Raw genomic sequence first — 54,808 nt, 5'->3', positions numbered from 1 at the left:
CAACTCCCGCAAGATCGAGCAGGCTCTCAAGCCCGGCGACCAGGTGGTGGGTGGGGGCATAATGGGACCTTGGGCCCGGACAGTCGGCGACCGGGAGCACGGAACGAGGAGGCATCCGCGTGGCTGAGAACCTGGCGGCGTACCGGAACGACTTCGCGCGGATCGAGAAGAAGATCGCGGGCGAGTTCGACGCCGGGAAGCGACGACGGGTGCTCGCCGGACTCGTGTTTCTGCTGGCCATCGGGCTGATGCTGCCGCTGACGTCGACGCAGTGGTCGTGGACGGCGCTCGCCGACTGGTTCGGTGGCGACGCCCCCGTGTCCATGCCGCTGCGAATGTTCGTCACGCTCGCGACGGTGTTCGGGGTGATCGTGTCGTCGATCGCGCTGATGCGGCGCAGCTGGCGACTCGCGTCCGCGGCGATGCTCGGCTGCGGCCTCGGTTCGCTGTTCGGGCTGTTCGGCTACTGGTCGCAGGCCGGGATGATCGTCGACGGTCCGCACGCCCCCGGAATCGGGATGGTGCTGGCGTGGGTGTCGATGGTCGCGCTGACCTCGCAGTGGCTACCGGTGGTGCTCAGCAGGTCCCCCACCGACACGCACGAACGACCCCCGCTGATCCGGTCGGGACTCTACGACGCCTCGACGCGCCGCAGCAGATAGACGTCCATCACCCACCCGCGCGCGTTCTTCGCCCGCGACCGCGCCTTTTCGATCTCGGGGAGCACCTCGGCGAGCCGGCCGGCGACGAGCTGCTCGTCGCCCGTGCCGAGATTCGCACCCCACCAGATGTCCCAGTCGCCCGTCAGTTCGCGACAGGTCAGCTTCCCGTCGAGCATCACGACGAGATCGTCGTGTCCGGCCGCCGCGTCGTCGAGCAACCGACGCCCCGTGGTGACGGTGACCGATCCGCCGATCCTGTTGAGCACCAGCCGGTGCCGGGCCGCGAGCATCTGAACACTGCTCACCCCCGGGATCACGTCGTGGTCGACGTGCAGGACACCGCGCGCCCGGATGTCCTCGACGACGCGGATCGTGCTGTCGTACAGGCTCGGATCCCCCCAGACGAGGAACCCGACGGATTCGCCGTCGCGGATCTCGGTGCGCAACACCGACTCGTACTTCTCGGCCCGCGCCGCGTGCCAGTCCTGCACAGCCATCGTGTACGACGCCGGGTCCCGGTCACGCGGCGGGTCGGGGACGACGACCACCCGGTGCCGGCCGGGTGCGTGGCGTTCCAGGATTTCCTCGCGCAGGGCGACGAGGTCGTCGACGCCGCGATTCTTGTCGGCGACGACGATGACGTCGACGCTGTCGAGTGCCCGCACCGCCGCGACGGTGAGATCGTCCGGCCCACCGGGGCCGATACCGATGAGCCGGATCCTCACGCGCGGTCCTCGAGATCGCCTTCGACGTCGAGGTAGGCCTGCTGCAGTGCCTGCATCGTCTGCGGGTCGGGTTCGGCCCACAGGCCGCGGTCGGCGGCCTCGGTGAGGCGTTCGACGATGCCGCGCAGCGCCCACGGGTTGGCCTCGCGCAGGAACTGTTGGTTCTCCGGGTCGAGGGCGTAGTTCTGCGCGAGGGACTCGTACATCCAGTCCTGCACGACACCGGCGGTCGCGTCGTACCCGAACAGGTAGTCGACGGTTGCGGCGAGCTCGAACGCGCCCTTGTAGCCGTGCCGGCGCATCGATGCGATCCAGCGCGGGTTGACGACACGCGCCCGGAACACGCGGGCGGTTTCCTCGCCGAGCGAGCGGGTGCGCACGGCGTCGGGCGTCGTCGAATCCCCGATGTACGCCTTCGGGTCGGTGCCGGTCAGTGCGCGCACGGTCGCGACCATACCTCCGTGGTACTGGAAGTAGTCGTCGGAGTCGGCGATGTCGTGTTCGCGGGTGTCGGTGTTCTTCGCGGCCACCGCGATCCGCCGGTAGTTGGCGCGCATGTCGTCGGCGGCGGCCACACCGTGCACGCCGCGACCGTACGCGAACCCGCCCCACGCCGTGTACACCTCGGCGAGGTCGGCGTCGGTGCGCCAGTTGCCGGAGTCGATGAGTTGCAGGATGCCCGCGCCGTAGGAACCCGGTTTCGATCCGAAGATGCGGCGCACCGCGCGGTCGGCGTCGCCGTGCTCGGCTTCGTCGCGCCGCGCGTGGGCCCGCACGTAGTTCTGCTCGTCCGGTTCGTCGAGCGCGGCGACCATCCGGATGGCGTCGTCGAGCATGCCGATGACGTGGGGGAACGCGTCGCGGAAGAACCCGGAGATGCGGACGGTGACGTCGATGCGGGGCCGGCCGAGGTCGGCGAGCGGCACCACGGTCAGTTCCTTGACGCGCCGGGATTCGGCGTCCCATTCGGGGCGGACACCGATGAGGGCGAGGACCTCGGCGATGTCGTCACCGGCGGTGCGCATCGCGGAGGTACCCCACACCGACAGTCCCACCGACGTCGGGTATTCGCCGGTGTCGGCCAGATACCGTTCGATCAGGTTGTCGGCGAGGGCGACACCGGTGTCGTAGGCCAGGCGGCTCGGTACCGCCTTCGGGTCGACGGTGTAGAAGTTGCGACCGGTGGGCAGGACGTTGACGAGGCCGCGCAGCGGCGATCCGGACGGCCCGGCCGGGATGTACCCGCCGTCGAGGGCGTGCAGCACGGCGTCGAGTTCGTCGGTGGTCTGCGCGAGCCGCGGAACGACCTGTTCGGCGGCGAACGCGAGAACCTTCGCGACCTCCGCGTCGGAACGCCCGAGGACGGATTCGACGGTGGCCGCGGCCGAGTCGATCGTCCAGCCGCCGTCCTCCATGGCCTGCACCAGGGCACGGGCCTGCGTTTCGACGGCGTCGATCTCGCCGAGCGGGGCGTCGGGCTTCAATCCGAGTGCGCTGCGCAGCCCGGGCACGGCGTGCGACTTGCCGCCCCACACCTGCGCCGCACGCAGGATCGACAGCACCAGGTTCACCCGGGCCTCACCGTCGGGTGCACCGCCGAGCACGTGCAGGCCGTCGCGGATCTGCGCGTCCTTGACCTCGCACAACCAGCCGTCGACGTGCAGCAGGAAGTCGTCGAATTCGGCGTCGTGCGGCCGGTCGTCGAGCCCGAGGTCGTGGTCGAGTTTCGCGGCCTGGATCAGCGTCCAGATCTGGGCGCGGATCGCGGGCAGTTTCGCCGGGTCCATCGCCGCGATGTTCGAGTACTCGTCGAGGAGTTGTTCGAGCCGGGCGATGTCGCCGTACGATTCGGCGCGCGCCATCGGCGGGATCAGGTGGTCGACGATGGTGGCGTGTGCACGGCGTTTGGCCTGCGCACCCTCACCGGGGTCGTTGACGAGGAACGGGTAGATCAGCGGCAGGTTGCCGATGGCGGCGTCGGTGGCGCACGACGCGGACAGTCCGGCGTTCTTGCCGGGCAACCATTCCATCGAGCCGTGTTTGCCGAGGTGCACGACGGCGTCGGCCCCGAATCCGTGTTCCACCCACCGGTAGGCGGCGAGGTAGTGGTGCGAGGGCGCCATGTCGGGATCGTGGTAGATCGCGACCGGGTTCTCGCCGAAGCCGCGCGGCGGCTGGATCATCAGCACGACGTTGCCGGCCTGCAGGGTTGCGAGGACGATCGCGTCCGCGTCGACGAACAACGAACCGGGTGCCTCACCCCACGCCTGCGTCATCGCGTCGGCGAGTTCGGTGGGCAGGTCCGCGGTCCAGGTGCGGTACTGATCGGCGGTCACCCGCACCGGATTGCCGGCCAACTGGTCGGCGGTGAGCCATTCCTCGTCCTGGCCACCGGCGTCGATCAGCGCGTGGATCAGGGTGTTCCCGGCGTCGGTGTCGTCGTCGACGTCCATGCCGGGGAAGCCGTCCCCGAGGTCGTAGCCGGCGTCGCGCAGCGCCCGCAGCAGCCGGATCGCCGACACCGGGGTGTCGAGTCCGACGGCGTTGCCGACGCGGGAGTGCTTGGTCGGGTACGCCGACAGCATGATCGCGACGCGCCGCTGCGCCGGCGGGGTGTGCCGTAGCTTCGCGTGGGCGACGGCGATCCCCGCGACGCGACGGCAGCGTTCGGGATCGGTGACGTAGCGGGGCAGACCGTCGGCGTCGAGTTCCTTGAACGAGAACGGGACGGTGATGATGCGCCCGTCGAATTCGGGCACGGCGATCTGCGTGGCCGAATCCATCGGGGACACACCGTCGTCGGAGTCGGCCCAGCTGTCGCGGCTCCACGTCAGGCACAGCGCCTGCAGGATCGGGATGTCGAGGGCGGCGAGGGCACCGACGTCCCACGACTCGTCCTCACCGCCCGCACCGACCGCGGCGGGGGTGGTGCCACCCGCGGCGAGGACGGTCACGACGAGCGCGTCGAGGGTGCCCAGTTCGGCGAGCAGATCGTCGGGGGCACCGCGCAGCGATGCGCAGTGGATCACGGTGGCCCGCGCGGTGCCGGTCGCGTCGATCGCGTCGGCGAGATCGTCGACGAACTGCACGTTTCCGCTGGTGTGGTGCGCGCGGTAGAAGAGCACACCGACCCGCGGCAGGTTCTCGTCCGCGGGGGCCGGTCGGTCGAGCACACCCCATTCGGGCAGTTCGACGGGCGGTTCGAATCCCTCACCGCCGAGCAGCACGGTGTCGGACAGGAACGCGTGCAGTTGCGCGAGGTTGTCGGGGCCGCCGTGCGCGAGATAGCGGTGGGCCTCGGCGGCGGTGCCGATGGGCACCGTCGAATGGCTCATCAGTTCGGCGTCCGGGGTGCGTTCACCGCCGAGGACGACGACGGGCACGCCGCGGGCGAGCACCGCGTCGAGGCCGTCCTGCCAGGTGCGGGCGGAGCCGAGGATCCGGACGATCACCAGGTCGGCGCCGTCGATCAGGGCGGGGAGTTCGCCGGTCACGTCGAGCCGGGCCGGGTTGCCGACGGCGTAGTCGACGCCGCTCGCGCGGGCCGACAGCAGGTCGGTGTCGGACGTCGACAGCAGAGCGAGGCGCGTCACGACGCACCGCAAAACCAAAGGCACACGGCCATGTTCAGTCTCCAAAACCCTCGTGGACTACACATGCCGTGGCCGGTCTCCTGGCTGACGGATCACCGCTGCCGCACCGACCTTCCCGGACATGCGTCCAGTGGTCTCCGTTCCGGCGGACCGGAACGGACGAGGGTGAGCAACTACCCGCTCACAGTGGCGAGGGCCGCGCCGGTCTTCCACCGGCTTCCCGTACACCACGGCGTCCACAGCCTAACGCACCCGATTTCCGGGATGTGCAACCATGTGGCCCCGTGGAGCACGTCCCGCCAGACCTTCCCCCCGACCGCTGCCCCGGTCTGCTGCGACCGTTCGTCGCGGCCGACGGTGCACTGATCCGGTTGCGCGCACCCGGGGGCCGGCTGCCCGCCGGGGCGCTCGGCGCGCTCTCGGCGGCGGCGCAGCAGTTCGCCGACGGCGACATCCACCTCACCTCCCGCGGAAACCTGCAGCTCAGAGGCATCACACTCGACGAGTGCGGCGCGGTGCCCGACGGGCTGACCCGCACCGTGTCGGACGCGGGTTTCCTGCCGTCCGCGACCCACGAACGGGTGCGCAACATCGTGGCGTCACCGCTGTCCGGTCTCGTCGGCGGCCTCGCCGACGTACGCGCGCTTCCCGGCGAGCTCGACGTAGCGCTGTGCGCACGGCCCGAGCTCGCCGACCTGCCCGGCCGGTTCCTGTTCGGATTCGACGACGGTCGCGGCGACGTCGCCGCCCTGCGCTGCGATCTGGGGGCGGTCGCGGTGGACGAGAACACCGCGCGGGTGACCGTGGGCCCACGGGCCGGTCCGACCGTGCCGTTGACCGAGGTCGTCGAGGAGTTGATCGCCTGCGCGGTGCGGTTCACCCGCGTCCGCGGCACGCTGTGGCACGTGCGGCAACTGCCCGGCCGCGGCGCGGAGCTCGGCGGCACCGGAACCGCACCCCCGATTCGGGCCACCGAGATGGAGTACGGCGACCTCGGCGGTGCGGTGTCGGCGCTGGTGCCGCTCGGAATCCTCACCCCGGCGATGGTCTCCGTGCTGCCCGGCGACGTGATCGTCACACCGTGGCGTTCGCTGGTGCTACCCGCCGGCACCGACACCGGCGCACTGCACGACGCCGGATTCGTCCTGACCGGCGATTCGGCGTGGCCCCGGGTGACGGCGTGCACCGGCGCGCCCGGGTGTAACCTCGCCCGGGGTGACACGCGGTCGCTGGCCCGCCGCACCGTCGCCGCCGGTGCACCGCACACGCGCGTGCACATCGTCGGTTGCGAACGTGCTTGCGGCGCACCGAATTCCCCGCACAGTCTCGTTCTCGCCGACGGCTCGACGCACACAGGAGTTCCACAGTGACACCCACTCCCCCGCCCCGCCGCTACGAGTACGAGACCGACGGCGACGAAATCTATGTGCGCTCGTTCGCGACGATCCGCGCCGAATCCGATCTCACGTCCGTCCCCGCCGACGCCGAGAAGATCGCGGTGCGCATGATCCATGCCTCCGGCCAGACCGACCTCGCCCGCGACCTCGCGATCCACCCCGGCCTGGTGAGCGCGGCCCGGACCGCACTCGAGGCCGGCGCCCCGATCCTCGCGGACGCGAACATGGTCGCCGCGGGGGTGACGCGCAGGAGACTGCCCGCCGACAACGACGTGCTCTGCCTGCTGGGCGATCCCCGCGTCCCCGAACTCGCGCGGCAGTGGGGAACGACCCGGTCGGCGGCGGCGGTGTCACTGTGGGAGGACCGCCTCGACGGCGCGGTCGTCGCGGTCGGCAACGCCCCGACCGCCCTGTTCCATCTGCTCGAGATGCTCGATGCCGGCGCGCCCCGGCCCGCCGCGATCGTCGGGGTCCCGGTCGGGTTCATCGGGGCGGCAGAATCCAAGGAGGCGCTGATCGCGCACCGACTGCAGATTCCGTATCTGGCGGTGCGGGGTCGACGCGGCGGATCGGCGATGGCGTCGTCCGCGCTCAACGCACTGGCACAGGAGCGGGAATGACCACCGGACGGCTCTACGGCGTGGGTCTGGGACCCGGCGACCCCGAACTGATCACCCGCAAGGCCGCCCGCCTCATCGGCGAGGCCGACGTGATCGCCTACCACTCCGGCACCCACGGGAGGTCCATCGCGCGGGGCATCGCCGCCGACCTCATCCCCGCCGGTGTGCTCGAGGAACCCCTGGTGTACCCGGTGACGACGGGCAGCACCGACCACCCCGGCGGCTACGACGGCGCGATCGCCGACTTCTACGACGACTGCGCGAACCGCCTGGCCGCACACCTCGACGCGGGCCGCACCGTGGTGGTGCTGTGCGAGGGGGACCCGCTGTTCTACGGCTCGTACATGTACGTGCACGACCGGCTCGCCCCCGCCTACCCGGCCGAGGTCGTACCCGGCGTGACGTCCTTCTCCGCGGCGGCGGCCGCGACCGCCGAGCCGCTGGTGCGACGCACCGACGTCCTCACCGTTCTGCCCGGAACCCTGCCCGAACCCGAGTTGGCGCGGCGCCTCGCCGACACGGACGGCGCCGTGATCATGAAACTGGGCCGGACGTTCGACGCCGTCCGCGGCGCGCTCGCACAGTCCGGCCGGCTCGACGATGCGCTGTACGTGGAACGGGCGTCCATGGACGCGCAGCGGGTGGTACCGGCCGCCGACGTGGATCCGTCCACCGTGCCGTACTTCTCGGTGGTCCTCGCCCCCGGCGACCGGGCACCGCGCAACCGGCACGTCGCCGACCGGTCGCGGCCCGGCACCACATCGACCACCGAACCCGTTGCGGCACAGGAACTTCTCGTCGTCGGCCTCGGACCGGCCGACGAGAAGTGGATCACCCCCGAGGTCTCGGAAGCACTCGCCGGCGTCGACCACGTGGTCGGCTACGGCCCGTACGTCGATCGGGTTCCGGTCCGGCCGGGGCTGCACCGGCACTCGACGGGCAACACCGTCGAGATCGACCGCGCCCGTTTCGCGCTGGATCTCGCGCTCGCCGGGGAGACGGTCGCCGTCGTCTCCGGTGGCGACGCCGGGGTGTTCGGGATGGCATCGGCCGTGTTCGAAGCCGCGGGCGACGAGAAGTACGCGACGGTTCCCATCCGGGTGTTGCCCGGGGTGTCGGCGGTGCAGGCCGTCGCCGCCCGGGCCGGCGCACCGGTGGGCGGGGACTTCGCGGTGATGAGCCTGTCGGATCGGCTCAAGCCGTGGGACGTCATCGAACGCCGGCTCACCGCGGTCGCGGAGGCCGACCTGGTGCTCGCGGTCTACAACCCGGCGTCCCGGTCGCGGACCACGCAGGTCGCCGACGCGAAGGCCGTTCTGCTCCGGCATCGCCGCCCGGACACCGTGGTAGTGATCGGACGGGACGTCGGACGACCCGCCGAATCCCTCGAGGTGACCACCCTCGAGAAACTGGATCCGGCGAGCATCGACATGAAATGCCTGCTCATCGTCGGAGCCGAGGGCACCTCGGTGACCGCGAGCGGGCAGGTGTGGACGCGACGTTCGGTCGGGTAGCCGCGTACTGTGGACGCGTGACCGAGCACGCATCCCCCGATCAGCCCCTGCAACTCGACGGCGCCTACGCCGTCGCCACCGACAGTCGCGACCAGCTGCGCGATCTGGCGGTGCGAGCGCTGGCCGATCTGCTCTCCGACTCCCCCGACGTCGACGACGACGGCGACATCGCGATCCCCGTACACGGATTCGGCGTGTACGTCGGTGTCGCGGAGGACGGGCCTCAGCTGCACGTGTGGACGTCGGTGCTCGACGAGGTCACGGAGAGCCCGGAGTCGACGACCGCGCTGCTCGAACTCGGCGAGAGCTGGCCGCGTCTGCGGTTCGTCCTCGACCGCGGACACCTGCTCGTGTCGACCCTGCTCGACGCCGACCCCTTCGCGCCGCAGCACCTGATCAACCTCGTCGAGGAGATCCACGCCCTCACCCACGAACTCGACGACGACTTCGCGGCGCGCTTCGGTGGCGTTCTCGACTGCGACGCCGACGACGTCACCTATTCCGGTCCGTGCGGCGACGCCGGGACCGACGGGTGCGGATGCGACGACTGCGGATGCGGAGACGACACGCTCGGCGCGACCATTCCCGTCGGCGATCCGTCCGCCCAGGGTTCAGCGGCGCAGTGAACACCGAGGACCAGTTCGGGCGGATCGTTCCGCCCGGACGACTCTGGGATGCCCCCACCTGGCTGATCTCACTGCTCGCCGCGGACTCGCACCGCCTGGTCGTCGGTGAGATCGGCACGGCCGAGCGGGCCGACTACTCCGTGCTGGCCGGGCTCGCCGAGCTCGGCCCGATCAGCCAGTCGGCGCTCGGACGCCGACTCGCGATGGACCGCAGCGACGTCTCCGGGGTCCTCGACCGGCTCGAGGCCGACGGTCTCGTGGCCCGCTCCCCCGACCCGGCGCACGGCAGCCGCAAACTCTCCCAGCTGACCGAGGAGGGGCGGGCACGACTCGACCGGCTCGACGCAGGTGTGCGCGCCGCGCAGCACTCGCTCGTCGGTGCGCTCGGCCCCGACGAGTCGGCTCGGCTGCTCGACCTGCTGCAACGGCTCGTCGAGCACCATCGAGGTCTGCGCCGCTGACGTCTTCACCCGTCCCGGTGCCGCTCCCGAGCCGGGTCGTACAGGTGCGAACACGCCACATCGTTGCGTTCCCGCACGGCCAACGCCCGCCCGACGAGGATCACCGCGGTGTGCCGGAGCCCCGCCCCCTCGACACGATCGGCGATGTCGGCGAGAGTCCCGCACAGCACCAACTGGTTCGGGCGTGACGCGAACGCCACGACCGCGACCGGACAGTCGGCACCGTACTCGCCGGCGAGCTCCTCGGCGAGCACACGGATACGGGTGATCGCCAGGTGCAGAACGAGACTCGCCTGCAACCCGGCTACCCGCACGAGCGCCTCCGTGTCGGGCATCGCCGTCGACCGGGCCTGCGTGCGTGTGAGCACCACGGTCTGGACGAGTTCGGGCACGGTCAACTCCGCGCCGAGCGTCGCCGCCGCCGCCGCATACGCGGGCACACCGGGGGTGACGTCCCACGGGATCCCGACGGCGTCGAGCCGACGGGTCTGCTCGGTGAGCGCCGAGTACAGCGACGGGTCACCCGAACACAACCGCACCGCGTCGAGCCCCCGCCGGTGCGCGTCCACCAGGTGCTCGGTGATCGCGTCGAGATCGAGATGCCGGGTGTCGACGAGCTCGGCGTCGTCGCGGCAGTGCGCGAGGATCTCGGCATCGAGGTAGGTACCCGCGTACAGCACGACCGGGGCGCCCCGGAGCAGGTTCGCCGCGCGCAGCGTCAACAGATCCGCCGCACCCGGCCCCGATCCCACGAAATGGACTGTCATTTCTCGCCTTTCACGACGACCCACTGCACCACCGGGCGAATCGACTGCCACCCGGTGAACGTTCCGATCGGTGCGGCCTGCTCCACCGAGATCCGGCCGAGTTCCCCGCCGTGCTCGGTGAACCACCGGACGAGCACCGCCTCGGTCTCGAGCGTCACCGCGTGCACGACGAGTCGGCCACCGGGGCGCAGAGACGCCCAGCACGATTCGAGAACACCGGCACGACTCCCGCCACCACCGACGAAGATCGCATCCGGGACGTCGAGGCCGGTCAACGCTTCCGGGGCACCACCGCGCACCACACGCACCGTCGGAACCCCGAGTGCCGCCGCGTTGCGCTCGATCCGGTCGGCGCGGACGGGATCCTTCTCGATCGCGATCGCGCGGCACCGCGGATCGGTCCGTGCCCATTCGATCCCGACGGATCCGGCCCCCGCACCGACGTCCCACAGCAACTCGCCGGGGCGCGGCGCCAACGCGCACACCGCCGCGACACGGATCGGGCGTTTGCTGATCTGACCGTCGTGGTCGAACACGTCGTCGGGTAGCCCCGGAACCGTGGAATATCCTGCGGATCCGGCACATTCGATACACAGCAGGCTCAGGTCGGGGCCCGTCGCATCGACCAGTTCGCGGGCGGACGAGTCGCGACGGGTCTCGTCGCCGCCGAGATCACCGAGGATCGCCACCCGCGACTCGGCGAAACCCTCGTCGACGAGCATCCGGGCGATCGGGGCGACGCTCGCCCCGGTGGAGGTGAGCACGATCAGTTTCCGCCCGCGGGTGAGGTACCGCCGCAACGCGGCGTGGTCGCGACCGACGAGGGTGACGGTGTCGCACTCCTCGTCGGACCACCCCATCCGCGCCCGCGCCAACGCCACCGACGACACGGCGGGGATGACCTCGACGGCAGCGGCGCCGAGCCGGCGGATCAACGTGGTGCCGATCCCGGAGACGAGCGGATCACCGGACGCGAGTGCCACCACCGTGCCGGTGTGGCGCGCGAGCAGTTCGTCCAGCCCGGTGAGCAGCGGCGACGGCCAGGGTTCGCGGACCGCGTCGGTGGGCGGCACCAGGGCGAGGTGACGGGAGCCCCCGAGCAGCACGTCGGCGGCGAGCACCCGGTCGCGGACGGCCGCCGGCACGCCGGCCCAGCCGTCTGCGCCGATCCCGACGACGGTGATGCGTGGTCCCATGGCGTTGAACCCTAGCGTGCGGGCAGAACGTGATGCTCCGGCCTGCGGGCGTGCCACCCCGGCGTGTGGGCGGCGGGTCCCGCCGAGACCGGTGCGGATAGACTCGGCGGCGGCAACACTCCTCGAAGGTGCCCCTCACGGGGATGATCGGGAAGCCGGTGCGAATCCGGCACAGGCCCGCTGCGGTGACCCGGGAGTCGCCGACGATGCGCGCGAGCGCAACCACTGGACCGTCCGGTCCGGGAAGGTCGTCGCGCGACGCTCGACCGGGAAGTCCGAAGACCGGCCCTCGAGCGGTTGCCGACTGTGTACGTCCCAGCGGGAGCCTGTGGAGGTCTGGAAGTGGTCGTGTTTCCGTTCAGCGCCGTCGTCGGCTCCGACGACCTGGCGCTGGCGTTGACGTTGTGTGCGGTGTCGCCCTCGATCGGCGGGGTGCTGGTGCGCGGCGAGAAGGGCACCGCGAAATCGACGATGGTGCGCGCCCAGGCGGCGCTGTTGCCGCAGGTCGATGAGGTCGAAGGGTGCCGGTTCGCGTGCGATCCCACCTCCCCCGACCCTCGATGCCCCGACGGTCCGCACCCCGCCGACGCGCAATCGCACGTGCGTGCGGCGCGTCTCGTGGAGTTGCCGGTCGGGGCGAGTGAGGACCGGGTGACCGGGTCCCTGCACCTCGGCAAGGCCCTGTCGGCCCGCACCGCCGAATACGAGCCGGGGCTTCTCGCGCTCGCGCATCGCGGTGTGCTGTACGTCGACGAGGTCAATCTGCTGCACGACCATCTCGTCGACCTGCTTCTCGACGCGGCCGCGATGGGCCGTTCCACCGTCGAACGGGACGGGGTGTCGGTGAGCCACGCGGCGCAGTTCGTGCTGGTGGGGACGATGAACCCCGAGGAGGGTGAGTTGCGCCCGCAGTTGCTCGACCGGTTCGGCCTGGCCGTGGACGTCGCTGCACCCCGCGACCCGCAGGTGCGCGTCGAGATCGTGCGGCGGCGCCTCGCCTTCGATGCCGATCCCGAGGGTTTCGCCGCGCGGTGGGCCGATGCCGAGGATGCGCTGTCGCAGCGCATCGCGCTCGCTCGTCGGCGGGTGGCGTCGGTGACGCTCGGCGACGATGCGCTGCTCGCGATCGCCGAGGTGTGCGCGGCGTTCGACGTCGACGGGATGCGCGCCGATCTGGTGACCGCGAAGACCGCGGTCGCACACGCGGCATGGGAGGGGCGTGACGAGGTGACCCGGGAGGACGTCGCGGTCGCGGCGAAACTGGCGTTGCCGCACCGGCGTCGGCGCAATCCGTTCGACAGCCACGACAACGACGACGATCTGCTCGACGAGTTGCTGAGCCCACCGCCGACCGACGAACCCGACCCGGATGACGATCCGGACGGCGACGGGGGAGGCTCCCCCGATCCGTCCGACGGCGCCGAGCCGCCGCGCGGCGGGCGGAACCCCGGCGATGCTGCCGGGAGCGGAACCACTGTGGATGCACCCGCCGAGCCGTTCCGCGCGAAGCTGTTCGCCGTCGACCGTACCGGTCGCGGTGTGGCCGGCAGACGGTCGAAGGCCACCACCACGATCGGGCGCACCGTCGGGGATCGCGCCGATCGCGGTGACGGGAGCGAGGGCGGCCCCATCCACCTGCCCGCGACGATCCGCGCCACCGCCCTCCAGCGGTGCGCGTTTGTGGTAGCTGGAGCTACCACAAACGCGCACGGGTGGGAGGTGCGGCGGAAGGTGATCGAAGGACGCGAGGCGAATCTCGTGCTGCTGTGCGTCGACGCGTCCGGGTCGATGGCCGCGAAGAAACGCATGACCCAGGTCAAGACGGCGATCCTGTCGCTGCTGCTCGACGCGTACCGTCGCCGCGACACCGTCGGGCTCGTCACGTTCCGCGGCGACAACGCGACTCTCGTTCTGCCGCCGACGAATTCGGTCGATCTTGCCGCCACTCGACTCCGGCAACTCCCCGCCGGCGGACGCACTCCCCTCGCCGAGGGTCTGGTCGAGGCCGCCGAAGTCCTCGAACGCCACCGGCGGCGCGAGCCGGACCGGCGGGCGCTGCTCGTCGTCGTCACCGACGGTCGCGCCACCTCCGGTGACGACGCGGTGGCCCGGTCGCTCACGGCAGCCGACCGGATCGCCGCCTCCGGTGTCGCGTCGGTGGTGGTCGATTCGGAGACCGGCAGGTTCCGGATGGGGCTGGCCGCGCGGCTCGCCGACCGGCTCGGCGCCGAACACGTGGAAGTGGGTGAGGTCGACGCCGACGCCCTCACCGGAATCGTCCGAAGGAGAGCAGCCTGATGCCGAAGGGACAACCCGCTGTGGTGCCGAACGACGGGCTGACCACCCGCCAGCGTCGCAATCGCCCGCTGCTGATGGTCAACACCGGCGACGGCAAGGGCAAGTCGACGGCAGCGTTCGGTCTCGCGCTCCGCGGCTGGAACCAGGGCTGGTCGGTCGCGGTGTTCCAGTTCGTGAAGTCCGCGAAGTGGCGTCTCGGTGAGCAGACCGCGTTCGAGACCCTCGGCGCGTTGCACGACGAGCGCGGCGACGGCGGGCCGATCGAATGGCACAAGATGGGTTCGGGCTGGTCGTGGTCCCGCAAGGAGGGAAGCGACGAGGACCATGCCGCGGACGCGCTCGCCGGGTGGCGTGAGATCCAGCGCCGACTCGCCGCCGAACAGCACGGCCTGTACGTGCTGGACGAGTTCACGTATCCGATCCGATGGGGGTGGGTCGACATCGACGAGGTCGTCGACACCCTCGTGTCCCGTCCCGGGCACCAGCACGTGATGATCACCGGCCGACGCGCGCACCCGAAGCTCATCGAGGTGGCCGACCTGGTGACCGAGATGACGAAGGTCAAGCATCCGATGGATGCGGGGCAGAAGGGCCAGAAGGGCATCGAATGGTAGTGAGCGGCACGTGGTGACCCTCCCCCGCATCGTCGTCGCCGCACCCGCCTCCGGGCACGGCAAGACGACCGTCGCGACCGGGCTGATGGCGGCACTGCGACGCACGGGCCGCACCGTGTCGGGGCACAAGATCGGCCCCGACTACATCGATCCCGGCTACCACGCGCTCGCGACCGGCCGTCCCGGACGCAACCTCGACCCGTTCCTCGTCGGCGACGATCTCGTCGCCCCACTGCTCCACCACGGTGCGGCCGGCGCCGACATCGCCGTCGTCGAGGGTGTGATGGGCCTGTACGACGGAATGCTCGGCACCGACGGCTACGCCTCCACCGCGCACGTCGCGTCGCTGCTCGGCGCACCGGTGATCCTGGTCGTCGACGTCTCGCACGCGTCGCGGTCGGTCGCAGCGGTCGTGCACGGTATGGCCTCGTACGATCGCGGCACCCGCATCGCCGGGGTGATCCTCAACAAGGCCGGGTCTTCGCGGCATTCGGACGAAGTGATCGCCGCGCTGCAACCGACGGGCATCCCGGTGCTCGGCGTGCTGCACCGCGACGACGGCATCAGTGCACCGTCACGACATCTGGGTCTGGTGCCGGCCGAGGAACGCGCCGAGGCCGCGGCGCAACTCGACCGGCTCGCCTCGCAGATCACGGCGCACGTCGATCTCGACGAGATCGTCCGGATCGCCCGGGGTGCACCCGATCTCGCCGGACAACCGTGGCGTCCGCCCGCCGAAGGCGAGGACGGACCGGTGATCGCGCTCGCGGGCGGGCGCGCATTCACCTTCCGCTACACCGAAACCGAGGAGATGCTGCGCGCCGCCGGGTGCCGCACCGTGACGTTCGATCCGCTACGCGACGAGAAGCTGCCCGACGGCACCGCCGGCATCTACCTCGGTGGCGGATTCCCGGAGGTGCACGCCGCGGACCTGTCGGCGAACGTACCGTTGCGTTCGCAACTGCGGACGGCGATCGCGGCGGGTGTGCCGACCGTCGCGGAATGCGCCGGCCTGCTGTACCTGTGCCGCGACGTCGACGGCGCCGAGATGGTCGGCGCGCTGGACCGCTCCGCACGGATGAGCCCGAGACTCACCCTCGGATACCGCACCGGCATCGCACCGTCGGACGGGCTGCTCGGTCCGACCGGAACACGCGTGACGGGACACGAATTCCACCGCACCGTCGTCGATCCGGCCGAGCAGCCGGGTTGGCTGCTCGACGGTCGACCCGACGGCGCCGCCACCGCGACCGTGCACGCGTCGTATCTGCACGTGCACTGGGCCGGGCACCCGCACCTCGCGGAACGTTTCGTCGCCGCTGCCCGCGCCGCGGCACCCGTCGCCGCACCCACCTTCGCGGTCCGCGCTCCCGAACCGGACCTGCACCACCACGGCGACCGCGAGATCGGCGACGATCTCGTCGACCTCGCCGTCAACGTGTCGCGGCGACCACGACCTCGCTGGCTGGACGACGCCCTGCGCGTCTCCCTCGACATCCTCGACCGCTACCCGGATCCGGGTGCCGCGCGCACCGCGCTCGCGCACCGCCACGGTCGCGACGACGACGAGGTCCTCCCCACCGCCGGGGGTGCGGAGGCGTTCACGTTGATCGCCCGGGCCCGGCCGTGGCGCCGCCCCGTCGTCGTGCATCCGCAGTTCACCGAACCGGAGGCCGCGTTGCTCGCTGCGGGCCATCGGGTGCACCGCGTGGTCCTGAACGCCGACGACGGGTTCACGCTCGATCCCGCGGCGGTACCCGACGACGCGGACCTCGTGGTCGTCGGCAATCCCACCAACCCGACGTCCGTGCTGCACCCCGCGGAGACACTACGGCGACTGACCCGTCCCGGCCGCGTCGTGGTGGTCGACGAGGCGTTCATGGACGCGGTACCGGAAGAATCGGAAACACTCACGCACGAGCGCCTTCCCGGCCTGATCGTGACTCGGTCGCTGACGAAGACCTGGGCGATTCCGGGACTGCGCGCCGGTTACGTCGTCGGCGACCGCGACGTCCTCGTCGACCTCGCGGCGCAACAGCCGCCGTGGTCCGTGTCGACGCCTGCGGCAGCCGCGATGATCGCGTGCTCCACCCCGGAGGCGGTCGCGGAGGCGGAGCGCATCGCCGTCGCGCTCACCGCCGACCGTGCCGCCCTCGTCGACGCCCTGGCCGGGATCGACGTACGGGTCTCGGGTGTGCCGGCCGCACCGTTCGTCCTCGTCGACGCCGGGCCTGTCACTCGGGAAGCACTGCGTTCGAAGGGATTCGCGGTACGGCGCGGCGATACCTTCCCCGGACTCGGACCCACGTGGGTCCGTGTCGCGGTGCGCGATGCCGCGACGACCCGGGCCCTCGTCGACGCGTGGAAGGCGGTGCGGTGAGAGCGGCCGGACTGATCCTGGGTTACGTCGCCGATCGGGTGTTCGGTGATCCCCGGCGGTGGCATCCGGTGAGCGGATTCGGGCGGCTCGCCCGCGCCGCCGAGAAGGGGCTGTACGCCGACAACCGCGGCGCCGGTGTCGTGTTCACGACGGTGCTCGTCGGTTCAGCGGCAGGCGCGGGGTTTCTCACCGAACGCGCGTGCCGGTCGCGACCGCTGCTCGACACGACAGTGACCGCTGTCGCGACGTGGACGGTGCTGGGCGGTCGTTCCCTCGAACGGGAGGCCCGCACGATCGACGCGCAACTGCGGCGCGGCGACCTCGACGCCGCGCGCAACCAGGTGACCCATCTGGTCGGCCGGGATCCGTCGATGCTCGACGGTGACGGAATCGCCCGCGCCACCATCGAGTCCGTCGCGGAGAACACCTCCGACGCGGTGGTCGCGCCGCTGGTGTGGGGGGCACTGCTCGGCCCGGCGGGACTGCTCGGATACCGGGCCGCCAACACCCTGGATGCGCGGGTCGGGCACCGCACCCCGAGGCTCGAACGGTTCGGCTGGGCCTCGGCACGGTTCGACGACGTGCTCAACCTGGTGCCGGCCCGGCTCACCGCGCTGCTCGCCGCCGGTCTGGGTCCGCGTCCGCGCGCCGCACTGCGCGCGTGGCGGCGGGATGCGCACAAGCACCCGAGCCCCAACGCCGGCCCGGTGGAATCCGCGTTCGCGGGTGCCCTGGGTGTCCGGCTCGGCGGGGTGAACGTCTACCACGGTGTCGTCGAGGATCGCGGTACGCTCGGTTACGGGCCCTCGCCCACCCCCGCCGACATCGACCCCACCGCCACGTTGGCGTCGCGTGTCGGAACCGGCGCCCTCGTCGTCGCCGCACTCACCGCCATCGCTGTCCGACGTTCCCGCTGCGGTTCTCGTCGTCCACTTCGGTTGTACCCGTAGCGCGGGCGGCGGGCTCGGCCGGGCCCGGGGATGGGGTCGACCTGCGCGGATACCCTGCTCACAGGGAACTGCCAGGGCGCTCGCACGTCCCCTCGAGCGTCACCGCATGTACTTGCTTCGTTCACGCAGTGCACGGCAGACGACGAGGTGGATCATGGGTGTGTTCGACCGATTCCGCGCGGGAACGCGCGGCGCGGCATCGGGGCCGCGAAGCGATGTCCCGGAGGATGTTCCGACCCGCCCGACCGGCTACCAGCAGACGGCGAGCAGGTTGCACGCGTTCAACCGCTACGAGATCAAGTACCTCGTGGACGAACTGCAGGTGCCCGAGCTCCGCGAGGAGTTGACCGCGCGGATGGAGAACGACCCGTTCTCCCCGCACGGCGGCTACCCGGTCGCCTCGCTCTACTACGACACCCCCGATCTGCGTTTCTACTGGGAGAAGATCGAGGGACTGAAGTTCCGGCGCAAGGTCCGGATGCGCCTGTACGGCGCCCCGGACGAGTGCACCGACGAGTCGTCCGTGCACGTCGAGATCAAGCAGCGCGTCAACCGCGTCACCCAGAAGCGGCGCATCGCGCTTCCCTACGGGGAGGCTCGACGGTGGCTCGACGACCGGCAGCCGATCACGTGCGATCCGTCGCAGCGGGCATTCGTCGACGAGGTCACCACCCTCGTCGGCAACCTCGACCTGCGGCCGGTCGTGACCACGGGCTATCTGCGTGAGGCATTCGTCGGCACCGACGCCGACCTCGGTCTGCGGGTGACGATCGATCACCGGATCCACGGTCGCGACCGTGACTTCCGTTTCGGGGCGGACGCCGAGAACCGGTTCACGATCCCCCCGAAACTCGCCGTCGTCGAGATCAAGGCCAATGAACGCGTCCCGTACTGGGCAACCGATCTCGCGGCGCGCCTCGACATGTCGGTGATCCGGGTGTCGAAGTACTGCCGGTCGGTGGAGGCGTTCGGGCTCGCTCCCCGATCCCGTTTCGGCGCACCCGAAACCGTTCTTCCCGACGGAAGACCCGAGACACCGACCGACGCCTTCCGGGCCCTGCCCGTCCACTGACATCGCGGCGGTGACGCGCGTGTGCGCACCGCCGTGTCGTCCTCACACACCGATCACAGGATCATTTCGATGAACTTCGACCTGCAAGACCTCAGCGGAACGTTCACGACCCTCGACGTCATCGTGTCGCTGGTGTTGTCGTTCGTGCTCTCGGCCGTCATCGGCTGGGTCTACCGCTACACCCACAAGAACGTGTCCTACAGCCAGTCCTACGTCCAGACCCTCGTGATGGTGGGGATGGTCATCGCGCTGATCATGCTCGTCGTCGGGTCGAACATCGCTCGCGCGTTCGCGCTCGTCGGCGCTCTGTCGGTGGTGCGATTCCGCAACGCCATCAAGGAGACCCGTGACGTCGGCTTCATCTTCCTGGTGATGGCCGTCGGCATGACGACAGGCACCCGCTTCTACCTGCTGGCGATCGCCGCGACCGTCGCGATCTGCCTCGTGCTCGTGCTGATGAACAAGTTCGACTGGTTCAAGCTGGACGTGCAGCGCCAGGTCGTGAAGGTGCAGGTTCCGCCGGAACCCGGCTACACCGCGATGGTCCAGGACGTGCTGATCCGGTACTGCAGCGAGTTCGAGCTGGTGTCCACCGAATCCGTGCGCTCGGGTGCACTCAACGAGTTGTACTACACGGCTCGATTGCGCAAAGGCAAGGACAGCAGCGATCTGATCGATGCTCTCAGCGGGGTGAACTCCGGCCAGCGCGTCACCGTTCTCACCGGGTACGACCAGACGGACATCTGATGAGCGACGACACGACCGCTCCACCGCGACGCCCGCTGCGGCACCGCATCCCGACGTCGCTGCGTCAGCACTGGAAGGTTCCGGCCGTACTCGTCGCGTTCGTGGTGATCATGGCGGCAGCGTTCGGCACCGTCCGGGTCCGCCCCTACATCACCGGCGACGCCACCGTCATCGCCTCGGAGATCACCGAGAACATCGCCGGCACCGTGGATCTGTTCGACATGTCGGTCGAGCACGAGGTATCCGTCGAGATCAGCGACGTCGAGTACGACGACATGATCGTGGCGTACCAGGACGACGGCGAGAAGAAGTGGGTGAACGCGACGGTCACCATCGACGGGACCGTGATCACCGACGCGGCGGTTCGACTGAAGGGCAATTCGACGCTCAGGGGTCTGCGGGCGACCGGTGACGACCAAGGCCTCGGCCCTCCGGAAGGAATGGAACCGCCCGAAGGATTCGAGCCGCCCGAGGGATTCGCTCCACCCGACGAGTTCGGCCCGGAGGCGATGGCGGGACAGGTCGGGCGCGGTCCCGAGGGAATGGGCGGTCCCGGCGGCACGACGTCACTGTCGGCGGACGATCCGACCTCCCTCCCCCTGCTGATCAGCTTCGACGAGAACATCGAAGGTCGTGCCTACCAAGGCATGACCGAGATCTCGGTGCGTCCCGGCACTCCGGTGCTCAACGAGGCCACGGCACTGTCCCTGACGGCCGACACCGGCCAGCCGTCCCAGCGCTACACGTACTCGACGTATTCGGTGAACGGCAGCGCGACCACGACGCGGCTGCTGCTCGAGCATCCGGACGACGGGTACGCGGATTCGCTGTTCGACTCCGACGGCTACCTGTACAAGGCCGATGCCTCGTCGAGCTTCGTCTACGTCGGCGACGATCAGGCCGACTACACCGGCCAGTTCAAGCAGATCAACGCCGAAGGAACAGGCGACGTACAACCGATCATCGGTTTCCTGAAGTGGCTGGATTCGGCGAGCGACGAGGAATTCGACGCCCATCTCGCAGACCGCGTCGACGTCGAGTCGTTCGCGAGATATGTGGCGACCCAGAATCTTCTGGTGAACACGGACGACATGGCGGGACCGGGACAGAACTACTACCTCTGGTACGACACGGAGACGAAGAAGCTGTCGGTGGTGTCGTGGGATCTGAACCTGGCCATGCAGGGCAGCACCGATGCCGGACCCCACGACTCCGTTTCGATGAGCGGAGGTGCAGGTGGCGCAGGTGCGGGGCGCGGCGGATTCGGTGCGGGCAACTCACTGAAGACCCGATTCCTCGCATCGACGGCGTTCACCGAACTGTACGAGAGTGCGTACTGGGATCTGTACGAGCAGATCTACGGCAGCGGACGGGCACTCGACGTGCTCGACGACGTCGTCGCATCGGTTCCGGTGAGCGACGGCCTCACCGCCGAGACGCTGCACCAGAGCGCCGAGTCGATGCGCACGTGGATCCTGCAGCGCACCGACGCCCTTGCCGCCGAACGGCCATGACGGCTCCGCGACGGCGGCGCTCGGCCGCGCATCCGGGACGCCCGGGTCGTCCGGCGCTCATTCGATCGTCAGAACGAGCGCGGCTGCCGCGTCGGTGAGGATCCTCGGGATGTTGTTGAGCGGGCGGTGCGATTCGAACTGCACCTCGTAGGGCACCCGCAGTTGCGCTTCGAGTGTGGGCCAGTCGTTCTCGACGGCGTCGCGATACTTCGGCAGCAGCCACGCCGTGATGTACTCCCAGCGCGCCTCGAACACCGACCAGTCCCACGCCGGCAGCGGGGTCGTGAGGGTGGCGACGCGGCCGTCGGCGAGGGTACCGGTGATCCGGATCGGATCGTGGTTGCGCAGCGGCGGCACTCCCGCGATCGAGGGCGATCCGGCGACGGTCGTGGCGTAGGTGAGGGCCTTGCCGATGCCGTCGCCGTAGCCGCGCACGGCATCCCACAGGTCGCCCACGACCGTGTACTGCTCGCGGTGCAACAACACCGCGTTGCCCGCGGCGATCCGGTCGGGATCCCCGGACGCGATGTCGTGCCACGCCGCGACGATGTCGTCGCCGATCAGACCCACGTCCCGGAACTCCTCGATCGCCGGGAGACCTTCGTGCACATACATGTAGTGCATCGGCATCAGGTCGGAGAAGATCGCCTTCTGCATCACGAGGACCTGCCGGATGTACCACCGCAGGTCGTCGACCGTGATGTCGGCACCGTGATCGGCGAGTTCGCGCAGGCCCTCGGGCAGTTGCTCGACCGCGGCCGGACCGAACGCGGACTCGACGGCCCCCACGACCGAACGGGCGGCCGTTTCGAGCCCCGGCAGATCGTAGATGTCGGTGGCGAGCTCGAAATCGGCGAGTCCGCCGCCGAAGTCCGCTCCGACCTGCCCGCCCATACCGGCCCACTGCAGTTCGCGGTGCGACAGCTGGAAGTCCTCGTAGTACCGGTACGACCGGATCAGATTGTCGCGGCCCACGGCGAGGGTGGTGTGCGGGTCCCACGCCGCGAGGTCGATGCCGGCCTCGGTCGTTGCCTGCGCCAGCCGATACTGCGCGAGCAGCGCCGCATAGGACGTGGGTGGGACGCCGGACGCGCGGGCCCGGTCGACGAGCGCTCCGAGCAGATCCGGGTCGGTCGGTAGCGACGCGTCGACTCCGCCCGGTCCTTCGGTCGCGAACCGATTGGTCAACGGCAGGTTCAGGTACGGCGCGACGCTGTCCGCGGATGCGGTGGGAGCCGACACGATCGATGCCACCGTCACCACGGGGACCGCGACAGCGATCATGCGCCTGACGAGACTGCAGAGTGGACTCATGGGAGGTGCCTCATTCGGGACGGGCGCATGCCGGGACGGCGCGCGGCCGGATGGTGCCCCGGGGTGCTCCGGAGCAGGGTCGGGGTCAGGGCCGGGAGAGTTCGGTGGCGAGCCAGTCGACGGTCTGCATGCCGAACAGATCGGTGCCCCACCGGTAGAGATTCGTGAAGAACACCGACATGCTGCAGTCGGACGGCCGGTAGACGACGTCGGTGCCCATTGCGCGGTAACGGTCGGCGAGGTCACGCGAGTCCTGCGCGGGCACCACCGACATGAACGAGTCGTCGGCGCCGCACGAGGTGATCAGGATCCGCGATCGCGGTGCGTCACCCACGCCGAGTCGGTTGTCGTCGTAGACGTGCTGGAAGTCGGCGATGTCGGCTGGGTTCTCACCCGAGGTGAACATCGCCTCGAGCGGCAGGAACGGCGTGAAGAAGTAGGAGTTCTGACACTGTGTCCGCCACACGTCGGCCAGGGCCTTGCCGGCGGGGTTGAACTTCTCGTCGAGCCGCATCTCCGGATACTGGGGCTCGAGACCGAGCAGCGTCGCGAACACGAATCCGGATCCGATTCCGCCACCGGCGAAGCGGATGAAGTTGCGTTGGTCGACGACCATGCCCTCGAGGACGGTGGCCCTCAGATCGATCTCCGGTGCGTACGTCGGTTGCAGTTCGGCAGCGAACGCGCCTCCGACGCCACCGCCCGCGATCCCGAAGACGCCGACGGGAGCGTCGCGGCTCAGTCCGGCGTCGTCGACGGCGAAGGCCGCGCGGACACCGTCGAGCAGCGTCTTCGCAGCGTATTTTCCGGCGAACACGCCGTGCGGCGCGGGGTCGGCGTCGTTGCCGACGTCGGAGATGACGGTGGCGAGGCCCTGCCCCCACATGAGGGCGAGCGGACCGAGCGCCGACCACGCGGAGGCGTCACCGACGGCACCGCCGGACCACTGCGACGACGGGTGGCAGCGCGCTCCGACGCTGTCGTTGGCTTCCTGATAGGCGACGATCGGGCGGGTGGCGTTGTCGCGGCCGTCGTCGGGAATCATGACCACGCCGGTGCCGATGTCGGGGCTGCCGTCGAGGTTCTCCGTGACGTACATGATCTTCCAGGCGGATACGTTGCCCGGTTTCACCACGGTGAACAGTACGTCGAACGGTTTCGCCTTCAGCAGCGTGCCGGGTGCCTCGTCGCCGTGCAGCGGTGGTTCGTCGTAGAACGGGTCATGGCCGGTCGCACCGTCGATGATCTCCTGCGGTGTGGCGATCGTGGCGTCCTCGAACGTGCCGAGGACGTATCCGTTGAAGACCTCGTCGGGTGCGGGCGTGTCGACCGGGGCGTCACCCACCGGTTGGGCGATCGCGGTCGCCGCGCATCCCAGCACCACGAGTGCCGACGCCGACACCGCGGCCACGACGCGGGGAAGGACGAGTCGTCCAGATCTACCTCGCACCCGGATGTCCTCTCCGTCGCGCCTGTGATTGCGGACACGGTAGCCGAGACGGCGCGTCACGGACAAACGTCCCGTCCGCTGACGCCGGTCACCCGAATGTGCAACACTGTAATCAGTGCAATTTCGCACGTCGCACTCCCGAGGAGGGACGATCATGCGACATCCACACCATTTCGGACCGGGACGTCCGGGCGGCTGGCAGCAGGCCGACGTCCCCGACGCGAGCGACGCAGCCGAGTGGTTCGCCGGACGCCTACCCGACGACTGGTTCACGGGAGCCGCCACGGTCGAGGTCGACCGCGAGGAGATCGTCGTCACCGGCGAACTACCCGCGCCCGACGACGATTCCGGTGCCGCAGCCGACGGTCGCATCGCCCGGTTCCGCGAATCCACCCGACCCGAACGCATGCGCATCGCCGACGAAGCCGAGGCCCGCTACGGCCGCAAGGTGGCGTGGGCGGTGACACTCGGCGACCGGCACGTGCTGTTCACCCACCTGTCGGTGCCGGTGATGACCAGGCTCCGGCAACCGGAACGCAAGGTGCTCGACACCCTCGTCGACGCGGGGGTCGCGCGATCGCGGGCCGATGCGCTCAAGTGGACCGTGCGGTTGGCCGGCCGGCACGCCGACGAGTGGCTCACCGAGCTGCGGGAGGCGATGAGGAAGGTCGACGATCTGCGGGCCCGGGGTCCGGAGTTGTGACGGACTCCGTCATTCCGCCTGCGTGAGGACCCAGCCCACCGCGTCGTCGACCGAGTCGACCGTCCGGACACCGAGGGGGGCGGCGGGCCGTCGCACGACGATCACCCGGATCCCGAGTTCGGCGGCGGCATCGAGTTTGGCTCGGGTGAGCTCGCCACCGGAATCCTTGGTGACGAGCGTGTCGACAGCGTTGTCGCGCAGGAGTTCCCGCTCACCGTCGAGGGTGTAGGGGCCGCGCGCACACAGCACCGTCCACCCTGCGGGGGGTTCGTACCCGAGCGGATCGACGACGCGCACGAGCACCTGCAGGTCGGCGAGTGGGCCGACGAACCGCTGCAGCGTCTGCCGACCCGTGCTGAGGAAGATGCGGCCACCGGACGATGCGGCGGCGGCGGCATCGTCGTGATCGTCCACCCACGTCCACCGCCCCGACGGATCGGACCATCCGGGACGTTGCAGCCGCAGCAGCGGTGTCCCCGTCGCGGTGCACGCGGCAGCGGCGTTGGTGCTGATGCCGGCAGCGAAGGGATGGGTGGCGTCGACGACCGCGACGATCCGGTGTTCACGCAGGAACCGCGCGAGTCCGTCGGCACCACCGAATCCGCCGATCCGCACCTCCCCCACCGGCAGCGCCGGATTGCGCACGCGCCCCGCCAGAGACGACAGGAACACCGTTCCGGCGGAAGCGAGCTCACGCGCGAGGGCTCGCGCTTCGCCGGTGCCGCCGAGGATCAGCACGGTCACGACAGCGCCGCCGTGAGGGTGGGCGGCGCGGGGAGGTCGCCGAGCATCGCCAGGATGGCGTCGACGTCGAGATGCTCGTCGATCGCGTCGGCCAGCACATCGATGCGCGCTTCACGGGCGGCGGGGAAACTCACCGTGCCCGTGACGATCTCGCGGCCACGGAGCGAGGCGACCTCGCGCAGCCACGCACCGCGGAGCGCATCACCTTCGAGGCTGCCGTGCCACATCGTGCCGAACACGGCACCGGCGCGGGCACCACCGAGGAATTCGTCGCCGCCGAGACGGTCGATTCGGCCGTGGTGGATCTCGTACCCCGACGCGGGCACCCCCAGTGCGTCGCCGACCGGGAGCCGCAGCACTTTCGCGGAACCGAATTCGGTGCGCACGTCGAGCAGACCGAGGCCGCGGGCGGAGGCCCCGGCCTCACCCTCGACACCGTGCGGGTCGCGGATCTCACCGCCGAGCATCTGGAATCCGCCACAGATCCCCAGCACGACGCCCCCGCGGCGGGCGTGCTCGACGATCGCGGCGTCCAGACCCCGCGACCGCAGCCAGGCGAGGTCGGCCAGCGTCGCGCGGGTGCCGGGTACGACGATCACATCGGTGTCCGCGAGCGCGCGTGGATCGTCGACGAAGCGCACCCGCACATCCGGTTCGAGGCACAGTGCATCGACGTCGGTGAAGTTGCTGACGCGCGGCAACATGACGACGGCGATCGTGAGCGCACCCTCCCCGTCGTGGGCAGGCCGAGACGTCAGTGCGAGGGAATCCTCGGAGTCGAGCCACATGTCGCGCAACCACGGCACCACCCCGAGGACGGGGCGGCCGGTCAGGTCGTGCAGCGAGTCGAGCCCGGGCCGCAGCAAGCCGACGTCGCCGCGGAACTTGTTGATCACGAATCCGCGGACCAGGGCCTGGTCGGCGGCGTCGAGGAGCGCCACCGTCCCGAACATCGAGGCGAAGACGCCACCGCGGTCGATGTCGCCGACGAGGATCGTGGGCAACGAACCATGCTGCGCGAGGCCCATGTTGACGTAGTCGTGTGCACGCAGGTTGATCTCGGCGGCGCTACCCGCCCCCTCGCACACCACCACGTCGACGCGGCCACGCAGGTCGTCGAACGCCGCGAACGCGGCCTCCGCGAGATGACGGCGCCCCCCGGCGAACTCGCCGGCCTCGAGGGTCCCGGCCGGACGCCCGCGCACCACGACGTGACTGCGCCGGTCGCTTCCGGGTTTGAGCAGCACCGGGTTCATGGCCGACTCCGGTTCGGCGCGCGCCGCGACGGCCTGCACCCACTGGGCGCGGCCGATCTCGACACCGTCGCCGGTGCCGGGATCGACCGCGACCATCGAGTTGTTCGACATGTTCTGCGCCTTGAACGGCGCGACGGTCAGTCCGCGGCGAGCCAGGGCCCGGCACAGTCCGGTGACGACCACGGACTTTCCCGCGTCCGAGGTCGTTCCGGCGACGAGCAGGCCCCGCCCCACGTCAGGCCGGGACGGAGACGCGGCGGGACGACCGTTCGGTGAGGAACGCGAAGGCGAAGCCCAACGCCGCCCACAGGGTGAGTTGCACCGACACGGAGGCGACGCGGAACTGCCACAGCAGCGACGCCGGGAAGTCCTCACCGACCTCGTCGATGGTCGGGAGCACCAGGTACCCGAGGCCCACGACGACGAGGAACGCGACGACCGGGGCAATGATCCGGACAGTGTGCAGTTCCTGCGTCGCGACGGCCTTCGCCACCGCGACCGCCACCGCGACCGCGACGAGACCGAGGACGACCGCGGCCAGCCACAGCAGCGTGCGTTCGTCGATGGTGTCGGGGTCACCGACGGCGGGCGGGTTCGCGGGGTACTTGACGAACGGCACGGCCGCGATCGCGAGCCACGCCAGTCCGGCACCGGTGAGGGCGAGTTTCCAGCCGGGCAGGTCGGTGTGGCGGCGCGCGAAGTGCAACACCGACGCGTACAGCGCACCGAGCGCCGTTCCGGCGAGGGCGGTGGCGAGGAACAGTCCGGCCTTCTGGCCGGTGCGGCTCACCTCCGCGTCGTCGCCGTGACTGTGCCCTGCCTCCGCGTCCTCGGCCGCCGCACCCGCATCGTGCGAGTGCGCGTCCGCGGCGGCCTCCTCCAGCGCGATCGCCGAGTCGACGTGCGGTTCGCCGACGACGAAGGCGACCGCACCGGCGAGCAGACCCGCGAGCAGGCCCGCGAGCAGACCACGCAACAACAGTTGAACGAATGTTCCAGGCATCGATCGGCCCGCTCTCAGTGGCACGGAAGGCCGAGCAGATGCCGGCCGTCGTGCATGAGCTCGTGCATGAACATGCCGGTGCGCGACACGGCTCCCTGATCGAAACCGACCAGGTAGAGCACGAGCATCGCCAGCACGATCACCGCGGCGAGGGCCGCGGCGAGCGCCGCGGTGCCGAGCGAGTCATCCGGGGTGTGGACCACGGCCATAACGAAACCTCCTGGGATTACGCGTCCCATCGTGAAAGGACACGCGCCGCGGGAGTTTTCTGGCTCCAGGACGATCCGGGGATCCCCTGTCACAGTGGCGCGACCGCTCCGGTGTCCCACCGGATTACCTGCACCTCGGCACATGCGTACCGAGGAACAATTCCACCGGCGGTCTTCTCCTGTCAAGCGGCGATCGTGCGGGTGAGCACGCGAGAATGCGTGTGTGCCCCGACTGTTCCTCATCGCCCACGCCTCCACCGACGCGCAGCGTCACGTGCGGTTCCCGGACGACGAACGCCTCGCCGATCGGGGACTGCGGGAGACGATCCGCGTCGAGCCTCCCGTCGTCGATCGGATGCTCAGCGCCCCGGAGCGCCGCGCGGTCGGCACCGCAGCAGCGTGGGGCGTCACCGCGGTCGTCGACGAGCGTCTCCGGGACCTCGACCACGGTGTGTGGCGCGGCCTTCCGATGGACGACGTCCCCGAGTCGGAACTCGCACGATGGCTCTCCGATCCGGATGCGGCACCGCACGGTGGTGAGTCGCTCACCGGCCTGATCGCGCGGGTCGGTGCGTGGCTGGCGGATCTCGGCGATCCGGACGAACGGGTGGGTGCGATCACGCATCCCGCCGTGATCCGGGCCGCGCTCGTACACACGCTGTCGGCGCCGGCATCCGCGTTCTGGCGGATCGACGTGCGGCCGGTGAGCGTGACCCGGTTGCACGGTCGCGGCGAACGCTGGACGCTGCGCCTCGGCTGACACCGCGCCGCGGGACGGTCGAGACGTCCCGGTCACCAGGTCACGTCGCGGGCGCACTGCTGCCCGTCGACGGTCGACTCCACCTGGACGGTCGCGTGGTCGAGTCCGTGCGCGGCGAGCGTCGTGCGGGCCGATTCGAGCACCCACTGCGCGTCGTGGTCACTGACGAGGTGGACGGTGGCGACGTCCATTCCGGTGGTGAGGGTCCACACGTGCAGGTCGTGGACGCTCGCGACACCGGGCAGGGCCTGCAGGTCACCGCGGACCGCGTCGACGTCGAGGTGGGCCGGGGAGGCCTGGGTGAGGATGCGCAGGGACTCCGCGGCGAGGCGTACTGCGCGCGGCACCACCCACAGGGAGATCAGGACACCGACGACGACGTCGGCGAAGCTCCAGCCGAAGACGAGGACGAGGGATCCTGCGACGAGCACGCCGACGGATCCGACGGCGTCGGCGAGCACCTCCATGTAGGCGCCGCGCACGGCGAGGCTGCCCTTGGCGTCCGTGCGGAGCATCAGCATCACGACGAGGTTGGCGAGCAGTCCCGCGAGCGCGGTGAGGATCATGGGCAGGCCGGGCAGTTCGGGGGTGTCGCCGATGCGCCCGATCGCCTCGTACATGACCCACGCGGCGACTCCGAGCAGCAGCACGGCGTTGCCCATGGCGGTGAGCACCTCGGCGCGGTGCCACCCGAACGTGCGGGCGGCCGCGGTGCTGCCCCTGCGCGCCAGGAGGAGCGCGACCATCCCCATCGAGACACCGACGACATCGGTGAGCATGTGGCCGGCGTCGGCGAGCAGCGCCAACGATCCGATCCACAGGCCGACGACCGCCTCGAGGACGAGGAATACGCCGAGGATGCCCAGCGAGATCGCCATCCTCCGGATGGTGGTGTTCGACGGCCCGGCAGCGTCGTGACCGCCGCCTACCCCGTGCGAGTGTCCGTGACCGGCCCCCATGTTGCTCCTTCCGCCGCGGCCATCGTATGCATAGATGCGCATATGTTCAACGGCTACGTCCCTCCGTGGGCGCCCCCGGACACCTGTGCATAATGACGCCAGCGTTGCTGACGCCCACAGCAGGGGAAGTCCGGTCGAAATCCGGCGCTGACCCGCAACGGTGGACTGTCGAAATCGACAGTGAGCCCGAATACCTGCGTGGGTGTCCGCGACTCCGACAATCGCCGTGGTCTGCGAAACGGGGTCCGGCAAGGCAGTTCGTGCACCCGCGATCCGGGCGGCGCGCTGTCGTGGTGGAGTCCGGCCGCAGCCCACCCCAGCAGAGCACGAGGTCCCATGCTCCCCGTCCGTCCAGCACGCTCCACGTCCACCGTCGTCACCGTCCTCGCCGTCGCGGGAGTACTGGTGACGGGTTGCTCACGCGGCACCGGCACCGCCGACACCGCCGAGGCGGTAGCGTTCGCGGAACCGGTGACCGTCACCAACTGCGACCGCACCGCCACGTTCGACGCACCCCCGCAACGGATCGTCTCGATGAACGACCACGTCACCGAAACCCTCATCCAGATGGGCGCGGGCGACCGCATCGTCGGCATGGGGTACGGCAAGCAGGACGACCCGCTGCCGGAGACGGCCGCGCAGTTCGCCGCGATCCCGGCGCTGGCCGAGGAGTACCCGACGTCCGAGCAGGTACTCGACCTCGAACCCGACCTGGTCGTCGGCGGCATGCGCAGCGCCTTCGACGACAAGAACGGCCTCGGCCGCGACAGCCTCGAAGCCGCCGGAATCGGCACCTTCCTGTTCTCCGAGTACTGCGGCGAAGGATTCCCCGACATCGGCCTGCTCGAGAACGACTTCACGCAACTCGGCGCGCTCCTCGGCGTGGAAGCAGGTGCTGCGGCGCTCACCGAGCGCATCACCACCGGCCTCGACGCCGTCCGTGACCGGCTCGATGCCGCCGGGGTCGATCCCGTCCGCACCTTCTTCTACGACTCCGGCGAAGCGGAAGCCATGTCGGTCGGCGGCGTCGGCAGCGGTCAGCTCATCAGCGACTACGCCGGTGCCGAGAACATCACCTCCGACGGTGAGAAGCCCTACCCGAAGGCGAGTTGGGAAGTGATCGGCGAGCGGCAGCCCGAGGCGATCGTCGTGCTCGACTACGGAGCCACCAGCGCAGACGACAAGATCGCGTTCCTGAAGAACCAGCCCATCATGATGACCACCCCCGCCGTGCAGAACGATCGATTCATCGTGGTCCCGCTCGACGACTTCTTCGAGAGCTCCCGCATGGTCACCTCCGTCGAAACCATCGCCCGCGGCCTGCACCCCGACGTCTTCGACGCATGAGCACCCTGACCGAAACCCCCGCACGGACCCCCGCGCGCGTCGCGCCGCCACCCACCGGGACGCCACCCCCACCCCGCAGGCGCTCCCTGTGGTCGGTGGTCACCGCGCTCTCGGTGACACTGGCGCTCACCGTCGTCGTCGCCGTGTCACTCGGCACGATCACCATCCCGTTCGGTGACGTGTGGGCGATCGTCGGTCACCGGCTCTCCCCCACCGTGTTCGGATCCCTGCTCGGGGAGCCCTGGTGGAGCGACACCCGGGACGCGATCGTCTTCGAATCACGGCTCCCCCGCGCGCTGACCGCCGCCGTGGTCGGTGCGTCACTCGCCATCGCGGGCGCGGTGGCGCAGGCGGTGACCCGCAATCCGCTCGCCGACCCCTACCTGCTGGGGGTGTCGTCGGGGGCGGGTTTCGGTGTCGCCACCCTGACGGTCCTGGGTTTCGGTGCGGGAGTGGCCGGGATCTTCACCCTCCCGCTCGCCGCGTTCGCCGGCGCCCTCATCCCGTTGGCGGCGACCGTCGTGGTCACCTTGCGTGCACATTCGGTCACCGCGATCGTGCTGGTCGGTGTCGCACTGTCGATGGTGTTCTCCTCGGCGATCACCTTCGTCCTGCTCGTGCTCGGCGACGTCCACCAACTCGGGACCGTCATGCAGTGGCTCGCGGGCGGGTTCGGCGACGCCACCTGGCTGTCGCTGATCGCCCCCACCGTCGTCCTCGTCGTGGTGGGGGCGGTCGTGGTGCTGTGCGGCCGACAACTCGACCTGCTGCTCACCGGCGACGACGGTGCGACCGCGCTCGGGATGAACGTGCCGCGTTTCCGCGTCCTGATTCTCCTGGCGGTCTCGCTGCTCGCGTCCGCAGCCGTCGCGGTGTCGGGCACGATCGGATTCGTCGGACTGCTCGTGCCGCATCTCGCGGTCTTCCTCGTGGGCCGGAACGCGGCACGACTGATCCCCACGGCGGCGCTCCTCGGCGCACTCGCCCTCGTCCTCGCCGACATCATCGCCCGCTCGGTCAGCGGCACCACCGAACTACCCATCGGGGTCGTCACCGGACTCGTGGGCGGGCCGATCTTCATCGCCATGCTGTGGCGTCGCTACCGGAGGGCAGCCGCATGACCCGGCTACGCGCATCCGCAGTCGAGACCCGCCTCGGCGAACGGACGGTACTGCACGGCGTCGACCTCGACGTCGCGCCCGGTGAAGTGCTCGCACTCGTCGGTCCCAACGGAAGCGGCAAGACCACCCTGCTGCGCACCTGCTATCGGGCGCTGTCGGTCAGCGGCGGCGCGATTCTGCTCGACGACACCGCCGTCCACACGATGCGCCGCCGGGACGTGGCGCGCACGATCGGTGTCAGTACGCAGGAACCCACGGTGCACGGCGGGGTGACGGTGCGCGAATCCGTGCGGCTCGGCAGGTCCGTCCAACGCGGATGGCTCGAGCCGTTCCGTCCCGAGGACGATGCCGTGGTCCGCTCCGTGCTGGCCCGGGTCGCGCTCACCGACCACGCAGACCGGGACGTCGCGGCCCTGTCCGGTGGAGAGCGGCAACGGGTGTCGATCGCGCGGGCCCTCGCCCAGGAACCCGACGTGCTGCTTCTCGACGAACCGACGAACCATCTCGACCTCCGCCACCAACTCGGTGTTCTGGGTGTGCTGCGCGAACTCGCCGCCGACGGTCTCGCGGTGCTCGTGACACTGCACGACATGCGCCTGGCTGCGGAGTACTGCGACCGCATGGCCGTGCTGCGGGACGGTTCGATCGTCGACGTCGGCGTACCCGAGGACGTACTCACCCCGGAGCTGCTCGGCGACGTCTTCGGGGTCCGGGGAGAACTGCGCGCCGTCGACGGCCGACGCGTACTCGACCTGATCGGGCTCGTCGATGACTGAGCGCTCCACGGAAGTCCCCCGAGAAGAACACACCGGGGCCGCCTACCGGCGCGTCACCGCAGCGCTCGGCGAGTTCGCCCACACCACGGACCTCACCGGCCACGACGAATTCCCCGGGCTGCTGCTGACGGATCCCGAATGGCTCGCCGATCGGGTCGCCGACACCGGACGACGCTGGGGCTGCGACGACGCCCGGGTCAACGGCACACTGTGGTGGTATTCGGCGAGTTCCACCCTGGTTGCCGCACCGTTGGCGATGCTCCTGACCGACGGCCTCGCTCCCGACCCCGATCTCACACAGTTGCGGTGTGCGCTGCGCGAGAACGGCTACCTCGCCGCGGTGCGGTCGCCACGGCTGCTCCGGATGGGCGACTATTCGACGGCTCTCGTCGCTGCGCACGACGCGATGATCTCGGCGTTGGCCGCGGTGTCGGGTGCCGCGCCCCGCGCGCTGTGGGCGATCGCCGCGGACTCGATCGCCGGTCGCGCCCTCACCGCCGGCCGCGCGCTCGGCCGGATCGGTGACGGGTGCGCACTCGCGGAATCCGTGACCGTCGCGCCGATGCCGACACCGCGATACGTCGACATCGAGGGGGCGGGTCGCGGCGAACGATTCGTCCGGAGGTGTTCGTGCTGCCTGATCTACACCGCGACGGGCGGCGACAAGTGCAGCACCTGCCCCCGACGCACGCCCACCGAACGGCATGCGCGGCTGCTCGAGCGGGTCGTCGGCGCTCACTCCTGCGGCGGGTAGGCGGGCCGTTCGACGGTCGGCGGCAGCAAGGCGATCGCCGAGATCCGGCGCAGCCCCGCCACCTGCATCAGGTCGACGAGCAACGACCGGAGTTGCGCGAACACCACCGTCGCCGACACACCGGCCCCCTCGACGAGATCCGGTTTCAGTTTCTTCGCGACGGTGCGCAGCACCCGCGCCGCGTCCGCCTGATCGGGATGTTCCCCGGGCTCGGCCATCGCCATGTCGTGCAGAACATCGAGTGCGTCGGCGACATCCGCGATGACGGCCACGATCCTCGGGTCGAGGATCTCGTCGTCCCGCACCACCGTCAGGGAGCGGCGGGAGAGCACCCGGATGTTGCGCATCGCATTGTCGAGGGGATCGGCCGCCGCCGTGAGCCGGGCGAGCCGATTGCGGCTGTTCCAGTACAGCGGCGACAACCGGCTGATCTCGTGGCCGCCCTTCAGATTCGACCGCATCGCATCGATCGCCGGCTGGGTGGCGCGGGCGGTCTTCAACGCGTCGACGATCGGTGCCGGCGTGTTCTCCACCAGACCGGACTCGACATCGCGCAGCACCGATGCCGCGGTGGACAGGATGTCCGCGGCGTTCTTGCGGGCGCGGCGGACGGGATGGGTGGGAATCAGCGCGACGACCGCGATACCCACGAGTCCGCCGACGAGCGCGTCGACCATCCGCTCGATGCCGCCGCTGCCACCCGGCGGCAGCAGCGTCGCCACGAGCACCGCCGAGTTACCCGCCTGCATCGAGAAGATCGGCCCGCTGTTGAGCATCACCGCGGTGCCCATGGCCATCGCCACCACGAGCGCGATCTGCCACGGCCCGCTGCCGATCTGCGAGACCAGCAGGTCGCCGACGCCGATCCCGATGGCCACGCCGCAGACCAGTTCGATCGACCGGCGCAGCCGCGCTCCCAACGACAACCCCAGCGACACCACGGCCGCGATCGGCGCGAAGAACGCCTGGGAGTGGCCGATGACGCTCGTCGCGACCCACCACGCGACTCCCGCCGCGATCGCGCACTGCAGGATCGGCAGCGCCGACGAACGCAGACGCGCCGCCGATCCCGTCACCCGGCCCCGGAACACCGCTGCCGCGGGACCGACCCTCCGGTGCACCCCGAGGGTCCGTCCGCGCCACCCGACGGTCCTCGTGGACGCAGCCCCGCTCGACGACTCATGCTTCGGCGACGCGTGCTTCGGCGGATCAGACTTGGCGGACACCGAGGCTATTCGACTCCGAGTGCTTCGGCCGCGCGCGGATCGCAGTCCTCGAGCAGGTCGAGGCAGCGGGCGTGCTCATCGTTCTCACCGATCGTCTTCGCGGCCTGCGCGAGCACCGCGACGCACCGCAGGAACCCGCGGTTCGGTTCGTGGCTGTAGGGAACGGGACCGAATCCCTTCCAGCCGTTGCGACGCAACTGGTCGAGACCACGGTGGTAGCCGGTGCGGGCGTACGCGTAGGCGGCGATGGTCTCGCCGCTCTCGAACGCGGCCTCCGCGAGATACGCCCACGCGATCGACGCGGTGGGATGCGCCGCGGCCACCGCCGCGGGATCCTCGCGATCGAGCAGTGCCGACTCCGCCTCGTCGTCACCGGGCAACAATGTGGGCTGGGGTCCGAGGAGATCACCGAAAGACGTCATGGGGTCATTGTGCCCGTCGGGGTGCATCGGTCGATAGGCTCCCCGAGGAACAGCAATCACAGGGACAGAACGTCGAACGGGGTGCACCGCGTGTCGGACCGGAAGAACGAAGAACCGATCGAGGAGTCGTCGAGCACGCCCGAACCGCCGGTCGAGGAGACGTCGTCGACCGGGCCCGCACCGGACACCGACGCCGCCGATCCCGCCGATCCCGCCGATCCCGCCGAGACACCCGACGCCTCCACCGGTCCCGATGCTTCCGACGACGGATCCGGCGACGACACCGCAGCCGACACCGAAGCCGACACCGGGAACGCTCCCGCCGCCGCGCAGGACACCCCGCCCGCCGCAGCGGATGCGGAGCACGACGGCGAATCGGCCGATGCCGGTCCCGATGAGCAGCCCACCTCCGGTCCCGATGAGCAGCCCACCGCCGGTGCGGACTCCCCTACGGTCGAGGAGACCTCCGGTACGGGTCGCGCCGACGACCCCGACACACCCGCCGACACCGCACCCGCAGCAGCGCCCGAACCGGCAGGCCCCGAACCGGCAGCGCCCGAACCGGCAGGCACGGAACCATCCGAAGCCGCGACGGTGGCGATGCCGAAGTTGAGTAAGCCCACCGCCGACGACCCCGCCGGCCCGTCCTCCGGGTCGGAGGCACCGACGGTGCAGATCCCGGTGACGGCGCACTCCCCCAAAGCACCACCGCAGCGCATCGCACCGCGCGTCCCCGAACCCCCGCAACCGGAACCTGCACCGTTCTCACCGGCACCGACACCGACCCGGATCCCCCCGGCCGAGAACCGGGGCAGCTCCCGCCGGGCACTGATCGCGGGGGTCGCCGTCGTCGTGGTCGCGGTCGTCGCAGTGTTCCTCGTGGTGCAGTTCCGGGCGGCGAATTCTCCGGAGGCCGCGGTCCGCAACAGCGTCGACGCGTTCGTCGATGCCCTGACGAGCGGCGACCTCGACCGGCTGAGCAGCACGACGTGCGGTTCGCTCGCCGAGTTCTACGAGACGGTCGACCCCGACGAGTTCCGCAGCATCCACCGGTTGGCGGTGGAGCAGGGATCCGTGCCGGTCGTGACGAGCATCGACAAGGTCCAGATCACCGACGACACGGCGATCGTGGAGGTCACCGCGCACACCGCCGCCGATCCGGGCGACGAGACGGCCCGCACCTTCGACCTCACCCGTGAGGACGAGGTGTGGCGGGTGTGCAACGACTGATCCCCGACCGGGAACACCCGAGCCGTCACGGAATGTGGATGTCCCGCGACACACGCACCTCGTGGATCGTGGCGACGGCCCGCCGGCGCAGCGGCCCGCACGACGGGTCCCATCCGGCGAGCAACTCGTCGACCTTCGTGTGCATCTCCTTGCGGAGCCGCTCGAACGAATCGTCGGCGCGTTCACCGACGTACCCGAGGAGCAACCACCATGCCCAGGCCACGGCCCCCGCGTTGGCGATGAAATCGGGGATCACCGTGATTCCGCGGGCGGTGAGGTCGAGTTCCGCGTCGGGGGTGGTCGCCGAGTTCGCTGCCTCGACGACGAGCCCGGCGTGGACGTCGGCGCAGTTCCGGCTCGTGATCGCATACGACACGGCCGCCGGGACGAGCACGTCGACGGGGAGTCCGAGGACCACCTCGCGCGGCAACTGCTGCACGTGGCGAGGGACACGTGACCGGTCGATCTCTCCGTAGACGTCGCGGGTGTCCAGCAACGCGGGGATGTCCAGTCCCGCCGGGTCGAACAGTGTTCCCACGGCATCGGCGACGGCCACGATCCGCAGCCCGGCATCGTGCAGGTACCACGCGGCGCCCCCGCCCATCGTGCCCACCCCCTGCACCGCGACGGTCGTCCCGGCGTGGCCGCGGCCCCGGCGGTCGACGGCGGCCAGGCACGCCTGCGCCACGCCGTATCCTCCGATGACGTCGCCGAGCGATCCGCCGCGGGCACGCACCGCCAGCCCGGCCCTGATGCGGGCGGCGGTCCGTTCCGGGTCGGCGGAGCGTGCGATCGCGGCGTGATACGACTGTTGCAGTCCGAGCGCGTCGAACACGTCGTCGAGCAGATGCTGCGGCACCCCGAGATCCTCGGCGGTCACCCAGTGATGGTCGAGGAACGGCCGCATCGCCTCGCAGAACCGGGTCAACACACCGGTGGAGCGCGGATCCTTCGGGTCGAAGTCGATGCCGCCCTTGGCGCCGCCGACGGGAAGATCGAACACGGCGGTCTTGTTCGACATGCCGGCTGCGAGATCCTCCACCTCACCGAGGGTGCAGCCCTTGCGCATTCGCGTACCGCCGGTGGCGAGTCCGGCGACGAGGGTGTCGATCACGAGGTATCCGCGGGCACCGGTGACCGGATCGTTCCATTCGATCCGCATGGTCGGTTCGCGGCGTCGCGGTGCACCCTCGACGAAGGGGGTCACCGGGGTGAACGCGGACTCTTCCGGCCGCTCCAGGGGATGCTCGACGATGGTCACTGCGTGCCTCCCGACGTCAGGGCGTGTGCTCGGTCCGTGACACCAGGATGGGGTCGTGCGCGGGCGGCCGTCCAGCGACATTTCGTGGACGGATCCGTTCACCATCCGTGGACGGTCGGTGTGGGCCTATGGTGCAGAAATGGAGTTGTCGCTGCATCGCCTCAAGCTCCTGCGCGAACTCGTGCGGCGGGACACGGTGACGGCCACCGCCCACTCGCTCGGATACACGGTGTCGGCGGTGTCCCAGCAGCTCGCGCAGCTGGAACGTGACGCGGGCACCCGACTGTTCGAACGGCAGGGGCGGCGCGTCGTGCTGACCGAAGCGGGTGTGGTGCTCGCCCGGCACGCGGAGGAGATCCTCGCCGCGGTGGACCGGGCGGCGATCGCGGTGGAGGCCGCCCGCAACGGGGTGTCGGCGCAACTGTCCGCGGGGGTGTGGGCGTCGGTGGCGGCGGGCCTGCTGCCGACGGCTCTGAAACTGCTCGCGGGTGAACACCCCGGCATCGAGGTGTTCACCCGGGAACTGGCACCGGAGGACACCGCGGGTGCGGTGCGTGAGGGCTCGCTCGACTTCTCGTTCGTGATCGACTACTCGAACCACCCGATGCCCCCGGACCCGTACCTGACCCGCCGGATCATCGCGCTGGAGCGGATGTACGCCGCGCTTCCACCCGGGTCCGGGGTCGGTGACAGCACCGCGCTCGCCGATCTCGCACGCCGTCCGTGGATCCTGTCGGGACGCCGGTCCCATTTCGGACGCGCCGTCCGCACCGCATGCCAGACCGCGGGATTCGAACCGACCGTCGTGCACGAGGTCGGTGAACAGGCCACGGCCCTGGCGATGGTCGGTGCCGGCCTGGGGGTGACGCTCGTCTCGGATCTGGGTCTGCGCCTGATGCCCGACGACATCGACATCGTCCCGCTCGACGACACGTTCTTCCGGACGGTGTCGATCACCTACCGGACGACGAACACCGGCCGGGTGTCGTTGCAGTTCGTCGTCGACGCCGTCGCCGCGGCAGCGGAGATCCTCGGCGTCGGCACGCGGCCGGACCGGTGACGACCCGCAGACCCGCGCCGCGCGCACGGCCCGCGACGCTGCCGGTGAACGGCGGCGTCGCGGGCCGTGTGATGACGTCGCGTCCTGCCGCGACGGCGGAGATCCTGCCTGCGGAGATCTAGCCTGCGGCGACCTGACCGGCCGACACCGATCGGCCCGCGGACCTGAGGTCGTTGCATGCCTCGACGACCCGTTCGGTCATCGACGCCTCGGCCTTCTTCAGGTAGCTGCGGGGGTCGTAGACCTTCTTGTTCCCGACCTCGCCGTCGATCTTCAACACGCCGTCGTAGTTGCCGAACATGTGTCCCGCGACCGGACGGGTGAACGCGTACTGGGTGTCGGTGTCGACGTTCATCTTCACGACGCCGTAACCCAACGCCTCGTCGATCTCGGACTTCAACGATCCGGATCCGCCGTGGAAAACCAGATCGAAGGGCTTCGAGCCTTCCTTCAGGCCGAGTTTGCGGGTCGCAGCGGCCTGCCCCTCGGCGAGCACCGCCGGCTTCAGCTTGACGTTGCCGGGCTTGTACACACCGTGCACGTTGCCGAACGTCGCGGCGAGCAGGTACTGCCCCTTGTCGCCGGCACCGAGCGCGTCGACGGTCTTCTCGAAGTCCTCGACGGAGGTGTAGAGCTTCTCGTTGATGGCGTTCTCGACACCGTCCTCCTCACCGCCGACCACACCGATCTCGATCTCGAGGATGATCTTCGCGGCTGCCGCAGCGGCGAGCAGTTCCTGCGCGATCTCCAGGTTCTCGTCGATCGGGATGGCGGAGCCGTCCCACATGTGCGACTGGAACAGCGGGTTCCGGCCGGCGTCGACGCGCTCCTGGGAGATCGCGATGAGCGGCCGCACGAACCCGTCCAGCTTGTCCTTGGGACAGTGGTCGGTGTGCAGCGCGATGGTCACGTCGTACTTCTCGGCGACCACGTGCGCGAACTCGGCGAGCGCGACGGCACCGGTCACCATGTCCTTGACACCGAGACCGGAACCGAACTCGGCGCCGCCGGTCGAGAACTGGATGATGCCGTCGCTGCCGGCGTCCGCGAAGCCCTTGATGGCGGCATTGATGGTTTCGGACGAGGTGCAGTTGATGGCCGGGAATGCGAAAGAGTGCTCCTTCGCGCGGGCGATCATCTCGGCGTAGACCTCGGGAGTCGCGATAGGCACAGCGGCTGTCCTCCAGGTGAGAGTCGATCGGCTTGCCCGCGGGGGGGTACTGCGGGTGCCGCGGTTGTCCCAGCAGTATGTCAACCGATCGCCCCGGAACACAGCCGGACCGGGTCCACTCGCGCACACTCGAGCACGGCCGTGTTCTCCGTCGCCGGTACGCTGGAGTCCGTGAATCTGCTCGAAGCCTCGGAATCCGTGACCGATCTGGCCCTGATGCCGGGCTTCCTCGACCCGGTCAACCTGCTGAACTCGTTCGGGACCTGGATGCTCGTCGGGTTGCTCGTCGTCGTGTTCGTCGAGTCCGGTCTGCTGTTCCCCCTGCTCCCCGGCGACTCACTGCTGTTCACCGCGGGCCTGATCGCTGCATCGAAGTCGGCCGAGGTCGAGCCGTTCGCACCCCTGTGGGTGCTGATGGTGACGATCCCCATCGCCGCGGTCCTCGGCGACCAGGTGGGCTACTTCATCGGCACCAAGGGCGGCACGAGACTGTTCAAGGACGACAACGCGAGACTCTTCAAGAAGAAGTACATCGACGAAGCACACGCGTTCTTCCTGCGGCACGGCCCGGCGATGATCTTCTTCGCCCGGTTCGTGCCGATCGTCCGCACCTACGCGCCGCTCGTCGCGGGCGCCGCGAAGATGCCGTACCGCGTGTTCATCACCTACAACGTGATCGGTGGCATCGTCTGGGGTGCGGGTGTGACCCTGCTCGGCTACCTGCTCGGGCAGATCACGTTCATCGCCGACAACGTCGACATCATCTTCCTGCTGATCGTGTTCGTGTCGGTGCTGCCCATCATCAGCGAGGTCGTCAAGCGGTTCCTCGCGTCGCGCCGCGACGGCGACGGGACCGACACCGCGAACCCCGACACCGCGAACCCCGACACCGTGAACCCCCGTGCCGACCATGCCGGCACCGCGACCACCGACGACGCGAACGCGGAGACCCGGCCGCTGCCCACCGTCCGCGACTGAACGCCGAACATCCTCAGGGGGCCGCGGACGCCACAGCGTGCGCGGCCTCCATCAGCATCCAGCCCCCGAGCTGCACCGACAGGTCGCGTTCGGCGATCGACGAGGGTCGCACACTGCCCGCGGTGAACTGCGCGACGGTACCCGACGAACCGGGCAGCTTCGCCGGCAGCGACCAATCCCGCCCGAACAGCGGCAGTCCCTCGATCTGCAATCTGTTCTCCCATGCCGCATCGGCGGAGGCGAGCACGATCCGCCGCGCGGAGGCACGGGCACGCACGTCGTCGCTGTCGTGCACCGGCAGGGTCGTCGCGACCATCGCCAGGTAACGGGCGAGGATCCCGTTGAACAGTCCGCCGTCGCCGCCCCCACCGCCGACGACGACGCTGCGATCGGTCAGTTCCGAATCGACGGCGTCGACCAGGGCGTGCACCCGCAGTCGATGCCGCGGATCGTCGAGTTGCACCGCCAGTTCCGTCTCGACCCCGAGCACCACGCCCTGGCAGTACGAGTAGACGGCACGGTCGATCCGGCCGTCGCGGATTCCGTCGAGGATCAGCCCCGTGCCGGGGTCGAGCAGCATCTCGTGGATCCAGTCCGCCATCTCCTGCGCGCGCCACAGCCTGCCGGCACGGGCGAGCAGCAACGCCGCGGGTCCGTTGGCGGGCGTGTTGAAGAAGTCGTCGCCGCGCCGCCAGGGGATGCCGCCACCGCGCTCCGGCTGCCACGCGTCGAACAGTTCGTCGACCAGGGTGGTGACCGCACCCCGATGATCGACGTACAGATGCCGCTGGGCACGTTCGAGCGCGAGCCCGAGCCACGCCATGTCGTCGAAGTAGTTGTTCGTCCACCCCGTGAGATTGCGGATGCGGTGGCTGCGCGTCAGGCGCACCACGCGACGGCGACCACGGGGACCACCGTCGCCCTCCGGAAGATCCGCGTCGGGGACGCGGACAGCGGCATCGACGGCGAGGTCGATCAGATGGGCCTGCCACCAGTAGTGCCAGCTGCCGAAGGCGCGTTCGCGGCGGGTGGCCGGCCAGCCGACGACACCGAGCGCGGTACCGGGTAGCCCCCACAGTCGACGTACGTGCCGGGACGTGACCGCCGCTTCGGCCGCGTCCGCCCGGTCGGACCACAGTTCCGGCATATCCACATCATCCTTGTCCCGCGAGCAGCGCGGACGCGAATGGTCCGCGCTTCTACATCCCGCGCGGCACGACCGGCGTTACCGGATCGTGCCCTACCAGGCGTCGCCCAGGTCTGCGTGCTGCCGGATCCACGCGTGCATGGCGATGCCCGCGGCGACACCGGCATTGATGGACCGCGTCGATCCGAACTGCGCGATCGACACGGTCATCGACGCGATCTCCCGGGCCCGTTCCGTCACTCCCGGCCCTTCCTGACCGAACAGCAGGAGACAGTTGCGCGGCAACGTCACCGTCTCGAGCGGAACACTGCCCGGTGTGTTGTCCACGGCCACGATGGTCAGATCGTGGTCGGCCGCCCACTCGATGAGCGTGTCGACGTCGGTGTGGTGCATCAGATGCTGGTACCGATCGGTGACCATCGCGCCGCGCCGGTTCCAACGTCGACGGCCCACGATGTGCACGGCCGCCGCCGCGAACGCGTTGGCGGTACGCACCACGGTGCCGATGTTCGCGTCGTGCCCGAAGTTCTCGATGGCCACGTGCAGCGGATGACGGCGCGCGTCGATGTCCGCGACGATCGCATCCCGTGTCCAGTACCGGTAGGCGTCGACGACGTTGCGGCGGTCTCCGTGGGCGAGCAGTTCCGGGTCGTAGCGGGCGTCGGTGGGCGGCTCCGTGCCGTACTCGTCCACCCACGGTCCGAGCCCGTGCGGGTGCTCGCCCCACTCGGTCGGTCCCTGCGCGTCGGTGGCGTCCGGGACGGCGGGGTGCTCCGGGACGGCGGGGTGCTCCGGTCGGTCGTTCACGATCAGAACGTCTCGTTCGACGACGACGCGATGGTGAATCCGTGCCGGGTTCCGTCGTTGACGCACGTGACGTCCACGGCAGTGGTGACGCAGGTGTAGCCGAGCTGTGACAGCGGCGCACCGGCGGGCAGCACCGACGCCGTCCCCTCGACCGGCAGGTACACGGGGCCTCCCGAACACAGGAACTCGCCCTCTCCGCTGTCGACCACCCGCATGCCGTGGCCCCAGTTCACCATGCAGTCGTCGGGCTGCGGCGGCACCGGATCGGTGATCCCCTCGCACCCCGCCTCGGTGCGTCCCGGCAACTGCACGATGCCGCAGGTGAACTGCCCGTCGGGACTCGTGAAGTAGTACGACTCGTTCTGCTCGAACTGCACGTCGACGAGCGAGGTCGGGGCCGGTACCGGCTCCGTGGTGGACGCGGCGGTGTCCGTCGTCGTCTCCGGCACGGCAGGCGCCGGCACCTCGGTGGTGGTGACCGCCGTGCTGGTCGCGGTGGTGGTCGCGGTGGGCTGCGCCTCGACCGTGGGCGACGCCGCGGATCCGTCGGCGGATCCCCCGCACCCGGTCAGCAGCAGAACCGCCGACGCCGTCACCGTCGTCACCACCCGAACCCGCACACCGCTCCCTCCGCTGCCGGCCGCATCGTCACCCGACCGTACGATCCGTCCGGTCGGCCACTCTATCGACCGGGGTACGCGTGGGAGGGAACGGGTTAACCTGGGAACGGAGGAGCGATGAAGTACAGGCGCATCGTGGCGGCGGTCGCGTTCGTCACCGTCGGCCACCTCATTGTGTTGTCTCTGTGGATCAACCTGTTCCTTCCCGGATCACCCCCGGGCACAGAAGGATTCCAGGTGATGTTCCTGGTGTGCCTGTACGGGTCGGTCCTCGGGATCGCGATGATCGTCGCGGGTCGGAGCCCGCGCGCCGAACGGCGCATCGAACGCCGCATCGAACGGGACGGGCTCGAAGGCTGGGCGACGATCCGCGCCGCCACACCGCTCGGCAAACCCACCGGCGACGCGCAGATCACCGCGCTCGAACTCGATCTGACGGTGCCCGGATCCGAGTCCTACAGCGGCCGCGTCGTCTACGAGGTGCGGCGCAGCGACCTCCCGCGGTTCGCCCCCGGGGAGATCCTGACCGTGTTCGTCGACCCCGAGGACCGCAGCCACATCATGCTGATGCCCTGACCGTCGCGGCCGGCACGCTCACTTCCGCCGCACCAGTGCGAGCATCCCCTCGACGAGCAGCAACTGCGCCAGCGCATACGTGGCGAGCACGAACCCTTCCGCGGCCGCCCGGGCCCGCGGATTCGTCAGCAGCGCGCGGCGCAGCACGATCGTCCCGTCCGATGCGGTGAACACCAACCCGCCGACGGCGAGCCAGCTGCGGCGGTCGGCGCCGGGAACGACCGTGCCCGCCACCGTCCGGGCATCGGGCACGAGGGACGGATCGGCAGCCAACGTGGCGGTGGTCGCGAGCAGACTCCCGTACGCCGTGAGCGGCACCGCCACGGGGCGGCTCGTCGCCCCCAGCAGACCGGCGGCGCCGAGCACCGCCGGTATCCGCTGCAGCACCGCGGGCCGGGTGGGCCGCGCACCGTGCCGCGCGAGCAGGATCGAGTACACGGTCTGCATCACCGCGAACGAACCGGCGCCGCGCAGGATGCGGGCGTCGTCGTCCGGGTCGATCATGAACACGTCACCGGCGGTCGCAGCGGCCGTTCCGGTGAGCAGCAACGCGGTGTCCACCCGGTCGGTGTCGCCGGAGCGGCGCAGCACCCGCACGGCGAGCGCCGGCATGATCAGCGGCTTGGCGACCTTCTGCAGTTTCTCGTTGCCGAGGACACCCCCGACCACCGTGGCTGCGCTCGCCGCCGCGAACACCGCATGTTCTGCGCCCCACCGGCGTCCCGTGAACCATCCCATGGTCCGGACAGTACCCGTCGCGGCCGGCGACGGTACCCGTCGCAGCCGGTCAACAGCGGCGCGCCCCGGACGACGGAACGGCCTCGAGGAAGGACGGTCGCGGGAAACCCCGACCCGCGGCGGCGGTGCGCGCCGCCTCCTCGATCCGCGGCACGTCACCCGTGTCGCACAGTGCGAGCACCGACCCGCCGAAACCACCGCCGACCATGCGGGCACCGAACGCGCCCGCCGCACGCGCCGCATCGGCGGCCACATCGAGTTCCGGGCAGCTGACCTCGAAATCGTCGCGCAACGACCGGTGCGACGCATCGAGGATCGGCCCGAGATCCCGCACCGCGCCCGCCCGCAGTACCGCCACCGCGTCACGGACCCGCGCGATCTCCGTGACGACGTGCCGGGCCCGGCGCCGGAGAACGGTGTCGTCGAGGGCCGGTGGGGAAGACAGATCCCGCAGCGGGCCGGCCCGTCGCGCGGCGGCGTCCACCTCGGCGCGCCGATCGCCGTACCGGCCGTCGACGAGCCGGTGGCCCGTCCCGGTGTCGATCACCAGCACCGTCACCCCGTGTGTCTGCGCGTCGAACGGGATGTGCTCGGCACGCCCGTCCGCACAGTCCAGCAGCATCGCGTGCCCCGCCCGGGCACGCAACGCGATCTGCTGATCCATGCCTCCGGTGGGTGCGCCGACGTACTCGTTCTCGGCGCGCACGCAGGCCCGCGCGAGGGCGTCGCGGCCCGCCTCGTCGCTGGGCAGCATGTACAGCGACGCGAACGCCAGTGCCGTCGCCGCCTCGAGCGCCGCGGACGACGACAGCCCGGCCCCCACCGGCACATCGGAGACCACCGCGATGTCCGCGCCCGTGAAACCCGGGACGTCGAGCGCCCACGCGACACCGGCGACGTACCCGCCCCAGCCGTCCACCCGGTCGCCGAAGAGGTCCGCGTCCACCGGGTCGAACCCGTCGCTGTGCAGACGCAACCGGCCGTCGCTGCGCGTGCGCACCGCCACGGCGGTCACGTGCGGCAACGCCATCGGCAGGCACAGTCCGCCCGCGTAGTCGACGTGCTCACCGATGAGGTTCACGCGTCCGGGAGCGCACCACACCCCGTCGGGATCGATCCCGAAGACCTCCGCGAACACCCGCGCAGCGCGCTCACAGACCGTCACGCGCGACCTCACGCAGCCTGCCCGCGATCCGTTCGGGGACGGTGTCGCCGATCCACGCCCCCATCGCCGATTCGGACCCGGCCAGATACTTGAGTTTTCCGGGTGCGCGGCGCAGCGAGAACAACTGCCAGAACAGTCGGCCGAACTCGCGTCCCTCCCCCACCGGCGCCTGATGCCATGCCGCGATGTACGGCACCGGCGACGGGTCGGCCGCCGGATCGAAGTACCGGTCGAGGCGGGTGAGCAGGTCGCGTTGGGCGTCGACCAACTCGTCGCGTTCGTCGTCGCCCAACGCCGCGAGATCCGGCACGTCACGGTGGGGAGCCAGATGCACCTCGACGGGCCAGCGGGCCGCGGCGGGCACGTACGCGCTCCAGTACCTCCCCGACCACACGATCCGGGTGCCTGCGCGGGTCTCCGCATCGAGAACGTCGCGTTGCAGTGATCGGCCCGTCCGGATGCGGTGATCGCGCGAGCGGTCGATCAGCGTCCGGGTGCGCGGTGGCACGAACGGGTAGGCGTAGATCTGGCCGTGCGGATGCTGCAGGGTCACCCCGATCTCGATGCCGCGGTTCTCGAAGCAGAACACCTGCTGCACGCCGGGTGAGCGCGACAACGCTGCGGTGCGCGCGGCCAACGCGTCGACGACGGTACGGGCCCGCTCGTGCGGCAGATCGGCGTAGCGGGCGTCGTGGTCGGCGGTGAACGCCACCACCTCGCAGCGTCCGCCGGCCGGTCTCCTCGGCCACAGCCGTTCGTCGTCGACCGGTGTCGTGTCCGTGTCCCGGGAGCCGAGTGCGGCGAACCGGTTCTCGAACACGACCACGTCGTAGTCGGAGTCGGGTATCTCCGTCCCGTGACCCGGCCGCGTCGGGCACAACGGACAGTCGTCGGCGGCCGGCAGGAAGGTGCGGTCCATGCGGTGCGCCGCGAACGTCACCCACTCCCCGGTGAGCGGATCACACCGCAGATGCGAGCGCACCGCCGCCACCGGCAGATCCCGGTGGTCGACCGCGGTTCGAGGCGCCGTGGTCGCGTCGTCGAAGTAGATCAGGTCACGACCGTCCGCGAGCCGTGTCGCCGTCTGCCGCACCCGGGAGATCACGACCGTCAGGAGTTGTCGAGACCCAGGTCGGCGAGACCGAGCAACGACCGGTACTCGACGCCCTCGGCGGCGATGACCTCGTCGGCGCCGGTCGCGCGGTCGACGACGGTCGCGACACCCACGACGGTCGCACCGGCGTCCCGCAGCGCCCTCACCGCGGTCAGCGGTGAATTCCCGGTGGTGGTGGTGTCCTCGACGACGAGGACCCGTTTGCCCACGACGTCGGGGCCCTCGATCTGTCGCTGCATGCCGTGCGCCTTGGCGGCCTTGCGGACGACGAACGCGTCGATCGGGCGGCCGGCGGCGTGCATGACGGCGAGAGCAACGGGGTCTGCACCCATCGTGAGACCACCGACGGCATCGAACTCCCAGTCGGCGACGAGGTCGCGCAGCAACGACCCGATGAGCGGACCGGCCCGGTGGTGCAGCGTCGCGCGACGCAGGTCGACGTAGTAGTCGGCTTCCTTGCCCGACGACAACGTCACCTTCCCGTGCACCACTGCCAGCTCCCGTACCAGTGCTGCCAGTTCGTCACGCTCGCTCATCGCTCTTCCTCACCGTCGGGGTCCGTTCACTGCCGGTCGCACACCGGCGACGTGAAGCCTAGCCGTTTCGGGTGCGGCTCCCGGGTGCGGTGCGGGATCAGGCCGCGGCCGTCCCCGAGCCCTCGTCGTCGGGGGCCGTCCCGTCGCGCTCGGCGGCGGCGACGACAGCGGCGGACTGCTCCTGCTCCGTCGTCGGCATGGTGACCTCGAACAACGCGACCGGCGAGACGCCGGCGAGCTTCGCGAACAGTGACGTGGGGAATCGGGTCACCGCCGCGTTGATGTCGGCGGCGAGATCGTTGTGGACGCGGACGGCACCGGCGATCCGCTGCTCGCGGTTCTGCAGTTCCCGCGCGACCCGGATGAACGGCCAATGGTTGACGCCGTCGAGCACCCCGATGAGTTCGTGCAGTGCCGCCGACAGCGTGTTCTCCCCGGCGGCTCGCTCGGCGAGCCCGAGCCGCTGGTCGCGCATCTCGATGGCCAGTGACCGGGCACCGATGACGGGGCTGATCCGGCTGCGTTCCACACCGGCACCCGCCGAGGCCGCGATGAGGGCGGGTACGAGGTCGTAGCGATCGTCGAGTTCGTCGAACAGCAGGCGCAGGCTGTCGCGTCGGCGGGCGCGCAGTGTCTGCAGGCGGCGCATACCCGCGCGCATCCACAGCAACGCGACGACCACCACTGCCACAACCATCACCACAGCCACAGAGGTCACGGCGAGAAATGTACCGACCGGGACGAAGAGCACCGACGAAGCCTCCGGCGTGTCCGGAACGGCGTGTCCGTACCGTGACCTGCCGCTGCGGTCGGGCGGTCAGCGGTGCGCGGAGGGACGCCCCGGATCGTGGGCCTCCCGCACGGCGTCGACGGGGTCGACGACGGGAGGCAGGACGTGCAGGATCCCGGACAGGCGCGCGACCGTCTCGATCGCCGCGTCCCATTCGCGTCCGTTGCATCCGACGGGCATCGACCCGAGGGTCCACGGACCCTCACTCCACAGCATCTGTATGTGATCGGGAATCGCCTCGGTGAACGCGACCATCCGCTGATCACACACCCGGCGGGCGATCTCGAGGTCGGTCGCGAACACGATCCGTGGCCCGATGGAACCGAGCAGGTTCATGTCGGCGTCCTTCGGCGGCGGCGTCGACTTCAAACGCAGGTCGACGTCGACATCCGAGCCCACCTTGCGGCGCACCGCGACGATCGTCGCGGTCTCCTCGATGTCGAACAAGGTGAAGTCCTCGCCACGCCGGATGCCACGGACCACGTCGATGGCGCCCAGATACTCCTGCTTCGCGAGAGCCGCCCGATGCCACGTGGACGGCAACCGGTCGTCGACGGAGGTGTACTTGTATCCCTGCGCTCGCGCCCAGATCTCGCGTACCCGGCCGGACTGCTCGCGCCGCGTACGGTCGATGTACAGCAGGACCACGGCGCCGAGCGCCGCGATCACAGCCAGACCGAACCACATGAACGTCATCCCTGCCAGCCTAGCGTGGACCGGTGCCGGGACCGCCGAATGACGGCAGCGACGCGCTGACGATCCTGTCGGCGGTCATGCGGCCGTTCTCGACCGGGGAGCCGTAGACGACCGCCGTCGCCCCCGCCTCGATGTCCGACACGTCGTCGTTCCGGGTCATGATGCGGGTGGCTTCGGTGATCTGCACGGTCACGAGCGAACCACCGATCGCGCTGACGGTGATGCTGGTGCCGTCGTTCGCGGTGACGGTGCCGACCACCATGCCGGACGCGGCGAGCTCCTCCGCGACCCGGCCGGGTAGCGGGTCGAGCGGCATGGTCGGCAGCGACGGTTGTGTCGTCGCCGGTGGTCGCGTGGTGGTGGGTGCGGGGGCCGCGGTCGTGGTGGTCGGTGCCGCCACGGTCGCGTCGTCGCCGCTGCCGACGGTGCCGAGCAGCAGGCCGACGACCGCGCCGAACGCGACGATGCCGGCGGCCAAGAGCGCGAGCAGCCCCCAGCGCGGGCCGCGGGAACCACCGGGCCCGTCGCCCTGCCCCGGCCCCGCGGGAGGGGCACCGGGAGGCCCGTACTGCTGGGGTGCGTACTGCGGTTGTTGCTGGTACGGCCCGGGAGTTCCGAACTGTTGTGTCGGTGCGTACTGCGGATGATGCGGTGTCGGCGCGTAGGGGTCACCGAGTGGACGGGTGTCGCCGGGCGGCGGTGCCGACGGGTCGAACCGCGGATCGTACTGCGGATACACCAGTGTCGGGTTGGCGGCCGGCCGCCCGTACGCCTCGGTCGGGTCGTCGGTGTACAGCACGCGCGCGTCGTCGTCGCCCGGCTCGTCGAGCGAGTAGGCGCGCTCCTGCGGCGTGCGCGGGTCCTCCGGATTCGTCATGACCCTCCCCAGGGTAGCCGTGCGCACTTCTGGTAGCCGGCGCTACCAGAAGTGCGCACGGGTGTCAGGCACCGATGACCAGGTGATCGGCGTCGTCACCGACCCCGACGGAAACGGTGTCGCCGTCGCGGATCTCACCGGCCAGCAGCTTCTTGGCGAGCTGGTCGCCGATCGCCTGCTGGATGAGCCGGCGCAGCGGGCGAGCACCGTACTGCGGGTCGTATCCGCGCACGGCCAGCCACATGCGGGCCGATCCGTCGACGTCGAGCGTGAGCCGGCGTGCGGCGAGCCGCTCGGACAGCTGACCGAGCTGGATGTCGACGATCTGCTCGAGTTGTTCCTCCGACAGCGGATCGAAGATCACGACGTCGTCGAGCCGGTTGATGAACTCCGGCTTGAACGCCATCCGCACCGCGGCCATCACCTGGTCCCTGTCCCCACCTGCACCGAGATTGGAGGTGAGGATCAAGATGGTGTTGCGGAAGTCCACCGTGCGACCCTGCCCGTCGGTGAGCCGACCGTCGTCGAGCACCTGCAGCAGCGCGTCGAAGACGTCCGGGTGCGCCTTCTCGACCTCGTCGAACAGCACCACCGAGTACGGCCGGCGACGTACGGCCTCGGTGAGCTGGCCACCGGACTCGTAACCCACGTAGCCGGGAGGGGCACCGACCAGCCGGGCGACACTGTGTTTCTCGCTGTATTCCGACATGTCGATCCGCACCATGGCGCGTTCGTCGTCGAACAGGAAGTCGGCGAGTGCCTTGGCGAGCTCGGTCTTACCGACCCCGGTCGGGCCGAGGAACAGGAACGATCCGGTGGGCCGGTTCGGATCGGCGACGCCCGCCCGCGCGCGTCGCACCGCGTCGGACACGGCCTGCACGGCGTCGGCCTGACCGACGACCCGCTTGCCGAGTTCGTCCTCCATGCGCAGCAGCTTGGCGGTCTCGCCCTCGAGCATCCGGCCGGCGGGAATACCGGTCCACGCGGCGACCACGTCGGCGACGTCGTCGGGCCCCACTTCCTCCTTGAGCATCACGTCGTCGCCGGTGGAGCCGCCGGAGGCAGCGGCAGCGGCCTCGAGCTTCTTCTCCAGTTCGGGGATGCGTCCGTAGCGCAGTTCCGCGGCCTTGCCGAGGTCACCGTCGCGTTCGGCACGTTCCTCCTCGCCGCGCAACGCTTCGAGTTGCTCCTTGACCTCGCGGACCGAGTCGATCGCGGTCTTCTCGTTCTGCCACCGGGTGGTGAGCTGGTTCAGCTTCTCGCGTTCGTCGGCGAGTTCGGCGCGCAGTTTGTCGAGCCGATCCTTCGACGCCTCGTCGGTCTCCTTCTGCAGGGCCATCTCCTCGATCTCGAGGCGACGGACGACGCGTTCGACGGTGTCGATCTCCTCGGGGCGGGAGTCGATCTCCATGCGGAGTCGCGACGCGGCCTCGTCGACGAGGTCGATGGCCTTGTCGGGCAGGAACCGCGAGGTGATGTACCGGTCGGACAGCGTTGCGGCCGACACCAACGCGGAGTCGGTGATCCGCACACCGTGGTGCACCTCGTAGCGCTCCTTGAGCCCGCGCAGGATACCGATGGTGTCCTCCACGCTCGGTTCACCGACGAGCACCTGCTGGAACCGGCGTTCGAGGGCGGCGTCCTTCTCGATGTACTTGCGGTACTCCTCGAGGGTGGTGGCACCGACGAGCCGCAGCTCACCGCGGGCGAGCATCGGCTTGATCATGTTCCCGGCATCCATCGCCGACTCACCGGTCGCTCCGGCACCGACGATCGTGTGCAGCTCGTCGATGAACGTGATGATCTGCCCCGCGGAGGCCTTGATCTCGTCGAGGACGGCCTTGAGGCGTTCCTCGAACTCACCGCGGTACTTGGCACCGGCGACCATCGACCCGAGATCGAGGGAGATGACGGTCTTGCCGCGCAGCGATTCGGGGACGTCACCGGCGACGACGCGCTGGGCGAGCCCCTCGACGATCGCGGTCTTGCCGACACCCGGCTCACCGATCAGCACCGGGTTGTTCTTGGTACGCCGCGAGAGCACCTGCACGACGCGGCGGATCTCGTTGTCGCGGCCGATGACCGGGTCGAGTTCGCCGTCGCGGGCTCGGGCGGTGAGGTCGGTCGAATACTTCTCGAGCGCCTGGAACGTGCCTTCCGGATCGGCGCTGGTGACCCGCCCGGTGCCGCGGACGGCGGTGAACGCCTCGCGCAGCGCCGCGGGTGTGGCGCCGTGCCCGGCGAGCAGCTTCGCGACATCACTGTCTCCGCCCGCGAGTCCCACGAGGACGTGCTCGGTGGAGACGAATTCGTCGGTCAGTTCGGTGGCGAGTTTCTGGGCGGCGGACAGCGCGGCGATGGCCTCGCGACCGAGCTGCGGGGTCGTGGTCGCGCCGGTGGCGGTGGGCAGTGCGTCGACGAGGTCCTGCGCGGCGCGGCGCACCTGCGCGGCGTCGACGCCGATCGCCTTCAGCAGCGGCCCCGCGATGCCGTCGGTCTGGTCGAGCAACGCCACGAGCAGGTGCGCCGGACGGATGTCCGGGTTACCCGCAGCGGACGCCGACTGGAGCGCAGCGGTCAGCGCAGCCTGTGTTTTCGTCGTCGGGTTGAACGAGTCCACGTACGGGCTCCTTCCGTTCTCGAGTGCACCCGTGTCAATTCCGGGTACATCCGTGTCGTCTCTTCATCGATGATGCGCCCACGGACGGGGTCCGCGGGCTGTCGATCGAATCAACGACCCCAAAGTTGAGTTTGTTCCACTCAAGTTCGGCGATGTGGGTGATGCGTATCACGTTCGCCCGGGAGGGTGCCTACGCACAAGGTTTGTGGCCGAGCGGTGCGGAAACGACTACAGTGGCGGCGTCCGAGGAGGCCGCTCGGCAACACTGTGTCCGCACGGCCAGTCAGCGCAGTACGTGGGAGGGTGGCGTGGAGGCGTTCGCCATCGCCCGAGTTCAGCTGAGTTTCGCCTCGATCGTCGCCACACCGACCGGCCCCGAACGGTTCGCGACCGCCTTCTTCAACTGCCTGTGGAGCGAGAACGACGGCCTCCGCGCGATGTTCCCCGCGGGCATGGAGACGATGCGCCGCCGCTTCGCGACCGCCGTCGCGTGGGCCGTCGAGAAGCTCTCCGACATGGACGCGCTCGACGCCTTCCTCGCGCAACTCGCACGCGACCACCGCAAGTACGGGGTGCACCCCGATCATTTCCGCGCCGCCGGTCACGCGCTGCTCGTCGCCGTCCGCGAGTGCACTCCCCTGATCCTGTGGACGGCAGCCCTCGAACGCACGTGGCGGGAGGTGATCGGCCACCTCGTCGAGACGATGGCCGTCGCGACCGAGGAGGACGATCTGCCGGCGGTGTGGGGCGCGACCGTCGTCCAGCACGAGCGGATCCTGCCCGATCTGGCGATCGTCCGACTCGAGTCCGACACCCCCATCCCCTACCACGCGGGCCAGTACATGAGCGTGCAGATTCCGCAGCGCCCCAACATGTGGCGCTACCTGTCGGCCGCCATCCCCCCGAACCCGCTCGGCCAGATGGAATTCCACGTCCGCCGGGTGTCCACGGGCTGGGTCAGCGGCGCGCTCATCTCCGAGGTGTCCGTCGGCGACCGCTGGACGATCGGCCCACCGCTCGGTGGCCTGCACGTGGACCGCGACTCCGGGCGGGACGTGCTGATGATCGGATCGGGTACCGGTCTGGCACCGCTGCGCGCCCAGCTGATGGAGATGGCGATGCGCGGCGACAATCCTCGCGTCCACGTGTACTACGGCGGCAAGTATCCGTGCGACCTGTACGACCTCGAGACGCTGTGGCAACTCGCCATGACCAACCCGTGGCTGACGGTCGTGCCGGTCGTCGAGGAGACCGAGAACCCGTGGTGGCATCCGGTTCCCGTTCGGGAAGGTCCCCCCGGCCTGGCCCGCCCGGTGCAGGGCAAGCTCAGCAAGGTCGTCGCCCGGCACGGTGTGGAACAGCACGCGGCCTGGTCGGCTCACCAGATCCAGATCGCGGGCTCCCCGACGATGATCCGCACGACGCTGTACGCGTTGTCCGCGGCGGGTACCCCGCGCCAGAACATCAGCTTCGACCCGCTGTGAGGCGGCGGCGCCCGCAGCACCGGCGCCCCGGACCGAACATCGGTGTTCAGGAACGGCCCGCGGCGACGGCCTCCGCGAAGGCCGGGTGCGCGTCCGCGACGACGAGCGCCGATCCGTCGTCGGCCAACCCGACCCCGATGGCGGTGCGCCGGTGCTCGATCATGCGCAGCGCCACGTACATCGGGACGAAGGACAACGCGAACACCACCAGCATCGCGATGCCGTAGGTCTTGGTCGCGCCCTGGATCACCGCGAACACCAACGCGAGGAAGATCAGAGCGAAGACGGTGCAGGTGACCGCAGCCGCGATCTGCCAGCGGATCCGGGTGGCCACGCACCGCCTGCACACCGGCCAGTCCACCGCGGCGACCTGCACCGTGTACACCGACGTCAGAGCCGACCCGATCCGGCTCGTACCCGACTCCGCGGGCGCACTGTCGGACGAGATCGTCACCCGCACCCGTTCGGCTTCGGGTTCGCCGTGGCGGGAGCAGACCCGGGGTACGGGATCGACGGTGCGCAGCGCCGCAGCACGACGTCCGTCCGGTCCGGCCCCGGCGTCGCCGGTACTTTCCACCGCTACTCGCACCTCGACCCGTCCGGGCTCCCCGTTCGCCATGCGAGGCAGTATGTCAGCCCTCCGGCACCCGCGGTGAAACACCCCGACGGGGTGGGACACACCCCCGCCGCCCCCCGCGTCACCCCCCGCCGCACCCCCGCGTCGGAGCGAATGTATCGCTGGCTCGACTCGATCGAGC

The 54,808-nt window shown here is 70.1% G+C and carries 52 protein-coding genes and 3 riboswitches; of the genes, 25 read left to right on the top strand and 27 right to left on the bottom strand.

Annotated features, from left to right (window positions below):
- Positions 1-119 precede the first annotated feature (119 nt).
- Positions 120-662 carry an Rv2732c family membrane protein gene (locus LDQ05_RS08360; protein WP_226436435.1) on the top strand — a complete coding sequence of 181 codons (543 nt, stop codon included), beginning with the start codon at positions 120-122 and terminating at the stop codon, positions 660-662.
- Here LDQ05_RS08360 and cobF read toward each other — a convergent pair.
- Both cobF and cobN read right to left on the bottom strand, forming a co-directional pair.
- Positions 632-1,387: a precorrin-6A synthase (deacetylating) gene (gene cobF, locus LDQ05_RS08355; protein ID WP_226436434.1), complete on the bottom strand. Its 756-nt coding sequence runs from the start codon at positions 1,385-1,387 to the stop codon at positions 632-634. The two genes, LDQ05_RS08360 and cobF, sit on opposite strands and share 31 nt — an antisense overlap.
- Positions 1,384-4,980 carry a cobaltochelatase subunit CobN gene (cobN, locus tag LDQ05_RS08350; protein WP_226436433.1) on the bottom strand — a complete coding sequence of 1,199 codons (3,597 nt, stop codon included), beginning with the start codon at positions 4,978-4,980 and terminating at the stop codon, positions 1,384-1,386. The genes cobF and cobN overlap by 4 nt, the downstream gene beginning before the upstream one ends.
- Before the next feature lie 53 nt (positions 4,981-5,033).
- Positions 5,034-5,227, bottom strand: a riboswitch (cobalamin riboswitch).
- Between the two features lie 37 nt (positions 5,228-5,264).
- Between cobN and LDQ05_RS08345 the strand changes: the two genes are divergently transcribed.
- From LDQ05_RS08345 to LDQ05_RS08325, 5 genes are read left to right on the top strand one after another with little or no spacing between them, the layout of a single operon-like run.
- Positions 5,265-6,350 carry a ferredoxin-like domain-containing protein gene (locus tag LDQ05_RS08345; protein ID WP_226436432.1) on the top strand — a complete coding sequence of 362 codons (1,086 nt, stop codon included), beginning with the start codon at positions 5,265-5,267 and terminating at the stop codon, positions 6,348-6,350.
- A complete protein-coding gene (locus tag LDQ05_RS08340) occupies positions 6,347-6,997 on the top strand; it encodes a precorrin-8X methylmutase (protein ID WP_226436431.1) in 651 nt (216 codons plus the stop codon). The genes LDQ05_RS08345 and LDQ05_RS08340 overlap by 4 nt, the downstream gene beginning before the upstream one ends.
- Positions 6,994-8,511 carry a precorrin-2 C(20)-methyltransferase gene (locus tag LDQ05_RS08335; protein ID WP_226436430.1) on the top strand — a complete coding sequence of 506 codons (1,518 nt, stop codon included), beginning with the start codon at positions 6,994-6,996 and terminating at the stop codon, positions 8,509-8,511. The genes LDQ05_RS08340 and LDQ05_RS08335 overlap by 4 nt, the downstream gene beginning before the upstream one ends.
- 17 nt (positions 8,512-8,528) lie before the next feature.
- Positions 8,529-9,137: a T3SS (YopN, CesT) and YbjN peptide-binding chaperone 1 gene (locus tag LDQ05_RS08330; protein ID WP_226436429.1), complete on the top strand. Its 609-nt coding sequence runs from the start codon at positions 8,529-8,531 to the stop codon at positions 9,135-9,137.
- Positions 9,134-9,598, top strand: a complete 465-nt coding sequence (locus LDQ05_RS08325) for a MarR family winged helix-turn-helix transcriptional regulator (RefSeq protein WP_226436428.1) — start codon at positions 9,134-9,136, stop codon at positions 9,596-9,598. Before LDQ05_RS08330 ends, LDQ05_RS08325 begins: the two co-directional genes overlap by 4 nt.
- Positions 9,599-9,603: 5 nt before the next feature.
- Here LDQ05_RS08325 and LDQ05_RS08320 read toward each other — a convergent pair whose 3' ends face one another.
- Positions 9,604-10,365, bottom strand: a complete 762-nt coding sequence (locus LDQ05_RS08320; protein ID WP_226436427.1) for a cobalt-precorrin-4/precorrin-4 C(11)-methyltransferase — start codon at positions 10,363-10,365, stop codon at positions 9,604-9,606.
- A complete protein-coding gene (gene cbiE, locus LDQ05_RS08315) occupies positions 10,362-11,561 on the bottom strand; it encodes a precorrin-6y C5,15-methyltransferase (decarboxylating) subunit CbiE (protein ID WP_226436426.1) in 1,200 nt (399 codons plus the stop codon). The genes LDQ05_RS08320 and cbiE overlap by 4 nt, the downstream gene beginning before the upstream one ends.
- Before the next feature lie 109 nt (positions 11,562-11,670).
- A riboswitch (cobalamin riboswitch) is annotated at positions 11,671-11,866 on the top strand.
- A gap of 37 nt (positions 11,867-11,903) precedes the next feature.
- Between cbiE and LDQ05_RS08310 the strand changes: the two genes are divergently transcribed.
- The 7 genes from LDQ05_RS08310 to LDQ05_RS08280 all read left to right on the top strand — a co-directional run bounded on the left by LDQ05_RS08310 (position 11,904) and on the right by LDQ05_RS08280 (position 21,136).
- Positions 11,904-13,859 (top strand): VWA domain-containing protein, encoded by a 1,956-nt coding sequence (locus tag LDQ05_RS08310; protein WP_226436425.1) that lies wholly within the window; start codon positions 11,904-11,906, stop codon positions 13,857-13,859.
- Complete coding sequence (cobO, locus tag LDQ05_RS08305; RefSeq protein ID WP_226436424.1) at positions 13,859-14,473, top strand: cob(I)yrinic acid a,c-diamide adenosyltransferase; 615 nt, start codon at positions 13,859-13,861, stop codon at positions 14,471-14,473. Before LDQ05_RS08310 ends, cobO begins: the two co-directional genes overlap by 1 nt.
- A 10-nt stretch (positions 14,474-14,483) precedes the next feature.
- Complete coding sequence (gene cobBC / locus LDQ05_RS08300) at positions 14,484-16,853, top strand: bifunctional hydrogenobyrinic acid a,c-diamide synthase/histidinol phosphate aminotransferase CobBC (protein ID WP_308013173.1); 2,370 nt, start codon at positions 14,484-14,486, stop codon at positions 16,851-16,853.
- The gene (locus LDQ05_RS08295; protein ID WP_287217322.1) at positions 16,850-17,803 is read left to right on the top strand and encodes a cobalamin biosynthesis protein; all 954 of its coding nucleotides are present in this window, start codon (positions 16,850-16,852) and stop codon (positions 17,801-17,803) included. Before cobBC ends, LDQ05_RS08295 begins: the two co-directional genes overlap by 4 nt.
- 154 nt (positions 17,804-17,957) lie before the next feature.
- Positions 17,958-18,875 (top strand): polyphosphate polymerase domain-containing protein, encoded by a 918-nt coding sequence (locus tag LDQ05_RS08290; protein ID WP_226436421.1) that lies wholly within the window; start codon positions 17,958-17,960, stop codon positions 18,873-18,875.
- A 69-nt stretch (positions 18,876-18,944) separates the two neighbouring features.
- Positions 18,945-19,622, top strand: a complete 678-nt coding sequence (locus tag LDQ05_RS08285; protein WP_226436420.1) for a DUF4956 domain-containing protein — start codon at positions 18,945-18,947, stop codon at positions 19,620-19,622.
- Positions 19,622-21,136, top strand: coding sequence for a CotH kinase family protein (locus LDQ05_RS08280; RefSeq protein WP_226436419.1), 1,515 nt, complete (start codon positions 19,622-19,624; stop codon positions 21,134-21,136). The genes LDQ05_RS08285 and LDQ05_RS08280 overlap by 1 nt, the downstream gene beginning before the upstream one ends.
- Positions 21,137-21,193: 57 nt before the next feature.
- Here LDQ05_RS08280 and LDQ05_RS08275 read toward each other — a convergent pair whose 3' ends face one another.
- Positions 21,194-22,420 carry a hypothetical protein gene (locus LDQ05_RS08275; protein WP_226436418.1) on the bottom strand — a complete coding sequence of 409 codons (1,227 nt, stop codon included), beginning with the start codon at positions 22,418-22,420 and terminating at the stop codon, positions 21,194-21,196.
- Between the two features lie 115 nt (positions 22,421-22,535).
- Positions 22,536-23,900, bottom strand: coding sequence for a lipase family protein (locus tag LDQ05_RS08270; RefSeq protein ID WP_372461059.1), 1,365 nt, complete (start codon positions 23,898-23,900; stop codon positions 22,536-22,538).
- A gap of 154 nt (positions 23,901-24,054) precedes the next feature.
- On the opposite strand from LDQ05_RS08270, the gene abmR reads away from it, so the two are divergent.
- Positions 24,055-24,603, top strand: coding sequence for an ATP-binding transcription factor AbmR (abmR, locus tag LDQ05_RS08265; protein WP_226436417.1), 549 nt, complete (start codon positions 24,055-24,057; stop codon positions 24,601-24,603).
- Between the two features lie 9 nt (positions 24,604-24,612).
- On the opposite strand, the gene LDQ05_RS08260 is transcribed toward abmR, so the two are convergent.
- From LDQ05_RS08260 to LDQ05_RS08245, 4 genes are read right to left on the bottom strand one after another with little or no spacing between them, the layout of a single operon-like run.
- A complete protein-coding gene (locus tag LDQ05_RS08260; RefSeq protein WP_226436416.1) occupies positions 24,613-25,347 on the bottom strand; it encodes a cobalt-precorrin-6A reductase in 735 nt (244 codons plus the stop codon).
- Positions 25,344-26,837, bottom strand: a complete 1,494-nt coding sequence (locus tag LDQ05_RS08255; RefSeq protein ID WP_226436415.1) for a cobyric acid synthase — start codon at positions 26,835-26,837, stop codon at positions 25,344-25,346. Before LDQ05_RS08255 ends, LDQ05_RS08260 begins: the two co-directional genes overlap by 4 nt.
- 1 nt (position 26,838) lies before the next feature.
- Positions 26,839-27,606 (bottom strand): CbtA family protein, encoded by a 768-nt coding sequence (locus LDQ05_RS08250; RefSeq protein ID WP_226436414.1) that lies wholly within the window; start codon positions 27,604-27,606, stop codon positions 26,839-26,841.
- A 14-nt stretch (positions 27,607-27,620) separates the two neighbouring features.
- The gene (locus tag LDQ05_RS08245; protein WP_226436413.1) at positions 27,621-27,815 is read right to left on the bottom strand and encodes a CbtB domain-containing protein; all 195 of its coding nucleotides are present in this window, start codon (positions 27,813-27,815) and stop codon (positions 27,621-27,623) included.
- A 223-nt stretch (positions 27,816-28,038) separates the two neighbouring features.
- On the opposite strand from LDQ05_RS08245, the gene LDQ05_RS08240 reads away from it, so the two are divergent.
- Positions 28,039-28,575: a histidine phosphatase family protein gene (locus LDQ05_RS08240; protein ID WP_226436412.1), complete on the top strand. Its 537-nt coding sequence runs from the start codon at positions 28,039-28,041 to the stop codon at positions 28,573-28,575.
- A 32-nt stretch (positions 28,576-28,607) separates the two neighbouring features.
- On the opposite strand, the gene LDQ05_RS08235 is transcribed toward LDQ05_RS08240, so the two are convergent.
- Positions 28,608-29,534 carry a cation diffusion facilitator family transporter gene (locus LDQ05_RS08235; protein ID WP_226436411.1) on the bottom strand — a complete coding sequence of 309 codons (927 nt, stop codon included), beginning with the start codon at positions 29,532-29,534 and terminating at the stop codon, positions 28,608-28,610.
- 84 nt (positions 29,535-29,618) lie between these two features.
- Positions 29,619-29,750, top strand: a riboswitch (cobalamin riboswitch).
- Positions 29,751-29,870: 120 nt separating this feature from the next.
- On the opposite strand from LDQ05_RS08235, the gene LDQ05_RS08230 reads away from it, so the two are divergent.
- Genes LDQ05_RS08230 through LDQ05_RS08215 form a run of 4 tightly spaced genes read left to right on the top strand, consistent with a single transcriptional unit; the run spans position 29,871 to position 33,532 of the window.
- A complete protein-coding gene (locus LDQ05_RS08230; RefSeq protein ID WP_226436410.1) occupies positions 29,871-30,881 on the top strand; it encodes an ABC transporter substrate-binding protein in 1,011 nt (336 codons plus the stop codon).
- A complete protein-coding gene (locus tag LDQ05_RS08225) occupies positions 30,878-32,002 on the top strand; it encodes a FecCD family ABC transporter permease (protein WP_226436409.1) in 1,125 nt (374 codons plus the stop codon). Before LDQ05_RS08230 ends, LDQ05_RS08225 begins: the two co-directional genes overlap by 4 nt.
- Entirely contained in the window at positions 31,999-32,778 is a 780-nt protein-coding gene (locus LDQ05_RS08220; protein WP_226436408.1) for an ABC transporter ATP-binding protein, read from the top strand. Before LDQ05_RS08225 ends, LDQ05_RS08220 begins: the two co-directional genes overlap by 4 nt.
- The gene (locus LDQ05_RS08215) at positions 32,771-33,532 is read left to right on the top strand and encodes a (2Fe-2S)-binding protein (protein WP_226436407.1); all 762 of its coding nucleotides are present in this window, start codon (positions 32,771-32,773) and stop codon (positions 33,530-33,532) included. Before LDQ05_RS08220 ends, LDQ05_RS08215 begins: the two co-directional genes overlap by 8 nt.
- Here the strand turns inward: LDQ05_RS08215 and LDQ05_RS08210 are convergent.
- Together LDQ05_RS08210 and LDQ05_RS08205 are read right to left on the bottom strand one after the other, a co-directional pair.
- The gene (locus tag LDQ05_RS08210; RefSeq protein ID WP_372461058.1) at positions 33,514-34,653 is read right to left on the bottom strand and encodes an FUSC family protein; all 1,140 of its coding nucleotides are present in this window, start codon (positions 34,651-34,653) and stop codon (positions 33,514-33,516) included. The two genes, LDQ05_RS08215 and LDQ05_RS08210, sit on opposite strands and share 19 nt — an antisense overlap.
- A gap of 110 nt (positions 34,654-34,763) precedes the next feature.
- A complete protein-coding gene (locus LDQ05_RS08205; protein WP_226436406.1) occupies positions 34,764-35,180 on the bottom strand; it encodes a DUF3151 domain-containing protein in 417 nt (138 codons plus the stop codon).
- Positions 35,181-35,270: 90 nt separating this feature from the next.
- On the opposite strand from LDQ05_RS08205, the gene LDQ05_RS08200 reads away from it, so the two are divergent.
- Positions 35,271-36,410 carry an Rv0361 family membrane protein gene (locus tag LDQ05_RS08200; protein WP_226436405.1) on the top strand — a complete coding sequence of 380 codons (1,140 nt, stop codon included), beginning with the start codon at positions 35,271-35,273 and terminating at the stop codon, positions 36,408-36,410.
- Positions 36,411-36,435: 25 nt separating this feature from the next.
- Here the strand turns inward: LDQ05_RS08200 and LDQ05_RS08195 are convergent, their stop codons facing one another.
- Positions 36,436-37,671, bottom strand: a complete 1,236-nt coding sequence (locus tag LDQ05_RS08195; RefSeq protein WP_372461057.1) for a Glu/Leu/Phe/Val family dehydrogenase — start codon at positions 37,669-37,671, stop codon at positions 36,436-36,438.
- 139 nt (positions 37,672-37,810) lie between these two features.
- Between LDQ05_RS08195 and LDQ05_RS08190 the strand changes: the two genes are divergently transcribed.
- Together LDQ05_RS08190 and LDQ05_RS19715 are read left to right on the top strand one after the other, a co-directional pair.
- Complete coding sequence (locus tag LDQ05_RS08190) at positions 37,811-38,731, top strand: LysR family transcriptional regulator (RefSeq protein WP_226436404.1); 921 nt, start codon at positions 37,811-37,813, stop codon at positions 38,729-38,731.
- The gene (locus LDQ05_RS19715; protein WP_264184619.1) at positions 38,728-38,853 is read left to right on the top strand and encodes a hypothetical protein; all 126 of its coding nucleotides are present in this window, start codon (positions 38,728-38,730) and stop codon (positions 38,851-38,853) included. The genes LDQ05_RS08190 and LDQ05_RS19715 overlap by 4 nt, the downstream gene beginning before the upstream one ends.
- On the opposite strand, the gene fbaA is transcribed toward LDQ05_RS19715, so the two are convergent.
- Positions 38,850-39,902, bottom strand: a complete 1,053-nt coding sequence (gene fbaA, locus LDQ05_RS08185; protein ID WP_226436403.1) for a class II fructose-bisphosphate aldolase — start codon at positions 39,900-39,902, stop codon at positions 38,850-38,852. The genes LDQ05_RS19715 and fbaA overlap by 4 nt on opposite strands.
- A 216-nt stretch (positions 39,903-40,118) precedes the next feature.
- On the opposite strand from fbaA, the gene LDQ05_RS08180 reads away from it, so the two are divergent.
- Positions 40,119-40,880: a DedA family protein gene (locus LDQ05_RS08180; protein WP_264184625.1), complete on the top strand. Its 762-nt coding sequence runs from the start codon at positions 40,119-40,121 to the stop codon at positions 40,878-40,880.
- A gap of 13 nt (positions 40,881-40,893) precedes the next feature.
- Here LDQ05_RS08180 and LDQ05_RS08175 read toward each other — a convergent pair whose 3' ends face one another.
- The 3 genes from LDQ05_RS08175 to LDQ05_RS08165 form a co-directional block, all read right to left on the bottom strand.
- Positions 40,894-42,027 (bottom strand): glycoside hydrolase family 76 protein, encoded by a 1,134-nt coding sequence (locus tag LDQ05_RS08175; RefSeq protein ID WP_226436401.1) that lies wholly within the window; start codon positions 42,025-42,027, stop codon positions 40,894-40,896.
- 93 nt (positions 42,028-42,120) lie between these two features.
- Positions 42,121-42,834, bottom strand: a complete 714-nt coding sequence (locus LDQ05_RS08170) for a TrmH family RNA methyltransferase (RefSeq protein WP_226436400.1) — start codon at positions 42,832-42,834, stop codon at positions 42,121-42,123.
- A gap of 2 nt (positions 42,835-42,836) precedes the next feature.
- Positions 42,837-43,442: a hypothetical protein gene (locus tag LDQ05_RS08165; RefSeq protein WP_372461060.1), complete on the bottom strand. Its 606-nt coding sequence runs from the start codon at positions 43,440-43,442 to the stop codon at positions 42,837-42,839.
- Between the two features lie 129 nt (positions 43,443-43,571).
- On the opposite strand from LDQ05_RS08165, the gene LDQ05_RS08160 reads away from it, so the two are divergent.
- A complete protein-coding gene (locus LDQ05_RS08160) occupies positions 43,572-44,030 on the top strand; it encodes a hypothetical protein (protein ID WP_226436399.1) in 459 nt (152 codons plus the stop codon).
- Between the two features lie 18 nt (positions 44,031-44,048).
- Here the strand turns inward: LDQ05_RS08160 and LDQ05_RS08155 are convergent, their stop codons facing one another.
- The 8 genes from LDQ05_RS08155 to clpB form a co-directional block, all read right to left on the bottom strand.
- Positions 44,049-44,768, bottom strand: a complete 720-nt coding sequence (locus LDQ05_RS08155; RefSeq protein WP_226436398.1) for a lysoplasmalogenase family protein — start codon at positions 44,766-44,768, stop codon at positions 44,049-44,051.
- 49 nt (positions 44,769-44,817) lie between these two features.
- Positions 44,818-45,933 (bottom strand): galactokinase, encoded by a 1,116-nt coding sequence (galK, locus tag LDQ05_RS08150; RefSeq protein WP_226436397.1) that lies wholly within the window; start codon positions 45,931-45,933, stop codon positions 44,818-44,820.
- Entirely contained in the window at positions 45,920-47,026 is a 1,107-nt protein-coding gene (gene galT, locus LDQ05_RS08145; RefSeq protein ID WP_226436437.1) for a galactose-1-phosphate uridylyltransferase, read from the bottom strand. The genes galK and galT overlap by 14 nt, the downstream gene beginning before the upstream one ends.
- Positions 47,027-47,043: 17 nt before the next feature.
- On the bottom strand, positions 47,044-47,583 hold the full coding sequence (gene pyrE, locus LDQ05_RS08140; RefSeq protein ID WP_226436396.1) for an orotate phosphoribosyltransferase: 540 nt from the start codon (positions 47,581-47,583) through the stop codon (positions 47,044-47,046).
- Between the two features lie 97 nt (positions 47,584-47,680).
- On the bottom strand, positions 47,681-48,301 hold the full coding sequence (locus LDQ05_RS08135) for a LemA family protein (RefSeq protein ID WP_226436395.1): 621 nt from the start codon (positions 48,299-48,301) through the stop codon (positions 47,681-47,683).
- Between the two features lie 99 nt (positions 48,302-48,400).
- Positions 48,401-49,060 (bottom strand): TtfA family protein, encoded by a 660-nt coding sequence (locus tag LDQ05_RS08130; protein ID WP_226436436.1) that lies wholly within the window; start codon positions 49,058-49,060, stop codon positions 48,401-48,403.
- Positions 49,061-49,079: 19 nt separating this feature from the next.
- A complete protein-coding gene (locus LDQ05_RS08125) occupies positions 49,080-49,946 on the bottom strand; it encodes a DUF5666 domain-containing protein (RefSeq protein ID WP_226436394.1) in 867 nt (288 codons plus the stop codon).
- Positions 49,947-50,010: 64 nt separating this feature from the next.
- Positions 50,011-52,566 carry an ATP-dependent chaperone ClpB gene (clpB, locus tag LDQ05_RS08120; RefSeq protein ID WP_226436393.1) on the bottom strand — a complete coding sequence of 852 codons (2,556 nt, stop codon included), beginning with the start codon at positions 52,564-52,566 and terminating at the stop codon, positions 50,011-50,013.
- Positions 52,567-52,874: 308 nt separating this feature from the next.
- Between clpB and LDQ05_RS08115 the strand changes: the two genes are divergently transcribed.
- Positions 52,875-54,050, top strand: coding sequence for a globin domain-containing protein (locus LDQ05_RS08115; protein ID WP_226436392.1), 1,176 nt, complete (start codon positions 52,875-52,877; stop codon positions 54,048-54,050).
- Positions 54,051-54,096: 46 nt separating this feature from the next.
- On the opposite strand, the gene LDQ05_RS08110 is transcribed toward LDQ05_RS08115, so the two are convergent.
- Positions 54,097-54,669 carry a hypothetical protein gene (locus tag LDQ05_RS08110; RefSeq protein WP_226436391.1) on the bottom strand — a complete coding sequence of 191 codons (573 nt, stop codon included), beginning with the start codon at positions 54,667-54,669 and terminating at the stop codon, positions 54,097-54,099.
- Between the last annotated feature and the right edge of the window lie 139 nt (positions 54,670-54,808).

The sequence above is a fragment of the Rhodococcus yananensis genome (assembly GCF_020515525.1).
GTDB classification, from domain to species: Bacteria; Actinomycetota; Actinomycetes; order Mycobacteriales; family Mycobacteriaceae; genus Rhodococcus; species Rhodococcus yananensis.
Note: the sequence above shows the minus strand (reverse complement) of the source record. Positions and strands in the feature narration are given on the sequence as shown.

Excerpts from the sequence above, each read along its gene's own strand:
- LDQ05_RS08160 (WP_226436399.1), top strand. The coding sequence starts at position 43,572 with ATGAAGTACAGGCGCATCGTGGCGGCGGTCGCGTTCGTCACCGTCGGC.
- LDQ05_RS08250 (WP_226436414.1), bottom strand. The coding sequence starts at position 27,606 with ATGCCTGGAACATTCGTTCAACTGTTGTTGCGTGGTCTGCTCGCGGGC.
- cobO (WP_226436424.1), top strand. The coding sequence starts at position 13,859 with ATGCCGAAGGGACAACCCGCTGTGGTGCCGAACGACGGGCTGACCACC.
- LDQ05_RS08320 (WP_226436427.1), bottom strand. The coding sequence starts at position 10,365 with ATGACAGTCCATTTCGTGGGATCGGGGCCGGGTGCGGCGGATCTGTTG.
- LDQ05_RS08175 (WP_226436401.1), bottom strand. The coding sequence starts at position 42,027 with ATGCCGGAACTGTGGTCCGACCGGGCGGACGCGGCCGAAGCGGCGGTC.
- LDQ05_RS08290 (WP_226436421.1), top strand. The coding sequence starts at position 17,958 with ATGGGTGTGTTCGACCGATTCCGCGCGGGAACGCGCGGCGCGGCATCG.
- LDQ05_RS08180 (WP_264184625.1), top strand. The coding sequence starts at position 40,119 with ATGCCGGGCTTCCTCGACCCGGTCAACCTGCTGAACTCGTTCGGGACC.
- LDQ05_RS08230 (WP_226436410.1), top strand. The coding sequence starts at position 29,871 with ATGCTCCCCGTCCGTCCAGCACGCTCCACGTCCACCGTCGTCACCGTC.
- cbiE (WP_226436426.1), bottom strand. The coding sequence starts at position 11,561 with ATGGGACCACGCATCACCGTCGTCGGGATCGGCGCAGACGGCTGGGCC.
- LDQ05_RS08225 (WP_226436409.1), top strand. The coding sequence starts at position 30,878 with ATGAGCACCCTGACCGAAACCCCCGCACGGACCCCCGCGCGCGTCGCG.
- LDQ05_RS08110 (WP_226436391.1), bottom strand. The coding sequence starts at position 54,669 with ATGGCGAACGGGGAGCCCGGACGGGTCGAGGTGCGAGTAGCGGTGGAA.
- LDQ05_RS08125 (WP_226436394.1), bottom strand. The coding sequence starts at position 49,946 with ATGACGAATCCGGAGGACCCGCGCACGCCGCAGGAGCGCGCCTACTCG.
- LDQ05_RS08245 (WP_226436413.1), bottom strand. The coding sequence starts at position 27,815 with ATGGCCGTGGTCCACACCCCGGATGACTCGCTCGGCACCGCGGCGCTC.
- LDQ05_RS08215 (WP_226436407.1), top strand. The coding sequence starts at position 32,771 with ATGACTGAGCGCTCCACGGAAGTCCCCCGAGAAGAACACACCGGGGCC.
- LDQ05_RS08130 (WP_226436436.1), bottom strand. The coding sequence starts at position 49,060 with ATGTGGTTCGGTCTGGCTGTGATCGCGGCGCTCGGCGCCGTGGTCCTG.
- LDQ05_RS08285 (WP_226436420.1), top strand. The coding sequence starts at position 18,945 with ATGAACTTCGACCTGCAAGACCTCAGCGGAACGTTCACGACCCTCGAC.
- LDQ05_RS08280 (WP_226436419.1), top strand. The coding sequence starts at position 19,622 with ATGAGCGACGACACGACCGCTCCACCGCGACGCCCGCTGCGGCACCGC.
- LDQ05_RS08220 (WP_226436408.1), top strand. The coding sequence starts at position 31,999 with ATGACCCGGCTACGCGCATCCGCAGTCGAGACCCGCCTCGGCGAACGG.
- LDQ05_RS08155 (WP_226436398.1), bottom strand. The coding sequence starts at position 44,768 with ATGGGATGGTTCACGGGACGCCGGTGGGGCGCAGAACATGCGGTGTTC.
- LDQ05_RS08275 (WP_226436418.1), bottom strand. The coding sequence starts at position 22,420 with ATGATCGCTGTCGCGGTCCCCGTGGTGACGGTGGCATCGATCGTGTCG.
- LDQ05_RS08235 (WP_226436411.1), bottom strand. The coding sequence starts at position 29,534 with ATGGGGGCCGGTCACGGACACTCGCACGGGGTAGGCGGCGGTCACGAC.
- LDQ05_RS08335 (WP_226436430.1), top strand. The coding sequence starts at position 6,994 with ATGACCACCGGACGGCTCTACGGCGTGGGTCTGGGACCCGGCGACCCC.
- LDQ05_RS08190 (WP_226436404.1), top strand. The coding sequence starts at position 37,811 with ATGGAGTTGTCGCTGCATCGCCTCAAGCTCCTGCGCGAACTCGTGCGG.
- abmR (WP_226436417.1), top strand. The coding sequence starts at position 24,055 with ATGCGACATCCACACCATTTCGGACCGGGACGTCCGGGCGGCTGGCAG.
- pyrE (WP_226436396.1), bottom strand. The coding sequence starts at position 47,583 with ATGAGCGAGCGTGACGAACTGGCAGCACTGGTACGGGAGCTGGCAGTG.
- LDQ05_RS08205 (WP_226436406.1), bottom strand. The coding sequence starts at position 35,180 with ATGACGTCTTTCGGTGATCTCCTCGGACCCCAGCCCACATTGTTGCCC.